The organism is Hydrogenophaga sp., assembly GCF_011390835.1.
In the GTDB taxonomy this organism is placed as follows: domain Bacteria; phylum Pseudomonadota; class Gammaproteobacteria; order Burkholderiales; family Burkholderiaceae_C; genus Hydrogenophaga.
The window spans coordinates 54,039-109,948 of the sequence record NZ_JAABRQ010000011.1 but is presented as its reverse complement, the minus strand read 5'-3'; the positions used below and the strand labels follow the sequence as shown (position 1 = coordinate 109,948).

The window sequence follows — 55,910 nt, the reverse complement described above, 5'->3', positions numbered from 1 at the left end:
CGAGTACAACGCCCGCTTCGGTTTTCCCTTCATCCTCGCGGTGCGCGGCCCACGCGGCACCGGCCTCAGCAAGGCCGAGATCATCGCCACGTTTGAACGTCGGCTGCACAACCCGATTGATTTTGAGCGGGCCGAGTGCCTGCGCCACATCCACCGCATCGCCGAAATCCGGCTCAACGACAAGTTCGGCGTCGAGCCCACGCTGGGCCACGCCGTTTGGGACTGGCACGAATCGCTGGCGCAACACACCGACCAAGGCTACGCCGAGCTGGGTCAACTCACCGTCACCTACCTCACCGACGCGCACCGCGCCTGTGCCGTGCATTTGCAACGGCAGATGCTCGACTGCGGTTTTGACGAGGTGCACATCGACGCGGTTGGCAACGTGGTGGGACGCTACCTGGGCGCCACGCCCGATGCACAGGCCCTGCTCACCGGGAGTCACTTTGATACGGTCAGAAACGGCGGCAAGTACGACGGCCGCCTCGGTATCTACGTGCCGATGGCCTGCGTGCTGCAGCTGCACCAGGCCAAACAACGTTTGCCTTTCGGCATTGAAGTGGTGGGCTTTGCCGAAGAAGAAGGCCAGCGCTACAAGGCCACGTTTCTGGGATCGGGCGCGCTTACCGGCCATTTCAACCCGGCCTGGCTGGAGCAGCGCGATGCCGATGGCATCACCATGCGCGAAGCCATGCAGCACGCTGGCCTGCCCGCCACGCTGGAACCCATCCAGGCGCTCAAGCGGGACCCGTCGCGCTACCTGGGATTCGTTGAGGTGCACATCGAACAAGGTCCGGTGCTCAACGAGCTCGATATCCCACTCGGTGTGGTCACTTCGATCAATGCCAGCCTGCGTTACCAGGGCGCCGTGACCGGCATGGCCTGCCACGCCGGGACCACGCCCATGGATCGGCGGCGCGACGCTGCCTGTGCCGTGGCCGAACTCTCGCTCTACGCTGAACAGCGAGCGCGCCAGGACGGCGACTCGGTGGCCACCATCGGCATGCTGCAAGTGCCCAACGGATCGGTCAATGTGGTGCCGGGCCACTGCACGTTTTCGCTCGACCTGCGCGCACCGAGCGATGCTCAGCGAGACGCGCTGGCGCGGGACGTGCTGGCCGAGCTGAACTCGATCTGCGAGCGCCGCGGCGTTCACCACTCGCTGGAAGAAACCATGCGCGCCGCCGCTGCTCCCAGCGCCCCCAACTGGCAAGCGCGCTGGGAAAAAGCGGTGAACGCGCTGGGCGTGCCGCTGCACCGCCTGCCCAGCGGAGCGGGTCACGACGCCATGAAGCTGCATGAAATCATGCCGCAAGCCATGTTGTTCGTGCGCGGTCTCAATAGCGGTATCAGCCACAACCCGCTGGAGTCGACCACCAGCGACGACATCGATCTCTGCGTCCACGCGTTCTCGCACCTGTTGCAACAACTGGCCACCGAGACCGCTTAGCCCGCGCATCCCGACTTCCCCCATTTCCATACCCACGAGACCCAACTACATGACCACAGCCCTGGAGCAACTCGACGCCTGGATCGACGCCCACTTTGACGAAGAAGTGCGTTTTCTGCAGGAGCTCGTGCGCGTGCCAACCGACACCCCGCCTGGGAACAACGCACCGCACGCCGAGCGCACCGCCGAACTGCTCGCCTCGATGGGCTTGAACGCCGAGAAACACGTGGTGCCCGATGCCGAAGTCAAGGCAGCGGGTCTGGAGTCCGTCACCAACCTCATCCTGCGCCGGCGCTACGGTGACGGTGGCAAAACCATTGCGCTGAATGCCCATGGTGATGTGGTACCGCCCGGTGAAGGCTGGACGCACGACCCCTATGGCGGCGAGATCGTGGATGGCTACATGTACGGCCGTGCCACCGCGGTGAGCAAGTGCGACATCGCCAGCTTCACCTTTGCCATCCGCGCGCTGGAATCGCTGCAGGCCAAGCTGGCCGGCGGCGTGGAACTGCACGTGACCTACGACGAAGAGTTCGGCGGTGTGGTCGGCCCCGACTGGCTGCTGAAACAGGACCTCACCAAGCCCGACCTCTTGATCGCCGCCGGTTTCAGCTACCAGGTGGTGGTGGCTCACAACGGCTGCCTGCAGCTGCAGGTCACGGTGAACGGCGACATGGCTCACGCCGCCATTCCCGACAGCGGTACCGACGCCCTGCAGGCCGCCACCCACATCCTGAACGCGCTCTATGCGCTCAATGCCGACTACCTGAAGGTCACATCGAATGTCGAAGGCATCACCCACCCTTACCTCAACGTGGGCCAGATCGTCGGCGGCACCAACACCAACGTGATCCCGGGCAAGGTGGTACTCAACATCGACCGCCGCATGATCCCCGAAGAGGATCCGGCCGAGGTCGAGGCGTCCATCCGCCAGACCATCGCCGAAGCGGCGGCGAGCTACAACCCGCCACGCGGTGGAAAACAGATCACGGTGGACGTGAAGCGCCTGCTGCTGTCGCGCGCCATGAAGCCGCTGCCAGGCAACCAGCCACTGGTTCAAGCCATCCAGCGACACGCGCAGGCGGTGATGGGCGAAGCGATTCCTGCATTAGGCACGCCGCTGTACACCGATGTGCGCCTGTATGTCGAGCGCGGTATCCCGGGCGTGATCTATGGTGCAGGCCCGCGCACGGTGCTCGAGTCGCACGCCAAGCGCGCCGACGAGCGACTCGCGCTCAGCGACCTGCGTTGCGCCACCAAGGTGATTGCGCGTACCCTGTTTGACCTGCTGCAACCAAAATAAGTGAGAGACACATGACCCCAGCCGAAGAAGCCCTGCGGGACGCCGCACTCGAATACCACCGCACGCCCAGCAAAGGCAAGATCAAGGTCGTCCCGACCAAGCCGCTGTCCAACCAGCGCGACCTATCGCTGGCCTACTCGCCCGGCGTAGCCTACCCCTGTCTGGCGATCGAGGCCGATCCATCGCTGGCGGCCGAATACACGTCGCGCGGCAACCTGGTCGGCGTGATCACCAATGGCACCGCCGTGCTGGGCCTGGGTGACATCGGGCCACTCGCTTCCAAGCCGGTGATGGAGGGCAAGGGCTGTTTGTTCAAGAAGTTTGCTGGCATCGACGTGTTCGACATCGAACTGGCCGAGCGCGACCCCGACAAGCTGGTCGAGATCATCGCAGCGTTGGAGCCGACGCTGGGCGGCATCAACCTGGAAGACATCAAGGCGCCCGAGTGCTTTTACATCGAGAAGAAACTGCGCGAGCGCATGAACATTCCGGTGTTCCACGACGACCAGCACGGCACCGCCATCATCTCCAGCGCTGCCCTGCTCAACGGGCTGGAGCTGGTGGGCAAGGACATTGGCAAGGTCAAGGTTGCGGTCTCGGGCGCCGGCGCTGCAGCCATTGCTTGTCTCGATGTGATGGTCGGCCTGGGCGTGAAGGCCGAGAACATTCTGGTCTGCGACTCCAAAGGCGTGATCCAGACCGAGCGCGCGGACGCCCTGGCCGGCAAGCTCGACGCGTCCAAGCAGCGCTACTGCCGCACCACCAGCGACCGTACCCTGGCCGATGCGGTCAAGGGCGCTGACGTGTTCCTGGGCTGCTCGGCCCCGGGCGTGATGACGGTGGACATGGTCAAGATCATGGCCGACAAGCCCATCATCCTGGCGCTCGCCAACCCGGAGCCGGAAATCCGCCCCGAACTAGCCAAAGCCGCGCGGCCCGACTGCATCATCGCCACCGGCCGCTCGGACTACCCCAACCAGGTCAACAACGTCCTGTGTTTCCCGTACATCTTCCGAGGTGCACTGGACTGTGGCGCGACCCGCATCACCGAAGAAATGAAACTGGCCTGCGTGCGCCAGATCGCCGACCTCGTGAAGAGCGAAACCAGCGAAGAAGTGGCCAACGCCTATGCGGGCCAGGAACTGGTGTTCGGCCCGGACTACCTGATCCCCAAGCCTTTCGACTCACGCCTCATCCTGAAGATCGCACCGGCGGTGGCGCAGGCCGCTGCCGACTCGGGTGTGGCCACGCGCCCGATCACCGACATGCCGGCCTACATCGAAAGCCTGGGTCGCTATGTCTACCAGACCGGCATTTTGATGCGGCCCATCTTCACCGCCGCCAAGGCCATGCCCGACGCCCAGAAGCGCGTGGCCTATGCCGACGGCGAAGACGAGCGCGCCCTGCGCGCCGCGCAAATGGCCATTGACGACCGCCTCGCCAAGCCGATCCTGATCGGCCGCCCGGCCGTGATCGCCGCGCGCATCGAAAAGGCCGGCTTGCGCATGCGCTTGGGCGTGGATGTGGAGAACTGCAACCCGGAAGACGACCCACGCTTCCGCCAGTACTGGGAGCGTTACCACCAGCTCATGGTGCGCAGCGGCGCCACGCCGGAAGTGGCCAAGGCCGCGGTGCGCCGCTCCAACACCATCATCGGTTCTCTCATGGTCTCGCTCGGTGACGCCGATGCGCTCATCTGCGGCCTGGCCGGCCACTACATGACGCACCTGGAACGCATTGACAGCATCCTGGGCAAGCGCGCGGGTGTCACCAACTACGCCGCGGTCAATGCGCTCATGACCGACCAGGGCCCGATCTTCGTGGCCGACACCTATGTGAACGAAGACCCCAGCGCCGAGCAGCTGACCGAGATCGCCTGGATGGCGGTGCAGGAAGTGCAGCGCTTTGGCATTCCGCCCAAGGTGGCGTTCCTGTCGCACTCCAGCTTTGGTTCCAGCCGGCGCGCCTCGGCCAAGAAGATGCGGCGCGCGCGCGACCTGTTCGTGGCGCAGCACCCCGAGATCGAATGCGACGGCGAGCTGCACGGCGACGCGGCGCTGGATGAAGGCATCCGCAACCACTACAACGCCGACTCCACGCTCAGCGGCTCGGCCAACCTGCTGATCTGCCCCAACCTGGACGCAGCCAACATTCTCTACAACGTGCTGAAAACCACCACCAGCGGTGGCGTGACCGTGGGGCCGGTGCTCATGGGGTGTGCAGCCACTGCCCACATCCTCACCCCGGCGGCCACCGTGCGGCGAGTGCTCAACATGACCGCTCTGGCCGCCGCCAGCGCCCGTCGCTGACACGACACTCGACACGTACTAGGGGCGCTCAGGCGCCCCTTTTTTTTCGCAACCATTGGACAGATGGCGGCCACCCTCAGGGTTTACCCACAGAATAGTTTATCTTTCAGTACACATAATGTGTATACACTTTTTGTGGGTGTCAACCCCTGCACCTCTTCATTGGAGCCATCGATGAAAACCAACAGCCTCGGTACCCGCGAACAGCTGAAAGACCCCAACTACACGCCACCATTGGGCAAGGCGATTCCGCTGGGCATCCAGCATGTGCTGGCCATGTTCGTGAGCAATGTGACGCCGGCGATCATCGTGGCAGGTGCCGCCGGCTTCGGGTTCGGGTCGAACTCGCCCGACTTCCCGAACATGATTTACATGATCCAGATGTCAATGTTTCTCGCGGGCATTGCCACCCTGCTGCAGACCATCGGATTCGGCCCGGTCGGCGCCCGCCTGCCCATCGTGCAGGGCACCAGCTTTGCCTTCATCCCGATCATGATTCCGGCCGTTGCCGGCGCTGGTGTGGCGGGCATGGCTGGCCTGATGACGGGTATCGTGATCGGCGGCATCTTCCACTTTTTCCTGGGCTTTTTCATCGGCCGCATCCGCCACGCGCTGCCGCCCCTGGTCACAGGCCTGATCGTGCTGATGATCGGTCTGGCGCTGGTCAAGGTTGGCATCGAATACGCTGCCGGCGGCATTCCGCTCAAGGGTAAGCCCGAGTTCGGAAGCCTGGTCAACTGGTCCGTGGCCCTGGTGGTGATCGTGGTGACGCTGGCGCTGAAGTTCTTCACCCGCGGCATGCTGTCGGTCGCCGCGGTGCTGGTCGGCCTGGTCGCGGGCTACGGCTACGCCCTGCTGCTGGGCAAGGTCAACTTCGCTCCGATCGCCTCGGCGGCCTGGTTCACCGCACCCGAGCCATTCAAGTTCGGCTGGGAGGTCAACTGGGCCATCATCGTCGGCATGTGCTTCATGGCGGTTGTGTCTGCGGTGGAGACCGTGGGTGACGTCTCCGGCATCACCAAGGGCGGTGCCGGGCGCGAATCGACCGACAAGGAAATCTCGGGCGCCACCTTCGCCGATGGCCTGGGCACCGCCGTCGCCGGCCTGTTCGGCGGTCTGCCGAACACCAGCTTCAGCCAGAACGTGGGCCTGATCTCCATGACGGGTGTCATGAGCCGCCATGTGGTCACGCTGGGCGCGCTGTTCCTGATCGTCTGTGGCCTGATCCCGAAATTCGGCGCCGTCATCGCCTCCATGCCCATCACCGTGCTGGGTGGCGGTGTGATCATCATGTTCGGCATGGTCACCGCAGCTGGTGTGAGCATGCTGTCGGACGTAACCTGGAACCGGCGCAACATGGTGATTTTCGCCATCTCCCTCTCGATTGGCCTGGGTCTGCAGCTGGCGCCCGACGCCTTGCAGCACTTGCCCAAGATGGCCCAGGTGCTGATGACCAGCGGCCTGCTTCCCGCGGCGGTGATTTCTATCGTGCTCAACCTGTTGCTGCCCCAGGAACTGGACTGAACGCGAACCCGGTCGCTCCTCCCTCCAATGCGCCGTCGGCGGGCGATGGTCCGGCATCGCCGCGCCCGCAGTGGCCAGGGCGCACCGAAGTGGACCCTTGGCCCCATTTCCGTCGCACCGCTTAGGTGCAACTTCAATCGGGTCATGCACCGATTCAGGGTTAGCCATGATGACGAAGACTGCGGTACGCCGAACAATATGTATACACGTTCTGTATTCACAAACCGCTAGGCGCCGCCGCAGTCTGATCCGCTGCTCCTCAGCTGGCACCCTTTTTGCTGCGTTGTGCTGAACCCGTGTATGGCACAAGCCGCCGGATTCTTTTTCCCACTTTTCCCTGTTTCCAGGAGCCTTCATGAACAAGCGCCTATTCCTCAAGACCACCGCCGCCCTGGCCGCAGCCGCTGCATTCGGGAGTGCCCATGCCGAAACGGCGATCAAGTTCCAGCTCGACTGGCGCTTCGAAGGCCCAGCAGCCCTCTTCCTGCACCCTGCCGCCAAGGGCTATTTCAAGGACGCCGGGCTGGACGTGACCATCGACTCGGGCAATGGCTCGGGCGGCACCGTCACCCGCGTGGCCTCGGGCACCTACGACATGGGCTTTGCCGACATGGCCGCGCTGATGGAATTCCACGCCAACAACCCGGATGCGCCCAACAAGCCGGTGGCCGTGATGATGGTCTACAACAACACGCCCGCCGCAGTGCTCGCGCTCAAGAAAAGCGGCATCACCAAGCCGGCTGACCTCAATGGGAAAAAGCTGGGCGCGCCGGTGTTCGACGCGGGGCGCAAGGCCTTCCCGATCTTCCAGAAGGCCAACAACGTGAGCAACGTGGCCTGGACCTCCATGGACCCACCGCTGCGCGAGACCATGCTGGTGCGCGGTGACATTGACGCCATCACCGGGTTTGGCTTCACTTCTTTGCTCAACCTGGAAGCGCGTGGCGTCAAGGTCGAGGACGTGGTCATGATGCCGTACGCCGACAACGGCGTGAAGCTCTACGGCAACGCCATCATCGCCAGTCCCAAGCTGATCAAGGAGAACCCGGCCGCCGTCAAGGCCTTCCTCACTGCCTTTGCGAAAGGCGCTAAAGAAGTCATGGTCAGCCCGGCCACCGGCATCGAGTCGGTCAAGGCGCGCGATGGCATCATCAACGTCGGTCTGGAAACCCGCCGCCTGCAGCTCGCCATTGACGCTGTCGTGGCCAGCCCTGATGCCCGCAAGGAAGGCTTTGGCCAGATCGTGCCCGGCCGCCTGGCCCTGATGGCTTCGCAGGTCTCCGATGCCTACAACACCAAGGCCCGCGTCGACCCCAAGGTGGTGTGGGACGGCTCCATGTTGCCCAGCGCAGCCGTGCTCAACGTTTTGCCCGCAGCCAAGAAGTAAGCCCGGCCCGCACCCGGCCCCAGGCCAGCCCCCTCCCCTGGCGGCTGGCCTTTTTTTCAGGACAACGCATGCAAGCCCAAGATTCCGCTTCCAGCAGCGCCCCCTTCGTCGACTTCAAGGACGTCTGGCTCGCCTACAACGAAGAGCTCAAAGCGAAGAATATTTTTGCGGTAGAGGACATCAACCTGCAGGTCAAGCAAGGCGAGTTCATCGCCATCGTCGGCCCGTCGGGCTGCGGTAAGTCCACCTTCATGAAGCTCACCACCGGGCTGAAGATGCCCAGCCTGGGCAAAATCATGATCGATGGCCAGCCGGTCACGGGCCCACTGAAGATCTCCGGCATGGCCTTCCAGGCACCCTCGCTGCTGCCCTGGCGCACCACGCTGGACAACGTGCTGTTGCCGCTGGAGATCGTGGAGCCCTATCGCAGCCAGTTCAAGGACCGGCGCAAGGAATACGTGGAGCGCGCCGGTCGCCTGCTGGCCAGCGTGGGCCTCGGCGGCATGGAGGCCAAGTTCCCGTGGGAGCTCTCGGGCGGTATGCAGCAGCGCGCCAGCATCTGCCGCGCCCTGATCCACGAGCCCAAGATGCTGCTGCTAGACGAGCCGTTTGGCGCGCTCGACGCCTTCACCCGCGAAGAGCTGTGGTGCACCTTGCGCGACCTCTGGGAAGCGCAGCGCTTCAACGTCATCCTGGTCACCCACGACCTGCGCGAATCGGTGTTTCTCGCCGACACCGTGTATTGCATGAGCCGCAGCCCGGGCCGCTTCGTGGTTCAGCGCGAGATCCCGATCCCGCGCACCCGCGACCTGGAAGTGACTTACACCAAAGAATTCACCGATATCGTGCACGAGCTGCGCGGCCACATTGGTGCCATGCGCCAGACCGGCGCCGTGATCAACCAGTGATGGAAAGCCACACGCCATGAGCAAAAAACAACTCGAACGCTGGTCTCCGCTGATCCTGCTGGTCGCGATCGTCCTGATCTGGGAAGCGATCACGCGCGGCTTCGGTGTCTCGGAGTTCATCTTCCCCAGCCCCTCGCGCATCTGGGAACAGACGCTGGAATTCAAGTACATCATCCTGGGTCACGCCTGGCGTACCTATTGGGTCACGATGGCGGGCTTTGGCATCGCCATCGTGGTAGGGGTGTTGCTGGGTTTCCTGATCGGCAGTTCTCGCCTGGCCTACGCTGCGGTCTACCCGCTCATGACGGCGTTCAACGCCCTGCCCAAGGCCGCTTTTGTGCCCATCCTCGTGGTGTGGTTCGGCATTGGCGTGGGCCCGGCGATTCTGACCGCCTTCCTCATCAGCTTTTTCCCCATCATGGTCAACATCGCCACCGGGCTGGCCACGCTGGAGCCCGAGCTGGAAGACGTGCTGCGGGTGCTGGGCGCCAAGCGCTGGGACGTGCTCACCAAAGTGGGCCTGCCGCGTTCCATGCCCTATTTCTTCGGCTCGCTCAAGGTCGCGATCACGCTGGCCTTCGTGGGCACCACCGTCTCCGAGATGACCGCGTCCAACGAAGGCATCGGCTACCTGCTGATCTCGGCCGGAAGCTCGATGCAGATGGGCCTGGCCTTCAGCGGCCTGCTGGTGGTGGGGGCGATGGCCATGGCGATGTACGAGCTGTTCAGCTGGGTTGAAAAGCACACCACGGGATGGGCGCATCGCGGGAGCCAACATTGACTCCCCGGTGCGCCTGAGGCGCTTCCCCCTCCTTCGCGGGGGGACGACACCTGCGGCTGGGCGGAGCCCGTTCCGCAGCTCATCTGAACAGCTGCCGCTCACTCGCCCAATCTGGGTCACCCAATGAACTCCCATCAGATTCATCGACACCTGCGCCGTGCCAACGAGGTAGCACAACGCGCTGCTTGCATGGGCCGCCATCCTTTCGGCGCGCTGCTTGTCGGGCCCGACGATGAGACGGTGCTGGCCGAGCAGGGCAACATCGACACGGTGAACCACGCCGAGTCAACCTTAGCGCGGCACGCAGCGGACAACTGGCCCGGCGAGTACCTGGCGCGCTGCACTCTGGTCACCACCTTCGAGCCTTGCGCGATGTGCACCGGCACGATTTACTGGGCCAACATCGGGCGCATCGTCTACGGCGCGAGTGAAGAAGCGCTGCTGGCGCTCACCGGCAGCCACGAAGAAAATCCCACGCTATCGCTGCCCTGCCGCGAGGTGATCGCTCGCGGGCAAAAGCCCATCGACGTCACCGGCCCGGTTACCGAGGTCGAAGCCGAGATGCTCGCGCCACACCGCGACTTCTGGCAGCAGCGCTGATGGCCTGGCAGGCCCACCTCGAACTGCACCACCAGCGGCAAGGCGATCGCACCGTGGTGCGGCACCTGCACAACGGACCCCTGCGCATCCTCAAGAGCCTGTATCCAGAGGGTGAGGCGATCTGCCACAACGTGATCGTGCATCCGCCGGGCGGTCTGGTCGGGGGCGATGAGCTGGACATCCGGGTGAGGGTCGACGAAGGGGCTCATGCGCTGGTGAGCACGCCGGGCGCGACCCGTTTCTACGCCAGCGATGAGCTGCAGGCCAGCCAGCGCGTGAGCATCGACCTCGCCGCCGGCGCCCGGCTGGAATGGCTGCCGCTGGAAACGCTGGCCTACCCGGGCTGCCAGGCGCTGAACCAGCTTCGCTTCACGCTGGCGCCCAGTGCCGAGATGATGGCTTGGGACGTGACCGCGCTGGGGCTGCCCAGCGCCGACCAGGCGTTCACCCACGGTCGGTTTCAGCAACACCTGGAGATGCCCGGTCTGTGGCTGGAGCAGGCGCATCTGGACGGCAGCGATCAACGTCTGATGAACTCGCCCCTCGGCCTGGGTGGTCAGCGCTGCCTGGGCAGCCTGCTGCTGGTCACGGGGTACGCCATGGGCCGCGAACGCCGTGAAGGCCTGCTGGAAGCGGCCCGACTGGCACTCCAGTCAGCACCAGCCGGTGTGAGGTGGGGCGTCACTTACCCCCAACCGCAGTTGCTCGTGGTGCGCGCGGTGGCGCCGCTGGTGGAGCCTCTGATGGCGTCACTGCAGTCCGCGTGGGCGGCGCTGCGCCACGCCGCCTGGGGCCTGGTGCCCACCGCACCGCGTATCTGGCGCGTCTGACAAGGCGCGGACTGGGCGGTATTTCCGGTTCAGTTTTCGGCTTCAGCCGGTGGCTAGCTGGGCAGAATGGTCGCTCGCCCCCCCGAGACCGCCCTTACCCACACCCATGTCCGCGACTGTTTCCGATTTGCTGAGCACCCGTGCGCTGGTGGTCGACGGCAATCCCCGCTCCCGCTCGATCCTGGTGTCGCAGCTCAAGGAGTTTGGCGTAGGCACCATCGTGCAATGCCCCAAACTGGCTGACGCGCGGCAGAAGCTGGAGATGGCCAGTTTCGACATCGTGATCTGCGAGCAGTACTTCGAGCGCGAGGACACTACCGGCCAAGAGCTGCTGGATGACCTGAGGCGCAACAACCTGCTGCCCTTTTTTACCGTGTTCGTGATGGTCACGTCCGAAGCCACCTACGCCAAGGTGGCAGAGGCGGCCGAGTCGGCGCTGGATGCCTACGTGCTCAAGCCTCACACCGCCCACACGCTGTCGGTTCGCATCCAGCAGGCACGAGAGCGCAAGGAATCGCTCAGGGCTATTTTCAGCAGCATCGAGTGTGAGCAATACGCCGAGGCTGCGGCCCTGTGCCAGCAGCGCTTCACCGAGCGCGGCGATTACTGGCTGTATGCGGCACGCATCGGTGCTGAGCTCATGCTGCGCATCGGGCAACTGACCGAGGCCCAGCAGCTGTACGAAGCGGTGGTCGAGGCCAACACCCTGCCTTGGGCCAAGCTGGGCGTGGCCCGAGCCCAGCTGGAGCAAGGCTACCCGGCGCGCGCCACGACCACCTTGCAGAACCTGATCGAAACCGAGCCGGGCTACACCGATGCCTACGACGTCATGGGCCGCGCGCAGTTCGAGCTGGGCAATTTTGAGAGTGCTCTAGCCACCTTCAAGATGTCCACCAAGCTCACGCCGGGCTCGGTCAACCGCCTGCTCAAGCACGGCATGATGGCCTACTACGCCGGCGACCGAGCCGAGGGGTTGGAGTTGCTGGACCGAGCCACCCGCATCGGGCTGGACTCCAAGCTCTTTGACGCCCAGGCGCTGGTGCTGCTGGCATTTGCGCGCTTGGACAACAACGATCAGCGCGGCCTGATGCGCACCATCGAGCAGCTGCACCACGTGGCCGGCAAGAAGCCGGGCAGTGCCCGGTTGCAGCGATTGATCGACGTAGCCAATTGCCTGCTCGCCATCCACGAATACCAGACCGCACGGGCCCTGGACGATTTGCGGCGCCTGACCAAGACCATTCTCGAGCCCTCCTTCGACTTCGAATCGGCCAGCAACCTGCTAGCCCTGATGACACGCCTGGCTATGCGAAGCATCCAGCTCTACGAGGTCGACGCGGCGGTCGACACCATGGGCCAACGCTTCTGCACCAGCCGCGCGCTCACCGAACTGCTGGCTTGCGCCGCCACCGGACGACCCGATTTCATCAACCGGATCCGTGCCGCCCACACCGAGATCCTGAAATTCACCGAACAGGCCATGACGCTGAGCCTGAAGGGAGATCCGCAGCGCGCGGTCGAGGCGCTGCTGGAGCACGGCGCCACCACCCTCAACGCCAAGTTGATCGAATCCGCCCACCTCGTGCTGCACCGCTACGCCAGTCGCATTCCCGACGAAGCGGCGTTGAAGGTGCGCGCTCAGGGACTGCGCGAAACCTATCGCACGACCGAGATCCACGCTGGTCTGGGCGAGCAGTCCCACACCGGACGCGCCGCCGGCGGGGTTTCCCTGCCGGGTGCCTACAAGGCGCCGAGCGGCGAAGGGCTGCTGGCCAAGGTGAACGAGATCTGACGCTAGCCCACCACGCCACCAAGGCTCAGATCGCCACCAGCTGGCGCACGCCCCGACTTTGCATCTCGCTGCCAGGCCCACTGGCAATCACCTCCCCGCGCTCCATCACCAAATAGTGATCGGCTAGCTCTTCGGCAAAATCGTAGTACTGCTCGACCAGCACGATGGCCATGTCACCCCGGTCGGCCAGCATGCGGATGACCCGCCCGATGTCCTTGATGATGCTGGGCTGAATACCCTCGGTGGGCTCGTCCAGGATCAGCAGCTGGGGCCCCGCCGCCAGGGCACGCGCAATCGCCAACTGCTGCTGCTGGCCACCCGACAGGTCGCCACCGCGCCGATGCAGCATCTGCCGCAGCACCGGAAACAGCTCGTACAGCGCGTTGGGAACAGGGGCGCTCCCCTTCTTGGTGGCCAAGCCCATGAGCAGGTTCTCCTGCACCGTCAGTCGACCAAAAATCTCCCTCCCTTGAGGAACAAAGCCGACACCTAGACGGGCACGCTCGTAAGGCGGCTTCTGGTCGATCGCCTGGCCATTCAGCGCGATGCTGCCGCTTTTGATCGGCACCAGGCCCATCAGCGACTTGAGCAGCGTGGTCTTGCCCACGCCGTTGCGCCCAAGCACCACCGTCACTTTGCCCAGCTCGGCTTGCAGGCTGACGTTGCGCAGGATGTGGCTGCCGCCGTAGTACTGATTCAGGTCTCTGACTTCCAGGAGTGGCATCTCATTTCTTTCTTTGGCTGCGCTGGCAGGGGTGGCATGCCGGGTCTCGCCCAGCAAGCAACACTCCAGACAAAAAGGGGTCATCGTCCAAGATAGACCTCGATTACCCGCTCATCCGCCTGCACCTCGTCCAGCGTGCCCTCGGCCAAGACCGAGCCGTCACACAGCACCGTCACCTTCTCCGAGATCGTGCGGATAAAGCTCATGTCGTGCTCCACCACCATCAGCGAGTGCTTGCCTTTGAGCGCGAGGAACAGCTGGGCCGTGCGCTCGGTCTCTTCGTCAGTCATGCCGGCCACCGGCTCGTCTAGCAGCAGCAGCTTGGGATCCTGCATCAGCAGCATGCCGATCTCCAGCCACTGCTTCTGGCCGTGGCTCAGCAGACCGGCTTGGCGGGCCGCATGGTCAGCCAGGTGGATGGTGGTGAGCACCTCGGCCAGGCGGTCCTGCTCCTCGCCTGTGAGCCGGAACACCATGCTGTGGCGCACGCGTTTGTCGGTTGCCAGCGCCAGCTCCAGGTTTTCAAACACGCTGAGCTGCTCGAATACCGTGGGCTTCTGGAATTTTCGGCCAATGCCCAGCGCGGCGATCTCGGCTTCACGATGGCGAAGCAAGTCGATGGTGCTGCCGAAGAACACCTGGCCGCTGTCGGGCCGAGTCTTGCCGGTGATGATGTCCATCATCGTGGTCTTGCCAGCACCGTTGGGGCCGATCACGCAGCGCAACTCGCCCGGCGCGATGTCCAGCGACAGGCCATTGATGGCCTTGAAGCCGTCGAAGCTCACATGCACGTCTTCCAGGTACAGGATGCGGCCATGGGTGGTGTCCACCTCGCCAGGGGTGTGCACACGGCCGTAGCCCGCTTCGCGACCGCCCGATTCAGTTTGCCCAACGCCACTGGTCACCAAGCTGCGCTCGAGGCGCAAGGCGCCCTCTTCCATCAGGTCTGGGGTCATGAGGATGCCCCCCCACGCTCGTCCGCTTTCGCGGATCGCTGGCTTTCAGTCTCACTTTGCGTCGGCGAGGCGATGGCACGGGTTCCCCGCAGCTTCTTCAACAGACCCACCACGCCGTGCGGCAGAAACAGCGTCACCACAATGAAAAGACCACCGAGGAAATACAGCCAGAACTCGGGGAAGGCCACAGTGAGCCAGCTCTTGGCACCGTTGACAATGAAGGCGCCGATGATGGGACCAATCAAAGTGGCTCGCCCGCCCACTGCGGCCCAGATCGCCATCTCGATGCTCGCGGCCGGGCTCATCTCGCTGGGGTTGATGATGCCCACCTGCGGCACATAGAGCGCACCCGCCACGCCGCACATCACCGCCGAGATGGTCCAGATGGTGAGCTTGTACGGCAGCGGGTTGTAGCCGCAGAACATGACACGACTCTCCGCATCGCGCACCGCCTGCAGCACGCGACCAAACTTGCTGTTGACCAGCCAGCGTGCCCAGAGAAAAAAGCCCAGCAGTGTCAGGCCGGTGATCACGAACAGCGCCATGCGCATGCCAGGTGTGGCAATCGGCATGTCGAGAATGCGCTTGAAGTCGGTGAAGCCGTTGTTGCCGCCAAAACCGGTCTCGTTTCGAAAGAACAGCAGCAGCGCGGCGAAGGTAAGGGCCTGGGTGATGATGGAAAAATACACGCCCTTGATGCGCGAGCGGAACGCGAAGTAGCCGAAGACAAACGCCACCCCGCCCGGTACCAGCACGATCAGCAGCAACGTGGCGATGAAGCTGTCGGACAGCGCCCAGTGCCAGGGAAGTTCCTTCCAGTCCAGAAACACCATGAAGTCGGGCAGCTCACTCTTGTAGTTGCCGTCCAGCCCGATCTGGCGCATGAGGTACATGCCCATCACGTAGCCACCGAGCGCAAAGAACAGGCCATGGCCGAGGCTGAGAATGCCGGTGTAGCCCCAGATGAGGTCGATCGCCAGCGCCGCGATCGCATAGCACATGATCTTGCCCAGCAGGCCGACCATGTAGCCGCTCAGGTGGAATGGGCTGCTCTGTGGAACCAGCAGGTTGAGCGCCGGCGCCAGCGCGCACACCACCAGCAATGCCACGATGAACGTGCTCCAGCCGCTGCGGGTGAGCAAGGGGCCAGGCGTGGGGAGGGACACAGAGGTCGTCGTGTTCATGCTTCACGGCCCTTCAAAGCAAAGATGCCCTGAGGCCGTTTTTGGATGAATACGATGATGAACACCAGCACCGCGATCTTGGCCAACACCGCGCCGGCCTGACCTTCGATGAACTTGTTGAGCACGCCCAGCCCCAGCGCGGCGTAGACAGTGCCGGCCAGTTGCCCGACGCCCCCCAGCACCACCACCATGAACGAGTCGACGATGTAGTTTTGCCCGAGGTCGGGACCCACGTTCCCGATCTGGCTCAGCGCACAACCCGCCAGACCCGCCACACCCGAACCCAGCGCAAAGGCGTAGGTATCGATGCGCGCGGTGTTCACGCCCATGCAGGCGGCAATCGGTCGGTTCTGCGTCACGCCGCGCACGAACAGACCCAGCCGTGTTCGTGCGATCAGCAGCGCCACGCCGCCAAGCACCAGTGCCGCAAACACGATGATGATGATGCGGTTCCACGGCAGGGTGAGGTTGCCCATGAGCACCACGCTGCCGCTCATCCACACCGGGTTTTCCACGCCCACGTTTTGCGCACCAAAAACACTGCGCACCGCCTGCATCAGCAGCAAGCTGATACCCCAGGTGGCGAGCAGCGTCTCCAGTGGGCGGCCATAGAGGAAACGGATCACGGTGCGCTCCATCAGCGCACCCACCGCGGCAGACGCGGCAAAGGCCACCGGCAGCGCGGCCAGCAAATACCAGTCGAAAGCGTCCGGAAAAACCTGTTGGAAAATGCGCTGTACTAGCCAGGTGGCGTAGGCACCGATCATGATCAGCTCACCGTGCGCCATGTTGATCACACCCATCAGGCCATACGTAATGGCCAATCCCAGTGCCGCCAGCAGCAGAATGCTGCCCAGGCTGATGCCGGTGAAGGCTTGCCCGAGTGCGCTGGAGATCGCAAGCGAGCGGTCGAGCCCGGCCAGCGCCGATTTCAGAGCCGCCTGGACCTCGGCATCGGCTTCGCTTTCCATGCGCTGCAGCAGCAGCGGCCGTACGATGGCCTTGCGCGCTTCGCCCAGTTTCTGTGCCGCAGCGAGGCGCTGGGCAGCGTCTTCGCTGGCGAGCAGCACCGCCGCCTGCGCCAGCTCGAGCGTCTGCCGAGCTTCGGCGTCCAGATCGGCCGCGAGGGCTCGCTCGATGATGGGCAACTGATCGGCATCGGGTTCATCAAAGCTGCTGCGTTGCAGCGTGAGCGCGGCGGCGCGCTGGCGCTGGGGTGTGCCGCCCACAAGCTCCATGCCGGCCAGCGCTGTGGCCAGGGCGGAGCGGATGCGGTTGTTCACGATCACCTCTTCGGCGCTATCGCCGAGCGTGGTGGCGGCGCCAGTCACGGCGTCATTCGCGTCGACGTCGAGAACGATGAGCACCTGATCGCCCTGCACACGCACCCTACCTTCACCCAGCGCTGACAACAGTGCAGCGCCGCGCTCATCTGGGCTCGCGGCCATGGCGTTGATGGTGGCGATGCGCTCGTCGCTGTCGCCACGGGCCAGCGCGAGGGCTTGTTCGGCAGTGAGCGCGTGCACCAACGGACTGGAAAGCAGCCAGAGTGCGCACAGGCATGCTGACCACCAGGAAGGGAAGAGGAGACGCATGGGTCCGTCTTTCAGAGGGGCAGGCGGGCGGGCGTCAGGTGCGCCACCTGCGGCCGAGACACAAGTCAGCCAGCGAACCGGACCCGCGCCACCGCGGAGCGGATCCGTTCGCTTAGCTCAAGCCGTCACTTCTTCATTTCGGGCACATTTTTCTTGCCCTTGTTCTCGGCGATGAAGTCGCTCCACGGATCGGCCACGACCGGGCCCGGCGTCTTCCAGACCACGTTGAACTGGCCATCGGCCCGCACCTCACCGATGAACACCGGCTTGTGCAGGTGGTGATTTTCCTTGTCCATGGTGGACATGAAGCCACCCGGCGCCTTGAAGGTCTGGCCGGCCATGGCGGCAATCACCTTGTCGGTGTCGGTGCTCTTGGCCTTCTCGACCGCCTGGGCCCACATGTGGATACCGATGTAGGTGGCTTCCATTGGGTCGTTGGTCAGCGGCTTGTCCTTGTGGCCAGGGATGTTCTTGGCCTTGGCGTAGTCGCTCCATTGCTTGATGAACGCGGCGTTGGTCGGATTCTTGATCGACATGAAGTAGTTCCAGGCAGCCAGGTGGCCCACCAGCGGCTTGGTGTCCACACCGCGCAGCTCTTCTTCACCAACCGAGAAGGCCACTACCGGCACGTCCTTGGCGGACAGACCGGCATTACCCAGCTCCTTGTAGAACGGCACGTTGGAGTCGCCGTTGATGGTGGAGACCACCGCGGTCTTCTTGCCCGCAGCGGCGAATTTCTTGATATTGGCAATGATGGTCTGGTAGTCGGAGTGCCCGAAGGGGGTGTACTCCTCCATGATGTCGGCATCGGCGACGCCCTTTGACTTCAGGAAGGCGCGCAGGATCTTGTTGGTGGTGCGCGGGTAGACGTAGTCGGTACCCAGCAGCACGAAGCGCTTGGCCGATCCGCCGTCTTTGCTCATCAGGTACTCCACTGCGGGAATAGCCTGCTGGTTGGGCGCGGCACCGGTGTAGAACACGTTCTTGGACAGCTCCTCACCCTCGTACTGAACGGGGTAGAACAGCAGCGCATTCTTTTCCTCGAACACCGGCAGCACCGACTTGCGCGACACACTGGTCCAGCAGCCAAACACCGCGGCCACCTTGTCGTTGTCGATCAGCTGCTTGGCCTTCTCGGCGAACAGCGGCCAGTTCGACGCCGGGTCGACGACCACCGCCTCTAGCTTCTTGCCCATCACGCCGCCCTTGGCGTTGATCTCGTCGATGGTCATGAGTGCCACGTCCTTGAGCACGGTCTCGGAAATGGCCATGGTGCCTGACAGGGAGTGCAGCACGCCAACCTTGATGGTGTCGGCGGCATAGGCCGAGTTCAGGGTGGCGAATCCCAGCGCCATCGAAGCGGTGAGGGTTTTCAGGGTGGCTCGGCGGTTCATCATGGGTGGCACTCCAGGGTAGTTGAGGGGAGCGGTTCGACGCGGACCGCACTGGAGCCTCGCAAACCCTGTGCCAGTTTTTTGCACTGCAACATCCGAGACACTTGCTTTGCACCCTGACGCCCGGCGGATGCGGGGCCGCAGCGCATGCACAAGCAGGGAAGTCCACCCCATCCAAGTGCGCAAAGCGAGGTCGCGCACCACGGGCTTCGGATTGCGCACCAAATACGGGCACCCGTGTGCTGCGGCACGACGCACCGGCCTGGCGCACAATTTGCACACCTCACTGCCAGCGACACAGAAAGACCATGGAACTTACCCCGCGAGAAAAAGACAAGCTGCTGATCTTCACAGCAGCCCTGCTCGCCGAGCGCCGCAAGGCGCGCGGCCTGAAGCTCAACTACCCTGAAGCCATCGCGCTCATCAGCGCGGCGGTGATGGAAGGCGCGCGCGACGGCAAGACCGTTTCCCAGCTCATGAGCGAAGGCCGCGATGTACTGACCCGCAACGACGTGTTGGACGGCATTGCCGAGATGATTCCCGACATCCAGGTAGAGGCCACCTTTCCCGATGGCACGAAGCTGGTGACGGTGCACCAGCCGATCATTTGACCCACCCCCATGCCGCGCTTTCAGAGCGTCACCCCCTCAAGGGGCCTACCCTGGTGGCCCGGCGGAGACGGGCCCAAGGCGCCCTGGGCTGGAGCAGGTCGCTCCGGCCACCTTGTTTGAATTGTTGGAGACTTGAATGAAACGCTTTCTCTCCATGCCGTTGATGGCATCTTCGCTACCCGCTCTGGCACACGAAGGCCACGGCTTGTTCGGCAGCCACTGGCATGCCACCGACGCCCTAGGCTTTCTGGTCGTCGGTGTCCTGATCACGCTGGCCATCTGGTTCTCGAGCAAATGAACCGGAGCAGCCCATGATTCCCGGCGAAACCCTCACTGACGCGGGTGAGCACACGCTCAACCCCGACCGGCGCACCCACACCCTGGTGGTGAAAAATACCGCCAATCGGCCAGTGCAGGTCGGCTCGCACTACCACTTTGCCGAGACCAATGCGGCTCTCGATTTCGACCGTGTTGCCGCGCTCGGCATGCGCTTGAACATCGCCAGCGGCACGGCGGTGCGCTTTGAGCCCGGGCAGCAGCGCACGGTGGAGCTGGTCGACTACGCGGGCGCACGCGTCGTGCATGGGTTTCGTGGACTGACCCAAGGTGCTCTGGACTGACGAGCTATCCCAGTGCGCCCGTGAATACGATCGTTTTTCGGCGCCAGCCGCTCAGTTCGAGATCGTCGTGCGAGTCACCACAGGTTGTCCAGGCGCAGCGAGCACAAAAAAGCCGGGCAAGCCATTGGTGCCGAAACGGGTGGCGGAATTGCGCGCAAACACCGAATCGCTCAGCGTCATGCTCCCTGTGAGGTTGTTGCTGACATAAAAGACAGCACTACCGCCTTCAGACGCCGTGTTGTCGGTCACCTGGCTGCCAAAGACCGACAAGGTGAAGGTGTTTCCGTCGTTGTAGATCGCCCCGCCGCTGCCCCCACCTGGGGTGCCGGGTCGCTGAGGATTGGCGCCGTTGCCCAGGGCCGTGTTGTGCGAAAGAACGCTGTTGTAGATGCTGTAGGACACACCGATGCTGCTGAGTGCGCCGCCATTGGAGCAGCTGTTGCCCAGGCCCGCTCCACCGCCAAATGTGCTTTGCACCACATACACCGGCCTACCCTGGAACATATCAAGCACGCGCACCGCGCCACCGCCCATGTCGGGGCCGGTGGCCTCGCAGCGGTTGTTGGTGAACACGCTGTTGACGATCTTGAACTGACCGCCCCGCACGAAGATGGCACCACCGCCACCGCCATCGGCCAATTGACCAGCCGAATTGCCGTTCACAAGCCGAATGTTCTGTACTGTGAGGCGCGGAGTTTCCTGGTTATCGCAAGACGATGTGGTCCATACCTGGGCAGAATCGCAGGTGTTTTGGTACAAGATCCGGACATTGCCACCGCCATTCAGGGTGATCAAACCTTGGCCGTCCAAGGTCACATCAGGCCGGTTGTTGAACACCTTGGCTGTGCTCGTCATGTTGATGGTCACTGGGCTGGCGCCGCAGTTGAAGCGGATTTTCCCGCCCAGCGCCACGGCATTCACCACGGCCTGGCCAGTGCAGCTGGCTGGCGAGCCAGTACCCACCACCCGATCAGGCTGACTGGTGTCCACTGCGAGACCTGCCGCCGGCACGGGCACCTGCCCACTTTGAGTCCCGACAGCAGATGGCCATCCTCCCACATTGGCTGGAGCCCCACCTCCATAGACAGACTCTTCAGGCCCTGGGGTACCGCCTCCGCCACAGGCCACCAAGCCTGTCAGTGCAGCACACAAAAAACCGGCTCTCAAGGAAAACGGCAGGCGAAACTCAGAACAAAACATGGGTCTATCGGTCGCTGAATAAATGGAATGCCGGCACATGCTGCGCGGCTGATTGAGTCGAATGCTGGCACGATCTGTGCTGAAATCTCTGGATCGCAAGCCGACTGCTCATCTGAGCACCAAAGGACCATTTAGGCAACGCTGCCGTGTAGGAAGTTGTGTGTGCGTGTTACACACGACCAGCTTTAGCAGTACCGAAAGCACCCCAGGACGAAGACCCCCATGGCCACCATCCCCCGCAGCACTTACGCCGACATGTTCGGCCCCACGGTGGGCGATCGTGTTCGCCTGGCCGACACCTGTCTCATCGTCGAGGTGGAGCAGGACTTCACCTTGCGCGCGGGCGGCTACGGTGAAGAGGTGAAGTTCGGTGGCGGCAAAACCATCCGCGACGGCATGGCCCAAAGCCAGCGGACACGCGCCGAAGGCGCGATGGACACGGTACTGACCAATGCGCTCATCATTGATCACTGGGGCATCGTCAAGGCCGACATCGGCCTGAAAGACGGACGGGTCGCCGCCATAGGCAAGGCCGGTAACCCCGACACCATGCCGGGCGTGGACATCGTGATCGGCCCAGGGACCGAGATCATCAGTTGCGAGGGCAGCATCGTCACCACCGGCGGTATCGACAGCCACATCCACTTCATCTGCCCGCAACAGGTCGACGAAGCCCTGGCCTCGGGCATCACCACCATGCTCGGCGGCGGTACCGGACCCGCCACCGGTACCTTCGCCACCACCTGCACGCCCGGACCCTGGCACATCGAGCGCATGCTGCAGGCGGCCGACGGCCTGCCCATGAACCTGGGCTTTCTGGGCAAAGGCAATGCCAGCCGACCCGAGCCGCTGCGCGAGCAGATCAACGCCGGCGTGATCGGACTCAAGCTGCACGAAGACTGGGGTACCACGCCGAGCGCCATCAGCAACTGCCTGGACGTGGCCGAAGAAACCGACACGCAGGTGGCTATCCACAGCGACACCCTCAACGAGTCTGGCTTTGTGGAGGACACCATTGCTGCCACGAAGGGAAGAACGCTGTGCGCCTTCCACACAGAAGGCGCCGGTGGCGGCCACGCGCCCGACATCATCCGCGTGGTGGGCGAAGCCAACTTCTTGCCCTCCAGCACCAACCCGACCATGCCGTACACGGTCAACACGCTGGACGAGCATGTGGACATGCTCATGGTTTGCCACCATCTGGATGCGTCTATCCCCGAAGACCTCGCGTTTGCCGAAAGCCGCATCCGCCGAGAGACGATCGCCGCCGAGGACATCCTGCACGACCTCGGCGCCATCAGCATCATGAGCAGCGACAGCCAGGCCATGGGCCGCGTGGGCGAAGTGATCCTGCGCACCTGGCAGACGGCACACAAGATGAAGTCCCAGCGCGGCAGCCTGGGCGGTGACGACGATCGCCACGACAACGCGCGCGTCAAACGCTACATCGCCAAATACACCATCAACCCCGCCATCGCCCACGGCATCTCGCACATCGTCGGTTCGCTGGAAGTGGGCAAGTGGGCCGATCTGGTGGTGTGGAAGCCCGCCTTCTTTGGCGTAAAACCGGCGCTGGTGCTGAAAGGTGGCAGCATCGCGCTGGCCGCCATGGGGGACCCAAATGCCTCCATCCCCACGCCGCAGCCGGTGCACTACCGGCCTCAGTTCGGCGCCTTCGGCACTGCGCTGGCGCGGGGCAGCCTCACCTTTGTCTCGCAGGCCGGTTTGAAGGCGGGCGTGCGCGAGCGATTCGGTTTGCAGAAGCAAACCATCGCAGTACAAAACTGCCGGAGTGTGACCAAGGCCAACATGGTGCACAACAGCTACCTGCCCAGAATGGAGATCGACCCACAGCGCTACACCGTGCGCGCCGATGGCGAGCTGCTCACCTGCGAGCCTGCGACAGAGTTGCCGATGGCGCAGCGCTACTTTCTTTTCTGACGTTCATCGCATGCAACAAGTCTCCAAGCTCATCCCCCAGGGGCGCGGCCTCGCCAGCGCCTTGCTCAAGCGAGCGCCTCGAGTCGAGCTCGACTGGGATGTACGGCAGAAAAGCCGCTTCGATGCCACTGCGTCTGATGGCCAGCACCTGGGCGTATTCCTGCCGCGCGGCAATGTAGTGCGCGGTGGCGACGTGCTGGTGACCGAGGCCGGCACGCTGGTGCGCGTGGTTGCCGCGCCGCAGCCGGTGCTGCGTGTCACTGCCTGCAGCGATCACAGCCACCACCACAACGCAGCCTTTGACCTCATGCGCGCGGCCTATCACCTGGGCAACCGCCACGTGCCCATCGAGCTGAAACCCGACCACCTCAAGATCGAGCCCGACCACGTGCTGGCCGATCTGCTGCGCGCCATGCACCTTCAGGTGGCGGAGGTAAGCGAGCCGTTTGAACCCGAAGCGGGTGCCTATAGCCAGCTTGCGGCGCACAGCCACGCGCACCACGGCGGCCACAGCCACCACGCCGCCGGCAGCCATGAGCACGGCTGAGTCCACCGCGCAAAATTCGCGACCCACCGCCGGCCTGCTGCAACTGCTCTGGCTGGCCTCGCCCGCGCTGCCAGTGGGCGGCTTTTCATATTCCGAAGGACTCGAATCCGCTGTAGACGCCGGACTGGTGCACGACGAAACCAGCGCCTCGGACTGGCTGGTCGACCAGCTGATGCTGAGCCTGGCGCGCAGCGATCTGGCGGTGGTCGCACAAGCCATTCCCGCCTGGCGCGACCATGACCTAGCCCGCATCACCTCGCTCAACGACTGGGTGCTACAGACCCGCGAAACAGCCGAGCTGCGACAACAGACGGAGCAAATGGGCCGCTCGCTGCTCACATGGGCAGGTGCGCTGGGCGAACTCGGCCGCGGTGTGGCCGAGGCCCTGGCATCGGCTCGCCTCGACCCGCCCAGCTATCCGGTGGCCATGGCCTGCGCCGCGGCTCGCAGTGGCGCACAGGACCACGACAGCCTGACCGGCTTTGCCTTCGGCTGGAGCGAGAACATTGTGCAGGCCGCCATCAAGTCGGTGCCGCTGGGGCAGAGCGCCGGCCAGCGCATGCTGGCGCGGCTGGCCCAATCCATTCCAGACGCGGTGACCGAAGCACAATCTCTTAACGACGACACCCGTCAGGCCTTCACGCCGCTGCTGGCCATTCTTTCGGCACAACACGAAACCCAGTACTCCCGCCTGTTCCGGTCATGAGACCCCTCTCTGCGCCGCTTCACTTCTTGCCCGTGAAAGGAAGACCACACCAGTGGCCTTGCAAAGCCAGGTTTCACGGTGTGTGCTGAAGGTGCTGCGTCCATTCTCCCAATCCTCAATTTGCGATGACATCACTGCACCACATCCCCAACCGCACCAAGACCTTGCCGCCGCTGCGCGTGGGCATTGGCGGCCCCGTCGGCTCGGGCAAGACCACCCTGCTGGAAATGCTGTGTAAAGCCATGCGCGAGCGCTACGACCTGATCGCCATCACCAACGACATCTACACCAAGGAAGACCAGCGCATCCTCACCGTCAGCGGCGCATTGCCGGCTGAACGCATCATGGGCGTGGAGACGGGCGGTTGCCCGCACACGGCGATACGGGAAGATGCGTCGATCAACCTGGAAGCCATCGACCGCATGCTGGCGCAGTTCCCCAATGCCGACATCGTGTTCATAGAATCCGGCGGTGACAACCTCGCCGCCACCTTCAGCCCTGAGCTCAGCGACCTCACCATCTACGTGATCGACGTCGCGGCTGGCGAAAAAATTCCGCGCAAGGGCGGCCCTGGCATCACCAAGAGCGACCTGTTTGTGATCAACAAGACCGACCTGGCGCCGCACGTGGGCGCCGACTTGGAAGTGATGAAAGCCGACACCGCGCGCATGCGCCCCGACAGCGCACGCCGCCCCTGGGTGATGACCAACCTCAAGACGCTGGCTGGTGTGGACGAGGTGGTTCGCTTCATTGAAACGCGCGGTATGCTCAACTGATCAAAGCCTGACGGATTCAGGGTCGGTAACACCCGTTTTTGTGGAGCCGTTCCTGGGTTATCCACACATCTGAATGCCGGATCTGGCTGCTTCAAATTGCGCTCTCTGGTCCCCTCTTCGTCCGATAAGCCCCTTGCTCAAGGGTTGACGCCGCCGCGTCCCGGCTTTTCCGCTTGGGGCGCTTCGGACAACGGCACCTCGCCAACAGAATCCCGATGAACTCAGGTTTCTGTCTGGTCCTCGCGATGTGGGGTGACGCGTATCCCGATGCCAGCGTCAATACCCTGGTCGAGTCGGTTCGGCGACACTCGCCGCGCCTGAGTCATGTCGTGCTGCTGACGGATCGCCAACGATCCCTCATCGACGCGGATATCCAGCAAATGCCTTTCCCAGCTTTCTTTGATCGGCCAGAGTTTTTCGGGCATGGCTACCGGGTCAAACTGGCGGTTTTTGCCAGGAGCGTTCTTCCTCTGGATACGCCTTGCGTCTACCTTGATCTGGACACCATGGTGACCGGCGACCTGGGAGGAATAGCCGCCCTGGTGAAGCGTCCATCTGACGTCTTCATGTTGCCGCCAGGCAACCTGATTTCCTTTGGTCTGCTTCGGAGGGTGGCCTTCAGATTGACCCGCGGGAAACGCTTCGCAACTGGCAATTCTTCTGTGATGGCGTACCACTCGGCGGCGAGAACCAGCGTTGCCGATCTGTTTGAGCGCCACTATCTCTCTGGTGATGTGGGCCCGTACATGGGCATTGATGACACCTTCATCTCCTGGGCTGCTCAACCGGTTCTGCGTGGGATACCGACTTCGTTAGCGGTCACATTCAGGCGAGAGTTTCTGGCCCGTTCCAGGGTCGTGCTTTGGTACCAGAAATACTCCCCGATACGCCGAAACCATCGCAGCAATGTCGTGGCGATCACCTTCAACGGGACCCGCTACAAACCCGAGGAGCTGCTTAAACTGAAGACCGGTGAGCGAATCTCTGATGCCCGCGGCCGTTTTGGCTATTGGTCTGACGAACAGATGGGGCCTTTGCGAGAACAGATCCTCACCTACTGTCGGCTCGTTGTATCGAAGAAGCAGACCTGAACTCGCAGGAATCCAGAAACAAAAGAAAGAGCGAGCCCGAAGGCTCGCTCTTTCTTTTGGACGAAGCGCGAAAGATCAGTTGGTCACGCTGGTACCTTGGCCTTGGGCAAGGGTGCTACCCTGGGTCACCAGAAGGCCCGCTTGGCGAATCTGCTCGGCCTGCTGTGGGGTGGCGACCACCGGATACAAGTTGTCTGTGAAGTCCAACAACCCCAGCTTTTTCGCTTCGTTGAGTTCGGCCAGCACTTGAGCGCGAGACTTGCTGGGACCCGTGGGAGCTTCAAACTCAACAACCTCAGTAATGCGCAACTGACCAGCATCGCGGGCAGCGATCGCCTCAGCCTGGACCGCAGCGCGGCTCAGGGTCGACACAAACGGTGCCTCGGGAGTGAATTCAGAAGCCATGGCGCCAGCTGCGGTGAGCGACAAAACCAGGGGAAGCACGATGCGGGTAGAAAGTTTCATGATGATGTCCTTGAGGGATGGTTAAGAAGAGAGGTTGACTGCATGCCGTTTCGTTTCGGCATGGAGTGAACTGTAGAAACCGCAGTTTTCGTTTGACGAACATCTGAATGACAGATTCGTAATCCAGCGCCATGAGCCAATCCACGACAATTTGTCGGTCCGCGGTCTATTACTGATATCCCCTCGAAACCCCATGCGCATCCTGGTCATAGAAGACGAAGCCAAACTTGCCGACTACGTCAAGCGTGGCCTGACCGAGTCTGGCTACACCGTCGATGTGGCGAAAGATGGCATTGAAGGCCGCTACCTGGCCACGGGCGGTGACTACCAGCTGGTGGTTCTCGACATCATGTTGCCCGGAGTGGACGGCTTTGGCGTGTTGTCCGCCCTGCGCGAGAAGCACAACACACCGGTGCTTATGCTCACTGCTCGCGATCGGGTGGAAGACCGGGTGCAGGGGCTGGAGGCCGGGGCCGACGATTATTTGGTCAAACCATTCGCTTTCTCCGAGTTGCTGGCCCGCGTGGCCGCCCTGCTGCGCCGCGGACCCGCGCCCTTGGACGTCACCCAGAGCGCTCGCATGACTGTCAGCAACCTGGAAATGGACCTGCTCAGCCGCAAAGCCTGGCGCGAGGGTCAGCGGCTGGAGCTCAGTGCCAAGGAATTTTCGCTGCTGGCCTTGCTGGCGCGCCGCAAGGGTCAGATCCTTTCGCGCACCACGCTGGCCGAACAGGTCTGGGACATGAATTTTGATTCCGACACCAACGTGGTCGAGGTGGCCATCCGCCGTCTGCGTGCCAAGATGGACGACCCCTTCAAACCCAAGCTGCTACACAACGTGCGCGGGATGGGCTATGTGCTGGAGGAGCGCACATGAACGCCGCGACCGCGACCCGGGTGCCCTGCACCTACTCCATTGGTCGGCGCCTGTCGCTGCTGCTGGCCACCCAGACCGTGATCGGCCTGGGCCTGCTGCTGGCCACCATCTATGGCATCACGTCGATGCTGTTTCAGGCCAAGCACGAAGAGCAGATGCAGGGCTACACCCTCGTGCTCAAGGACATGATGCACAGCGCCAGTGAGCGCGCCGGCACATTCGAAATGCTCGATAAGCTGGCGTGGTCGGCCGAACGCAGACCCGGTACCTTCCTGGTGGTGAGCCGCGCAGACGGCAGCGAGTTTTACCGAGACCCACCGGTGAACTTCGATGTGGACTCCAAGACCGCCCAAGCCAGCAGCTTTCTGGTCACCGACAAGTCCACCGGCGACATCTACACGGGGAGGTTGGTGCTGGACTGCTCGCAAGACGCCAAAACCCGCCAGCGCCTGGCCCTGTTGCTGGTAGTGGCCACGCTGGCCGGTGGCATCTTCGTGGCCTGGGCCACGTTCTGGCGTGTGCGCTGCAGCCTGCGACCGTTACTCGATCTGGCCAATCAGACCCGCGGCATCGACGTCGGGCAGGCGAAGCAGCGTCTCACACTCGACGAGCCCGCCGAAGAGCTGCAACCATTGATCGAGCAGTTCAACAGCCTGATGGAGCGCGTTGACCGCACCTACGCCCAGCTCGAAGGCTTCAACGCCGACGTGGCCCACGAGCTGCGCACTCCGCTGGCCAACCTGATCGGCCAGACTGAGCTCGCGCTCAGCCGCGAGCGCAGCAACGCCGATCTGGAAGACACGCTGCACTCCAACCTGGAAGAGCTGCAGCGCATGGCCGGCATCATCAATGACATGCTGTTCCTGGCCCAGGCCGACCGCGGCGTCAAGGCTCGCCGGGGCGAGCCGGTGAGCCTGGCCGATCTCGTGCGACAGGTGGTGGAATTCCACGAAGCCCCGATGGCAGAAGCTGGTTTGTCCATCACCATCGAGGGCGACCGCCGCCTGCCGGTGGACGAGGCGCTCATCAAACGTGCCGTGTCCAATTTGCTGGGTAACGCCATCCGGTACGCCGAACCTGGCAGCCAGCTCTGCGTTCGCATCGGGAGCGAGGCCGATGGCAGTGCCCGTCTCTGGGTCGAAAACGTGGGCCCTTCGATCGAGCCTGAGTATCTCCCCCGCCTGTTTGACCGCTTCTTCCGTGCCGATGCGTCACGCTGTGAGGTGATCAAGCCGCACCACGGCCTGGGCCTGTCCATCGTGGCGGCGATAGCGCGCATGCACGACGGCTTCGCCCTCGCCGAGTCTGCCGAAGGTCGCACCCGAGTGGGTTTCAGCGTGCTAGGGTCTGCAAGCGCCTGAACGACACCGGTTCCCAGACGCTAGAATCAGGGCCCTGCACCGCGATGGAGACTTGGGTGAGCGGTTTAAACCAGCAGTCTTGAAAACTGCCGACCCGCAAGGGTCCGTGAGTTCGAATCTCACAGTCTCCGCCATTGCAAAAACCCTGAGTAATTGATTTACTTTGGGTTTTTTGCTTTTAGGCATATCTAAAATTTCACCCCCCCCCAAAAGACCCGGCTAACCGTTTGCGCTTGCGTGATACGGGGGTATGTCACCCAGCCTAGCCTAAGGTGCCAGAGTAATCGCGACTCGCGCCACGCCGGGGCTCAATCCGGCAGGAACAGCGCCTGCAGGTCGCTCAGAAAATCCATGCCCCGTATGGTCGGCGCGATTTGCCCGCCGTCAGCTCGCAACAGTCCTTGCGCACAGCCCTTTTCAATAGCGCCTTGCACCGCCGAAAACGGCAAGCCGGTCCGATCGGCAAAGTCTTGCAGCGCAAAACCATCCACCAGGCGCAGCGCGTTGAGCATGTATTCAAACGGCAGGTCGGCCCGACTCACTTCGGAAACGCTGGCCACCGGGTCCTGCGCGGCCCGCTCCAGGTACAGGCGCGGGTCGCGAATGCGCACCTGGCGCACCACCCGGTGGGCAAAGCTGAGCTTGCTGTGGGCCCCCGCACCAATGCCGAGGTAGTCACCAAACTTCCAGTAGTTGGTGTTGTGGCGACTGTGGTGTCTTACCCTGGCATAGGCCGACACCTCGTAGCGATTCAGTCCCACTTTCGCCGTACGCTCGGTGATGAGGTCCAGCATGGCGTAGGCGTCGTCATCTGCCGGCAGCGCCGGCGGGTACTTGGCGAAGTAAGTATTGGGCTCCAGTGTGAGGTGATAGATGGAAATGTGCGGTGGCGCGAGATCGAGCGCCGTGCTCACGTCGGCTTCGCAATCGGCCAATGACTGCCCGGGTAGGGCGTACATGAGATCCAGATTGAAGGTGTCAAACGCCTTCGCCGCTTCTTCGACCGCCGCAATCGCCTGCGCCCGGTCGTGTACCCGACCCAGCGCCTTCAGGTGTGAATCGTTGAAGCTCTGAACACCGATCGACAGCCGAGTCACACCGGCTTGGCGGAAGGCGTGAAAGCGATCTTTTTCGAAAGTACCCGGATTAGCCTCGAGCGTGATCTCGGCATCTGCGTCGAGTCGCAGCAACGCGCGCACGTCACCCAGCAAACGATCGATCGACTCGGGTGAAAACAGGCTGGGCGTACCGCCCCCGATGAAGACGCTGTGCACCGCACGTCCCCAGATCAGCGGCAAAGAGGCCTCCAGGTCGGCCCGCAGCGCAGCGAGGTAGGCCTGCTCGGGCATCGCAGTGCCCGCCGGATCGCGCCACTCGTGCGAATTGAAATCGCAGTAGGGACACTTTTTCAGACACCAGGGCAGGTGGATGTAGAGCGAAAGAGGCGGCAGTCCCTGCAGCTGCAAGGTACCGGGACGCATCCAGTGCGCCACATCGCTCCAGTGCGGCTCCTCGGGAACGGGTCCCGGTCGCTGGCCTGGCCAAGCCACCCGCACTTCGCGCACGCTCATGCCTTCTCGGGAAGCGTGAGCCAGCGCTCGCGCATGAGAGCGAGCATCTGTTGTGCAGCTTGGCCCCGATGGCTATTCGCGTTCTTCACCGCGGTGGGCAGCTCGGCGAAGGTCTTGCCAAACTGCGGCAGGTACATCACTGGGTCGAAGCCAAATCCGCCGTCGCCGATGGGCTGCTCGGTGATCAGACCCGGGGCACGGCCACTGGCCACCAGCGGCTCGGGATCGTCGGCGCTGCGCAGGGCCACCAGCGTGCTGACCAGCGCAGCACGGCGGTCGCTCTGACCCTGTAACTGCTCCAGTAGTGCGCGCACATTGTTCGCATCGCCCTTCTCGTAACCGAACTGGGTGGCGTAGAAAGCTGTGTCCACACCGGGCAGTCCACCGAACGCTTCTACGCACAGACCGGCATCATCAGCCAGTGCCGGCAAGCCGCTTTCCCGGGCTGCGTGACGCGCCTTGGCCAGCGCGTTTTCGATGAAAGTGCGGTGCGGTTCCGGCGCCTCGGAAATGCCCAGCTCGGACTGGCGCACCAGTTCGATACCCAGCGGCGCAAACAAGGCCTGCAGCTCAGCCAGCTTGCCGGCGTTGTTCGAGGCTAGAACCAGCTTCATGGCCTTGAACTCACTTCAGTCCCAGGGCCTGCTTTTGCAATTCAACCAACTCGCCAATACCTTTTTCGGCCAATGCGAGCAGCGCGTCCATCTGCGCACGGGAAAACGCCTCGCCTTCTGCCGTGCCCTGCACCTCGACGAAATGGCCCGCGCCCGTCATCACCACATTCATGTCGGTGTCGCAGGTGGAGTCTTCGATGTATTCCAGGTCTAGCAGCGCCTGGCCGTGCAGCATGCCGACCGAGATCGCCGCCACATGGCCCTTGATCGGCGAGACGGCGATCTTTCCTTCGCGCAGCAGTTGGGTCACCGCATCGTGAGCGGCGACAAAGGCGCCGGTGATGGCGGCGGTGCGGGTGCCGCCGTCGGCTTGCAGCACGTCACAATCCAGCGAAATGGTGCGTTCACCCAGAGCCTTGAGGTCAAACACCGCTCGCAGTGAGCGACCGATCAGGCGCTGGATCTCCTGCGTGCGGCCACTCTGCTTTCCCTTGGCGGCCTCGCGATCGCTGCGGGTGTGGGTAGCGCGAGGCAGCATGCCGTATTCGGCGGTCACCCAGCCTTCGCCACTACCGCGTTTGTGCGGCGGCACCTTTTCTTCCACCGAGGCCGTGCAAAGTACTTTGGTGTGACCGAACTCGATCAGCACCGAGCCTTCGGCATGCATGGTGTAGGCGCGGGTGATGCGCACAGGGCGCAGAGCATCTGCGGCCCGTTGATCGGGTCGAACGTGAGCTGTCATGAATTGGGGCCTTTTTCAGCAGTTTGGGATAAGGCTGGACATGTGCGTCCAGCACACACCGTGGAGCCGGCTTCGTCGGGCCGCTGGCAGGGGCCCTTCAGGGAGAAGAGGCGAACCGGCGCAGAGGAAGTCAAGCGTTCTTTTCAGCGGTACGCCGGATCGCATCGTTGATTTCGGCAATCGAGCGCTCGATGGCTGCATCGTCCAGATCTTCGATCGTGGGGTCGGGCACGCCCGACTGGATGGTCGAGGCGAACACGCCGTCCTCGATGTCTTCGGTGGAAACGCGGGTGGTGTGGAACTCTTCGGTAGTTTCCCACTCCATGGCCAACACGGTCACGTTGTCGCAGCGTGCACCACCGCGCTTGAGCGCCATCTCGACCAACTCGGGTACCGACTGGTCGAGCGTGTCGCGAGCGAGCTCATTCACGATCTCTTCGTCGGTCACGGTGCCCCAAAGACCATCGGAACACAGGAGCACGCGATCTCCCTGTTGCATCTGCAACGGCCCCGAGAGGTCAAACACCGGTTTGGCAGGTGAGCCCAGGCAGGTGAACAGGATGTTGCGGTTGATGTGCTGCGTGGCGCGACCCAGGTGGGCCTGTTGCTCCATGTAAGAGTGGTCTCGCGTGCGAGTCACCAGCGCACCATCGCGCACGATATAAAGACGCGAGTCGCCACAATGCACCCAGTGCACATGGTTGCGCTCCATCACCGCCGCCACCAGCGTGGTGCGGGGCGTGTCGAGCATGCCTTTTTCGGATGCGTAACGGATGATCTGGTGGTGCGCGGCCATGGTGGCGCTGGAGAGAAACTCTGGCACCTCTTTAACCGTGGGGTTGGCCGCCTTCTGGAAGTAAGCCGAGAAGGTCTGCAACGCCAGCTGCGCCGCCATCGCGCCCTCGGGGTGCCCGCCCATTCCGTCGGCCAACACAAAAAGGCCAGCCTCGCGCGTGTAGGCGTAGCCCATGCGGTCTTCGTTGCGCTCGCGCCCGCCCTGCCGACTGATCTGGTAGACCGAAAACTTCATTTGAAGCGGGTTCCCGCGGCGGTGGATTTGCGCGCCGACTTCTTGTTGTCGGACACGATGTTGTCGAACTGCAACCGCATCTTTTCCGCCACCGTGAGCTTGGTGTAGCTGCGCTCGGTTTCGCGGCTCAGCTCTTTCTGTAGCGCAAACACCGATTGCGGACGGGACAGCGGGTCGAGCGACATGCACCATTCGACCACCTCGATGAGGTTGTCCGAATACACGCCACGCAGGCGGGAAAGCGCCAGCGACAGTCGGTCTTTTTCGAGCCGCTGGGGTGCATCGTTGGGCGGATAGCCCTGCATGCTGGCGTAGATGCAAGCCCCGATCGCGTAGATGTCGGTCCAAGGACCCATGCTGGAATCGCGCCGGTACATCTCGGGCGCCGCAAAGCCAGGCGTGTACATCGGGCGAATGAAATTACCTTCTTTGCTCAGCACTTCGCGCGCTGCGCCAAAGTCGATCAAAACCGAGCGGTTGTCGTCGGTGACAAAGACGTTGGCCGGCTTGATGTCCAGATGCAGCATCTTGTGCTGGTGCACGATCCGCAGTCCACGCAGGATCTCGTCGTACAGCGACCGGATGGTGGACTCGCGAAACACTTTTTGCTTTTTAAGCTCGCGCGCAGCGATGATGAATTCCTGCAGGGAAGCGCCCTCCAGATAGTTCATCACCATGTAAACAGTCTCGTTTTCGCGAAAGAAATTGAGTACGCTGACCACCGAGGCATGGGAGATCTGCGCCAACGCACGCCCTTCCTCAAAAAAACTCTTGAGACCCAGGCGGTAGAGCGAGAGTTTTTCGGGCTGCACTTGCGGCAACAACTCGCCTGGCCCCCGGCTGGCCAGAGAAGACGGCAAGTATTCCTTGACCGCGACCTGCTGGCCTTCGGTGTCCACCGCGAGGTAAACCACGCCGAATCCACCTGCCGCCAGCTTGCGGACAATGCGGTAGCCACCGATCACGGTGTCCGGCGGCAGCGGAGCAGGTTTGACCTTTGACATAATTCAAGCGGGTTCCGTAACGCCTTGTTGTGGACCTCTCAACCTGATCGGACGCTTCTCCATGGCAGTTTACAGCATGACCGGCTACGCCACGGCCCAGCAAGGCGGCCCGTCTGCCGGGGTTGCCGCCGGGGCCGGACCGGCGGTCGGCATGGAGCTGCGATCGGTCAACAGCCGCTTCCTGGACATCAGTTTCAAGCTTGCGGATGAACTGCGCAGCGCCGAGCCTGCCTTGCGCGAACTGCTCACCAGCCAGCTCAAGCGCGGAAAGGTCGAGGTTCGCGCCTGGGTCGCGGGACGCCAGGACTCGAGCGTGCACTCGCCCGGCGCTGGCGATTTGCAGAAGCTGGTGAGCCTTCAAGACCATGTGCGCGCCTGGCTACCCTTGGCCCAACCGCTCTCGGTGGCCGAGGTGCTGGCGCTGACGACGCGCCCAGTCGGCCACAGTGGCGAAATGCATGAACAGGTGGTTGAGCTGGGCAAGACGGCTCTGCAAGCCCTGGTCGCAGCGCGCGAACGCGAGGGCCGGCGTCTGGCCAGCATGTTGACCGACCGCCTGCAGCAGCTGCGACAGTTGGCGAAAGATGCCCAACCGCTGATTCCGCAGTTGGTAGCGCAACAGCGCCAGCGCTTCATCGACCGCTGGAACGAAGCACTCGCCGCCTCGTCGGCTGATCCGGCCGCGTCGGGCAGCCTGGGCAATGCGGTCACCGGCGACATGGCCCGTGACCGCGCCCTGACCGAGGCGACCGCATTCGCCATCCGCATCGATGTGGCCGAGGAGCTGACCCGCCTGGACTCGCACCTGACCGAAATCGAACGGCTGCTTAAAAAGGGCGCCGACGTGGGCAAACGACTGGACTTCCTGATCCAGGAACTGCACCGCGAAGCCAACACCTTGGGCTCCAAGTCGTCGAGCCTGGAGCTCACCCGCATATCGGTGGACATGAAGGTACTGATTGAGCAGATGCGCGAACAGGTACAGAACATTGAGTAGACACGACAGCGCCAGCCTTCGCACCCCGCCACCCACCTACCGAACCTGCGCCACTGTGCTGAACTGACTTTTGATATGGACTATCCCGGAAACCTGTATGTTGTGGCAGCGCCCAGTGGCGCAGGCAAATCGAGCCTGGTGAAGGCCTTGATGGAGCTGGATTCACGCGTTGTGCCATCGATCTCGCACACCACGCGAGCGCCGCGGGGCCAGGAATTCCACGGCCGTGAGTACTACTTCGTGAGCCAGGACACATTTGACCAGATGGTGATCCAGCAGGCGTTCCTGGAATGGGCAGAGGTCCACGGAAACCGATATGGAACGTCCAAGCAGGTGATCGAGCAACGCATGGCTCAGGGTGCCGATGTGGTGCTGGAGATCGACTACCAAGGCGCCATTCAGGTCAAGCGCATCTACCCCAACGCAGTGCTGGTGTTCATCTTGCCGCCCAGTCTGGAAGAGTTGCGCTCGCGCCTGGAGCGCCGGGCGGAGGACAGCCCAGAGGTGATCGAGTTGCGTCTGAAGAACGCAGCGACCGAGATGCAGCATGCCCAGGCCTTCGATTTCGTTATAATCAATGAGTTGTTCGACCGGGCTCTGTTTGACCTAAAGGCCATTGTCCACGCCCAACGCCTCAAGTTCACCGCCCAGCGCATCGCTCGCGGAGATACCTTCAAGGCGCTCAACATCCCCTGAACCCTGTTTCCAACGGAGCCCAACATGGCACGCATCACTGTCGAAGACTGTCTGCAACAAATCCCCAACCGCTTTCAGCTGGTGTTGGCAGCTACTTACCGCGCCCGCATGCTGAGCCAGGGCCATGCCCCCAAGATCGAAAGCAAGAACAAGCCCGCCGTGACCGCCTTGCGCGAGATCGCCGAAGGCAAGATCGGTCTGGAAATGCTCAAGAAGGTGCCGCTCTGAGTGCAGAGCCAACCTTGAAAAAGCACCGCTTGGCGGTGTTTTTTTTCGCCTGCCCAAAGCTATGAGGCCTGGCTGGCAAGGGCATCAGGCCGGCAAGGGCAGCGCAAGGGACGCTGCCGCGCTAAAGTAGGGCCATGAGTCCCATGGTCGACACCTCACCGCCCGACCTGCCCGCGCCCCAAGCACACCCGGCAGACAGCGCGGCTGCTGCCAGCTTTGCCGCGCTGGTGGGCAAGCTCGACTACCTGGGGCCGGACGACATCGAGCACATCCGTCAGGCCTACCGTTTTGCTGACGAGGCCCATCTGGGCCAGCTGCGCAAAAATGGCGACCCCTACATCACGCACCCGATCGCAGTGGCGGCGCAATGCGCCGAGTGGAAGCTGGATGCTCAGGCGATGATGGCTGCGCTGATGCACGATGCGATCGAAGACTGTGGTGTGACCAAGGAAGACTTGGTTCAGCGATTTGGCGCACCGGTTGCCGAACTGGTGGATGGCCTGACCAAGCTCGAAAAGCTTGAGTTCGATACGCGGGAGCAAAACCAGGCCGAGTCGTTTCGCAAGATGCTTCTGGCCATGGCCAAGGACGTGCGCGTCATCCTGATCAAGCTTGCCGACCGCACGCACAACATGCGCACCATGGGCGACATGCCGCGCGACAAGTGGCAGCGAATCAGCAGCGAAACGTTGGAAATATACGCGCCCATTGCCCACCGTCTTGGGCTGAACTTCACCTACCGCGAATTGCAGGAACTGGCTTTTAGGTTCCTCTACCCCTGGCGATACGAGGTGCTGGACAAAGCACTCAACAAATCGCGCCACCGCCGACGGGACCTGATCGAGCGGGTGAAGGAAGAGGTGGAGAGGCTGTTCATCGGTCACGGCATGCAGGTGCGCATACTTGGGCGCGAAAAAACGCTGTATTCGGTCTACCGCAAGATGGACAGCAAACACCTGTCGTTCTCTCAGGTGACCGACATCTATGGCTTTCGCATCATCGTGCCCGAGCTCACCGACTGCTACACGGGCATGGGCATCCTGCACCAGCTGTACAAACCGGTCCCGGGAAAATTCCGGGACTATGTGGCCATCCCCAAGGTCAATGGCTACCAGTCTCTTCACACGACGCTGATCGGACCTTTCGGGACCAACATCGAGTTCCAGTTGCGCACCCACGCCATGGACGTGGTGGCCGAATCGGGCGTGGCTGCCCACTGGCTCTACAAGGCCAGCGAGCCGGGTAGCGACACGTCGCAGCGCCTGGGTACGCAGTGGCTGCAGTCGCTGCTCGACATCCAGCAGGAAACGCACGATGCCGCCGAGTTCTGGGACCACATCAAGATCGACCTGTTCCCGGACGCGGTGTACGTGTTCACCCCGCAGAGCAAAATTCTCTCGTTGCCTCGGGGCGCGACCGTGATGGACTTCGCCTACGCTATCCACAGCGGCGTCGGCAACCGCGCGGTGTCAGCACGCATCAACGGCGAAGAGACGCCGCTGCGCACCGAGCTCAACAACGGTGACGTGGTCGAAATCATCACCGGCGACCATGCCGAGCCCAATCCAGCCTGGCTGTCGTTCGTCAAAACGGGCCGCGCGCGCTCCAAGATCCGCCACCACTTAAAGACCCTGGCCCATGAGGAGTCGCACCTGCTGGGCGAGCGCATGCTGGCCCAGGCCCTGCGTTTCGAAGGCATCGCAAAACTGCCCAGCGAAGAAGGCGAACACAAGGCGGCCTGGGAAAAGCTGCTGCGTTTCACCGGAAACCAGTCGCGCGACGAGCTGCTGTCGGACATCGGCATGGGCAAGCGCATCGCCAGCATGGTGGGCAAGAAGCTGGCGGTGCTGTTGTCGGAAAACGGCCTCAAGCCCGACGCCCTACTCATCAGCCACGAGCGCTACGCCAGTGGACGAGAGGATTCTGCGCTGCAGGGCGTGGTCACCCTCGACGGCAGCGAAGGCGTTTCGGTTAAATACGCCAACTGCTGCAAGCCGATTCCGGGCGATCGCATCGTGGGCTACCTCGGCCGGGGTGAAGGCCTGATGGTGCACGCAGAAGACTGTCCCACCGGCAAGCGCCTGCTGCTGCGCGACAGCGAGCGTTTTCTCCAGGTGGAATGGGCCGATGAGCCGGTGCGGCCATTCGAGACCGTGGTCACCATCACCGTCACCAACGGCAAAGGCGTGTTGGCGCGTGTGGCGTCGGCCATGGCCAGCGCCGAAGCCGACATCACCCACGTCGACATGGGCGACGAGCCAGCGCAGAACGCCACCGAAATCCGATTCACCGTGGCGGTCCGTGACCGGCAACACCTGGCAGCGGTGTTGCGCAGCCTCAAGCGCACGGCGTCTGTGCTCAGGGCTCAGCGCGCCAAGAACATGAGGCCTTGATCAGTCCAATCGGGCGGTCGGATAGGTCACGGACAGCACTTCGAGCTCCTGCGGCCCATCAGGCAGCACCAACCTGACCACATCGCCCTCGCGCGCCTTGATCAGCGCACGCGCCACCGGCGAAATCCAGCTGATTTGGCCCTGGCTGGTGTCTGCCTCATCCACACCCAGGATGGTGACCCGGTTCTCCCTCCCGTCGCCATCGGCGTAGGCCACGGTGGCGCCAAAAAACACCTGATCGGAGCCTTCATGCAGGGAAGGATCGACCACCTCGGCGATTTCCAGGCGACCAGTCAGAAAGCGGATGCGCCGGTCAATTTCGCGCAGCCGCTTCTTGCCGTATAGGTAGTCCCCGTTCTCTGACCGATCGCCATTGCTGGCAGCCCAGTGCACGATGTCGACGATGCGGGGCCGCTCGTCGTCGATCAGGCTCATGAGCTCGTCCCGCAAGCGCTCGTAGCCCCCCCGGGTGATGTAGTTCTTGCCGTCGGGCGCGAGCGGCGGCCCAGACGGCAGATCATCGTCTTCGGGGTCGGTTTCTCGGGTGAAGGCCTTGCTCATGGGGCGGTGGATGGTGACACGACGGGCCAGAACCAGCAAAACGCAGGAGCCAAAGAAAAAGCCTGCAGCTTGTGGCTGCAGGCTTTTCATGTGGTGCGGCTGGCAGGAATTGAACCCACGACCCCTTGGTTCGTAGCCAAGTACTCTATCCAACTGAGCTACAGCCGCTAAGCCTCAAATTATAACCAGATTTCGGGTGGTAGGCCGTGTTGGACTTGAACCAACGACCAAAGGATTATGAGTCCTCTGCTCTGACCAACTGAGCTAACGGCCCCCCAGATGAATTGTAGGCCCTGGGGTTCAGCCGCCTTTGCTGTGACTCAGCGCGTTGCTCACCAGTTTGGCTGTCACGTCCACGATCTGGATCATGCGCTCGTAGGGCATGCGTTGCGGACCGATGACGCCCAGCGTGCCAACAACCTGACCGTCCACCTCATAGGGCGCAGTCACTACCGAGAGGCCTTCATACGGCACGACCTGGCTTTCACCGCCGATGTAAATGCGCACACCATCGGCCTGGGCCGATACGTCGAGCAGCCGCAGCAACTGCGTCTTTTGTTCAAACAGATCGAACATGCGACGCAGGTTACTCATGTCGCTGGAGAACTCGCTGACCGACAGCAGGTTGCGCTCGCCAGCCACCACCACCTCGTCCTGCTCGGACGGATCGTCGGGGCTCACGTCTACAGCAGCCCGCATCAAATCAGCAATTTCGCCTCGCAACCGATCCACTTCGCCCTTAAGGCGCTCACGCACCGCTTCCATGGTCAGGCCCGCGTAGTGCGCATTCAGGAAGTTGGCCGCTTCCAGCAGTTGCGACTGAGTGAAGTCGGCCTGGGTATGGATGATGCGGTTCTGTACGTCGCCATCGGGCGACACAATGATCACCAGCACGCGCCGTTCTGACAGGCTCAGGAACTCGATGTGCCGGAACACCGAACTGCGACGCGGCGCCATCACCACGCCGACAAATTGCGACAAATTCGACAGCATGTTGGCCGCGTGGCTGATCACGCGCTGCGGCTGGCCCGCCTCAATCCCGGGACCCGAGATGTCGCTGGGCACGCTGAGCTTCTCGCGGCGCACGGTCAGCATGGCGTCTACAAACAGCCGATAGCCTCGCGCGGTAGGAATGCGCCCGGCAGAGGTGTGCGGGCTGGCGATCAGCCCGAGCTCTTCCAGGTCGCTCATCACATTGCGGATGGTCGCGGGTGACAGCTCCATGCCGACGGCCTTGGCCAGGGTGCGCGATCCCACGGGTTGCCCGTCGGCGATGTATCGCTCGACCAGGGTCTTGAGCAGCAGTTTCGCGCGATCATCCAGCATGGCGCCATTCTAAGGACATGAGCCCGACCCCGGCGCTCCTGGCGGCAAGGGTTTCCGGGGTGCCGTCGCTGGGCGCACGCATGTTGTAATCCGGCCATGAACCCGTCTGCCCCTGCCCGCTCCGCACCGGCCACCGAGCCAAGCAAACTGCGCTTTGGGCATGTGGTCATTATCGGCAAGTATCAGGCGCCCGGCTCACGTCACGCGGTCGACCAGATCGCCCATTTTCTGCACGACGAAGGGTGCGACGTGTCGCTGGAGCGAGAGACCGCTCTCAACACCGGCCTGACTCAATACCCCGCGCTCGACGTCGCCGCCATGGGCAGCGCCTGCGACCTCGCGCTGGTGGTGGGCGGCGACGGCACCATGCTGGGCATTGGGCGGCAGCTGGCGCGCTATGGCCTGCCACTGGTGGGCGTGAATCAGGGTCGCCTAGGCTTTATGACCGACATTCCTTTCGACACCTTCCGCGATTCGCTGCACCCCATCTTGCGCGGCGCCTACGAAGAAGATGCGCGCGCCTTGATGGCGGCGTCGGTCTGGCGCGACGGGCGCTGCGTATTTGAAGCCACGGCGCTCAATGACGTGGTGGTCAACCGGGGTGGTGTCGCCAGCATGATCGAGCTGCGTGTGGAGGTGGACGGGCATTTTGTGGCCAACCAGCGCGCCGATGGCCTGATCATCGCGTCACCCACCGGCTCCACTGCCTACGCGCTGTCGGCTGGCGGGCCGCTGCTGCACCCCTCCATTGCCGGCTGGATTCTGGTGCCGATTGCACCGCACACCCTGTCCAACCGCCCGATCCTCTTACCGTCGAACAGCGAGATTGCAGTCGAGATCGTTTCAGGCAAAGACGCCAGTGCCAATTTCGACATGCAGTCGCTCACCAGCCTTCTGCACGGCGACCGCATCGTCGTGCGGCGCTCCGAGCATGAGTTGCGCCTGCTGCATCCTTTAGGCTGGAGCTATTTCGACACGCTGCGAAAGAAACTGCACTGGAACGAAGGCACCTGATTTCCCGGTCAGAATAGGGTCTCCGGGCTGCACTGCCCACATCCCTGCCCCCTTTTTCATGAGCCTTCGACGTATTGCCTTGCGCGACTTCGTCATCGTGCAATCCCTTGACCTGGATCTGGCCGAGGGCTTTTCGGTGCTGACGGGAGAAACCGGTGCGGGTAAGTCCATCCTGGTTGACGCCCTGCAGTTGGCGCTTGGCGCACGGGCCGAAAGCGGCGTGGTGCGTGAGGGCGCAGCGCGCTGCGAAATCGCGGCCGAGTTCGATGCCGGCGACAAAGTGACGGCGTGGCTCGAAGCTCAAGGATTCCCCATAGAAGACAGCCTGCTGCTGCGCCGCACGGTCGATGCCGACGGCCGCAGCCGCGCCTGGATCAACGGTGGCGCAGCGACCATGAGCCAGCTCAAGGCCCTGGCCGACGACCTGGTGGACATCCACGGACAACACGCTTGGCAATGTCTGACCCGCGCCGCCGCCGTGCGCGAATTGCTGGACGCATACGCTGGCATAGATGGTTCCTCAGCGCTAGCCGCCTGGACGCACTGGCGCGATCAACGCAAAGCGCTTCAAGCCGCCACCGAACGCCAGAGCAGCCTGCGGCAGGACAGCGAACGCCTGGGCTGGCAGATCACCGAGCTCGATAAGCTCAGCCCCAAGCTTGAGGAATGGAGCGAACTCAACACGCAACACAGCCGCCTGGCCAATGCGCAGGGATTGATTGAGGCGGCAGAGCTGGCTGCCCGCTTGCTCGACGAGCAGGAAGACAGCGCAGCCGCGCTGATCCACCGGGCGCTGGCCGCCCTGCGCGCCCAGGCCCACATCGAGCCCGCGTTTGCCCATAGCGTCGAGACACTGGAAGCTGCGTTGGCCCAGGTGCAGGACAGCGTGCACAGCCTGAATCAGGTCGCGCGCCACACCGACCAGGACCCGGCCAGTCTGGCCCAACTCGACGATCGTCTGGCGCAATGGATGGCGCTAGCGCGGCGCTACCGCAGTGCACCCGAAGACCTGGCACAGTTGCACGCGCAATGGCGCGCCGAACTCGCGCAGATCGACCAAGCACTCGATATCGACGCCCTGCAACAGGCCGAGCGGCAGGCATGGCAGGCTTTCGAAACCGAGATCCAGGCACTCGGCCGACTGCGCCAGCAGGCCGCACCGCGCCTGTCGAAAGCGGTCACTGCCACCATGCAGACCTTGGGTATGGGCGGCGGTCGCTTCGAGGTGAGCCTGCAACGCCTCGATGAACCACAGGCGCATGGCTGGGAGCAGGTGGAATTTCTGGTTGCGGGCCATGCTGGTGTGACACCGCGCCCAGTGGGGAAGGTGGCCTCGGGTGGGGAGCTATCGCGCATCGCGCTGGCCATTTCGGTCATCACCAGCCAGCTGGGGCAGGCGCCAACGCTGATTTTTGATGAAGTCGATGCGGGCGTCGGTGGCGCGGTGGCGCAAACCGTGGGCCAGTTGCTGCGCCAGCTCGGTCGCGACCGGCAGGTGCTGGCGGTCACCCACTTGCCCCAGGTCGCAGCCAGTGCCGATCACCACCTGCTGGTGAGCAAGCAACGCAGCGGGCGGCAGACACTGAGTTCGGTGCAGGCGATCACAGAGGATGCGCGGGTGAGCGAACTGGCCCGCATGCTCGGTGGCGGTGATGCTTCAGCAGCGTCGCTGGCGCATGCGCGCGAAATGCTCACCTCCTGATATCAGCCACATGAACGAATCCCAAGAATCTGCCATCCGCCTGGTGCTGGTCACTGGCATGTCTGGATCGGGCAAGTCGGTCGCGCTGACCGCGTTGGAGGACGTGGGGTTTTATTGCGTCGATAACCTACCCCCCGAACTGCTGGAAGCCTTCATTTCGCTCGAACAAGGCCTGCGCGCCGACAAGGTGGCCATCGCCATGGACGTGCGCAGCGCTGATTCGCTGCCTGGTTTGCCGCAGCGCCTGGCGTTGTTGCAGGGACGGCCCCAGCGCAGCGTACACCTGACCACCGTGTTTCTTGACGCCACGACCGACACGCTGGTGCGCCGGTTCTCGGAAACCCGCCGCGTGCACCCACTTTCGCTCAAGAGCGCCAACGACCAACACCGCGCACTCACCGACGCCATCGAGCACGAACGCGAATTGTTGGCCGAGCTGCGCGAGCAGGCGCTGGTGTTCGACACCAGCCTGATTCGCCCGGCCCAGCTGCGCAGCCAGATCAAGGACTTGCTGGGCGCCACGCAGGCGCCGCTGACGCTGGTGTTCGAATCTTTCGCGTTCAAACGCGGCATCCCGATGGACGCAGACTTTGTCTTCGATGTGCGCATGCTGCCGAACCCTCACTACGAGCCCGAACTCAAGCCACTGACGGGGCGCGACGCCCCTGTGGCCAGTTTTCTGGCAGCGCAGCCTGAAGTGCTGCGCATGCGCGATCAGCTCACAGCATTCCTGCGGGACTGGTTGCCACAGATGCTGCGTGACCACCGCAGCTACGTCACAGTGGCCATCGGTTGTACCGGCGGCCAGCACCGCTCGGTCTACCTGGTCGAGGCGCTGTCCCAAACCTTCGCATCCGACTGGTCCACCCGGGTGCGCCATCGGGAAATTGGCGACTGGCCGGCGCGCACCCAACGCGCCACGGACGTCGGCTGATTCACGCCTTAGCCTCAGCTCGCGAGTTGCTGGTACAGGCTGCGCACTGGCGCGGGCAAGCCGAGCGTGGCCAGTTCATCGGGTGTCACCCACTCACCTGGCGCCAGAAAATCGGCAACCAGCGAACGGTCCACACACACCACCACAGGATGCAGCCTCAGCTCGCGGTGGGTCAGGCTGTGGGCAACAGCCGGCAGGTGCTGAGCTGCCTGCCAGGCTTGCGCCGGCACACGCTGCTGCAGTTCCGCTTCACTTCTCAGCACCGGCGGGCAAAACAGGCCAGCCCAGATGCCGGGCGCGGGGCGGCGCTCCAGCCAGAAGTCCATCCCACCCTGGGCTGGCGACGGGCTCTGCAGCATCAGCAACCACCAGCTTTCTGAACGGCGCTTGACCCTGGATGACTTCACCGGAAACTGCGTCACCGCGCCACTCGCACGGGCCTGACAGAGCGACTGCACCGGGCACCGTTCACACAGCGGCTGGCTGCGCCGGCACACGGTAGCGCCCAGGTCCATCAGACCCTGGGTGTAGGCGCTCATATCAGCCGGTGTGGGAGACTGCGGCAGCAGGCCTTGCGCCAGCGCCCAGAGCTCGCGCTGACTCGCCACCTGCGCCAGGTCCTGGTCAAATGCCAGCAAGCGCGCCAGCACCCGCCGCACATTGCCATCCACGATGGACACCCGCTCGCCATGACAGAACGCCGCAATGGCCGCCGCGGTCGAGGCCCCAATGCCTGGCAAGTTCTGCAGCTGAGCCGCCGTTGAGGGAAAAACGCCGCCATGGTCTTTCACCACCACCTGGGCGCAACGGTGCAGGTTGCGGGCTCGGGAGTAGTAGCCCAGTCCGGCCCACAGGCTCATCACCGCGTCGGCAGGCGCATCAGCCAGCGACTGGACGTCGGGGAATCGATGCAGAAAGCGGTCGAAATAGGTGAGCACGGTGCTCACCTGGGTCTGTTGCAGCATGACCTCAGACAACCAGACACGGTAAGGGTCTCGGGTATGTTGCCAGGGAAGGCCGTGCCGTCCGTGTTGGCGTTGCCAGGCAATCAGGCGCGGCGCAAACGCGCCCGGCAGCTGGTCCAGGCCCGCCGCCGCGGGCAAGACGCTCATGCGAGCGCGTCTTCGACCGGCGCTTCTTCAGGCGAGGCCAGCAGGTGGTCTGTGAGTTCGGTGAGCTTGGCGTCAAGCAGGTTGAGTTCAGCCTGCTGCATCTGCAGCTCGCGAATGCGCTCGTTGAGACCACCGGCAGCCTGCTGAATGCGCGAGACCGCTTCGATGCGCCGACCAAAGTTGCGCCGGCGCTCGCGCAGCTGTGCATCGAGCTGGGCCGCGGCCGATTTGTTCCAGAGTTCGACCTGGTTGACTGCGCTCTCGAACACCACCCGCAGGCGGCTCATGAGCGCACGCGCCAGGCGCTCGCCAAATTCGGGCTGGGCCAGGCGCAGGGCGTTGCCCAGGCTCAAGTACTGCAAGTGGCTCTTCTCGACCAGATCCAGCTCTTTGATGTATTGCGCCAGATTGGGTGGCTCAGGCGTCTGCAGCGAAAAACCGTACTCCGCATTCAGCCCCTTGAAACTGCCTTCCAGCATGGACTGGATTTCACCCGCCAGGCGGTCGGCCTGTTGCAGGCCGGCGCGCAGCCGGTCGAAGGTGTGGCCGTACACGCGCCGCACGCCCAGCTTGACGCCGGGCTGCTTGAGGGCGCGCGCCAGCTCCATCACTTCGGTCTTGAGTTGGGTCGCGCTCAACAGATCGAACAAATCCTTGAGTAGGCGCAGGTGCACCGAGCGCACCGCCTGGATCTTGGCACCGCTGGCGTCAAAGTCGGCCTGCTCCTGCTCAATTCGCAAACGCATTTGCTTGATCACGCCAGCATTTTTCCCGCGCAGGCCTTCCAGCTCCTGCACCTGCTCCACCAGATCGCGCGCCCGGATGTGCACCAGCCGTCCGGTTTCGTCGCGCAAGGCGTCGATGCCTGATGAAACGGCAGCGGTGAGGATCTTTCGGCGCTGTCCCAGCAGGCCGACGCCAAGCGCCGCTTCCAACTCCAGCAGGTTGCTAGCTTCCAGCAGCTTCTCGTCGCGGTTGACTTTGGCCAGCAGGCCTTTCTGCGCCGACACCGCCAGAACCTGGCGCGGAGACAGGCCCAGGATGTCGGCCGAATCGGTGCGCTGAGAGGCAATCTGCAGCTGCACCTGCTCGGGTGTACTCAGGGCATCCCACATAGTGTCGATCTTGTTGAGTACCACCAGCCGCGACTCGCGCCCTTCGCCCAGGGCGGCCAGGTGCTGGCGCCAGATGGTCAGGTCGGACTTGGTCACGCCGGTGTCGGCCGCAAGGATGAACACCACCGCGTGCGCCTGCGGCAGCAGGCTCACCGTGAGTTCAGGCTCGGCGCCGATGGCGTTGAGTCCGGGCGTGTCCAGGATCACTAAGCCCTGCTTGAGCAGCGGGTGCGCCATATTGATCAGAGCGTGGCGCCATTTCGGCACCTCGATCAACCCGTCCGGCCCGGGCAGCGGGTTGTCTTCCGGTGTCTCTTCGTTCCAGAAACCCAGTGAAGCCGCTTCGGCCCGGCTGACGCGACGGACTTCGGCCACCTTCTGGATCGCCTTGGCCAGCTGCTTGGGATCGTTCACATCAAGATCGACCCGCTCCCATTTGTTGGGTGCATTGCGCCAGTCCAGCAGCGACTGGGGTTGCAAACGCGTCTCGATCGGTAGCAAGCGCAAGCAGGGCGGAATCTCGGCGTCGTAGGCCAGCTCGGTGGGGCACATGGTGGTCCGCCCCGCGCTCGCCGGCATGATACGTCGGCCATAGCCGGCGAAAAACACCGCATTGATCAGCTCGGATTTGCCGCGCGAGAACTCGGCGACAAAGGCCACCATGATCTTGTCGCTCTTGACCTCGGCGTGCAGTTGCTCCAGGCGATCGCGCACGCCTGGCTGCATGAGGTCGTGATCGATCAGCCACTCGGACAAGAGCTTGAGCCGCAGAGCAAACTGCTTGCGCCACGCCCCGTACTCGTCGAAATCCTGAATGAAGCTCATACGCCGTGCTCTGAATTAAGCGGCCAATATAGCATCGCGCTCGCCGGCGCAAACAGCGGGAAAGTCACGGGACCCGGGCAGTCATGGCTCAGGTCTTTTGGCAGACCGGGCAATAAAAGGTCGAGCGCTGACCCTGGCGAAGGGTCTTGATGGGTGTCTCGCAGACGCGGCAGGGCTGGCCTGCGCGGCCGTAGACCATGGCGTCGAGCTGAAAGTAGCCGCTCTGGCCTTCGGCATTGGAGAAGTCGCGCAGCGTGCTGCCACCCAGCGCCAGTGCGCGCTGCAGCACCGTCACCACAGCTTGCTGCAGCCGACGTGCGGCAGGTTTGCTCAGCTGATCGGCGCCCCGGGTGGGGCGGATACCGGCGAGGTACAGGGCTTCGGAGGCATAGATATTGCCCACACCAACCACGATGTCACCAGACAGCAGCACCTGTTTGATGCTGGCGCGCCTCTGCTTCAGCCGTTGGTGAAAGGACACAGGGTCGAACCCGGCCTCCAGCGGCTCCACACCCAGCCCACCCAGCAGCTTTTTCGGCACCGGGTCGTCAAGGGTCTCGGCGAACACCACCGCGCCAAACCGGCGCGGGTCGTGCATGCGCAGCCGTCCGCGCGTGGTTGCCAGCTCAAAGTGGTCGTGGATGCCGCGTGGTGGAAGCTCGGTGGCGAACTGCAGGCTGCCCGACATACCCAGATGCAGCAGCAACCAGCCCTGATCCAGCTCCACCAGCAAATACTTGCCGCGCCGGCCGACCGCACGAACCACCTGACCCACCAGACGCTCGCGCTCCACGCCTAGAGGCCAGCGCAAGGGTTTGCCCAGATGCAGATGGGTGATGCGGGCGCCGGCGATGCGATCGGCAAAGCTGCGGCGGGTGACTTCGACTTCTGGCAATTCAGGCATGAAAACCGTTCGTTGACGCAGCGCCCGGGAACGCGCATGGGGGCATGGGATCTCAAGACCCGGGCTCTTTGGCCTTCCATTATCATGACTCGATGAACACCTTGCGCCGCGCCGATCAGGCGGACTCTCTCTCAGAAAAGCCTGTGCGCAGCAAGGTCGGGCGGCCGCTGGCCGCGGTAATAAGTCTGCTGCTGAGTGCCACTTCCCTTCAAGCCCAAACAGCAGCGCAGGCACCCGACGCTGTGACGCCTGGCTTCAGCAACTCGGCACTCACGGCGCCCCTCTTCTACCAGCTGCTGCTCGGCGAGCTCAATGTGCGCGGCGGCGACGCGGGCGCTGGCTATTCGCTGCTACTCGACGCCGCCCGCAAGCAACGCGATCCGGCGCTGTTCCGCCGCGCGGTCGAGGTGGCCCTGCAGAACCGCTCGGGAGAAGCAGCCCTGAGCGCAGCGCGAGCCTGGTCCACCGACCTGCCGCAAGACGCCGAAGCCGACCGCTACCTGCTGCAGATCTTGCTGGCGCTCAACCGGGTGGGCGAAACTGCGCCAGTGTTGCGAGCCATCGTGGAACGCAGCGCGGCGACCGAACGCAACAATACACTCAACGCCATCCCCCAGACCTACGCCCGCGTTCCCGACAAGGCAGCGGCACTGAAAGTCGTGCGCGAAGCGCTGACCGATTCCTTGAGCAAGAGCGACCGAGCAGCTGCGGCATGGACAACCATCGGTCGCATGCAGCTCGCGGCCGAACAGGTGGAGCCTGCCCTGGCATCCATGCGCCAGGGCCACGCAGCCGACCCAGCCTCGCCATTTCCCGCGCTGCTGGCGCTGGAGCTGTTCGAGCGCGGGCAGGCCGATGCGGAAGCCGTCATCCTGCGCCATCTGAATGCCGCTGAAGCGAGCACCGGCCCTCGCGAACCCTCGGTTGCCCTGACCTATTCCCGGGTGCTGCTGGACCTACAGCGCAGCGCCGAAGCGCGCACCCAGCTGGACGCGCTCACCGCCCGCCATCCCGACATACCCGAACCCTGGCTGCTGCTGGCCACCTTGCAGGTGCAGTCCGACGCCCTGCCCGCGGCCACGCGGTCGCTGCAGACCTATATGACGTTGGCCCGCCAGTCCGGTAACGAGCGAACCGCGCGCGGGCTCACCCAGGCCTATCTGCTGATGGCCCAGATCGCCGAGAAGCAGCAGGATTTCCCCGCCGCCAACGCCTGGCTGGACCGGATCGAAAACGCTGACGACATCATGGCCGCTCAGATGCGGCGCGCCTCGCTGCTGGCGCGTCAGGGCCAGCTCGAGCAGGCGCGTGCCCTGCTGCGCAACCAGCCCGAGCGGCGCGAGGGCGATGCGCGCCTCAAGCTGGTGGCCGAGGCGCAACTGCTGCGCGATTTCAAGCAGTTCCAGGCTTCGTTTGATGTGTACGGCGAAGCGGTCAAGCGCTTTCCTGATGACGCCGATCTGCTCTACGAACAGGCCATGATGGCCGAGAAGGCCGACCGCCTGCCCGACATGGAACGCCTGCTGCGCCAGCTGATCGCCGCCAAGCCCGACTACCACCATGCCTACAACGCGCTGGGGTACTCCCTGGCTGACCGCAACATCCGCCTGCCCGAGGCCAAGCAGCTGATCGAAAAAGCGGTCTCGCTGGCGCCCAACGATGCCTACATCCAGGACAGCCTGGCCTGGGTTGAGTACCGCCTGGGCAACAACGCTCGCGCGCTCGAGATCCTGCAGGCGGCCTACGCCAAACGGCCCGACGCCGAAATCGCCGCCCACCTGGGCGAGGTGCTTTGGGTGAAGGGTCAGCGCGAGCAGGCGCTCAAGATCTGGCGCGAAGGCCTGCTGCTGGCCAGCGACAACGAGACCCTGCAATCAACTCTCAAGCGGTTTCAGGTCACCCCGTGAGCAGCCAAGCATCGTCAGTCGGCCTCGCACAGCGTCGCCGGTTGTTGGGCGGCTTGTTGGTTGTGCCGCTCGCTCTGGTGGCCTGCGCCACGCCACCGGGCTCCAGTCCTTCGGTGGCCGATGTCTGGAGCGGGCGGCTGGCCTTGAGAGTAGACAGCGATCCACCTCAGTCGTTTTCCGCTGGCTTCGACCTGCGCGGCGCGCCCGAGGCGGGCGAACTGCTGCTCAACTCCCCCTTGGGCAATACGGTGGCCCAGGTGCGCTGGTCGCCAGCGGGTGCCGTGCTGCAGCAAGGTGGCCAGGTGCAACACCGTACCAGCCTGGACGAGCTCACCACCGAGCTCAGCGGCACCGCGCTGCCCGTGGCGGCCCTGTTCAGCTGGTTGCGCGGCGAAAACCCGTCGGCATCGGGCTGGACCGCTGACCTGTCTCAACAACGCCAGGGCCGCATCATTGCACGCCGCCACAGCCCCCTGCCCACCGCCGAACTGCGCCTGCTGTTTCTGCCATGACGTCATCAGGAGCCGCCACACCGCTGCGCTCGCTGCACGATGTGCCAGCACCGGCCAAGCTCAACCTCTTTCTGCATATCACCGGGCGCCGCCCCGATGGCTACCACCTGCTGCAATCGGTCTTCATGCTGATTGACTGGAGCGATCGACTGCACTTTGATCGGAGAGAAAGCGGCCAGATCAGCCGGGAAGACCTGGGTGGAGCTCACCTGCCCGCTGACGATTTGTGCACCCAGGCGGCCAGGGCCCTTCAAACGGCCACGGGGTGTTCATTCGGGGTGCACATCGGCCTGGACAAGCGCCTGCCCGCTGAAGCGGGCCTGGGTGGTGGATCGTCCGATGCTGCCAGCTGCCTGCTGGCGCTCAACCGGCTCTGGGGCCTAGGCCTGCGCCGGCAGCAGCTGGCCGAGATCGGCATCCAACTGGGCGCCGACGTGCCGTTCTTCGTGCATGGGCGCAACGCCTGGGTAGAAGGCGTGGGCGAGCAAGTCACACCGATCTCGCTGGCGCCAGCCCGGTTTGTGGTGATCAAGCCACCGGCAGGAGCCTCCACCCCGCGCATCTTTGGCGACACCGCACTCAAACGAGACACGGAAACTGCTACAATCCAAGGCTTTGCTGCAAACGACCACGCCGACCAACAGTCGGGCCCGTTGCGGTGCGAAATCGGGCAACTGCTGGATTTTGGCCACAACGACTTGCAACCGGTGGTGGAGCGCTTGTGCCCGGACATGTCGAAGTGCCTGCAGTGGCTAGCCAGCCACGGTTTGCAGGGTCGCATGACCGGCTCAGGCACCGCGGTGTTTGCGCAGCTGCCGCAGGCGATGGACCTGCCCGATGCCCCGCCGCATTGGGTGGTTAAGGTCTGCAGCAACATGGATGCTCATCCATTGCTGGACTGGTGTTCCGATTAGAATCGGAGTTCGCATCAGCCCCGGCAGTTGATGCGTGACCTGCGACGTTTTTGGGTGGACTGAAACAGCTTTAATGCCGATCGGTCGACCTGCGTAGGGGAGTCGCCAAGTTGGTAAAGGCACTGGATTTTGATTCCAGCATGCGAGGGTTCGAGTCCTTCCTCCCCTGCCACTCACTTTGTTCACATCACGCACCGGAACCGCCGCTGCACACCACCGCCGGCGCCGCGGCTCAACGCTATGGATGCAGCTCACACCGCCATGCAGGTTCAACCCCCGGACTTCATGATCTTCACTGGCAATGCCAATCCGGTGTTGGCCTCGGAGATCGCACACAGCCTAGGTACCCAGTTGGGCGGGGCCAATGTGGGCCGATTCTCCGACGGTGAGGTCACGGTGGAGATCACCCAAAACGTGCGCGCACGCCATGCGTTCGTGATCCAGTCCACTTGCGCACCGACCAACGAAAACTTGATGGAGCTGATCATCATGGTCGACGCGCTCAAGCGTGCGTCTGCGGTGAGCATCTCTGCGGTGATCCCCTACTACGGCTACGCCCGCCAGGACCGTCGTCCGCGCTCAAGCCGAGTGCCGATTTCGGCCAAGGTGGTGGCCAACATGCTGCAGGCCGTGGGTGTGAACCGCGTGCTCACCATGGACCTGCATGCCGACCAGATCCAGGGCTTTTTCGACATTCCGGTGGACAACATCTACGCCTCGCCGGTGCTGCTGGGTGATCTGCGTCAGAAGAACTACACCGATCTGCTGGTGGTTTCACCCGATGTGGGCGGTGTGGTGCGCGCCCGCGCCCTGGCCAAGCAGCTCAACTGCGACATGGCCATCATTGACAAGCGTCGGCCCAAGGCCAACGTGTCCGAGGTGATGCACGTGATCGGCGACATCGATGGCCGCAACTGCGTCATCATGGACGACATGATCGACACCGCCGGCACCTTGGTGAAGGCGGCCGAGGTGCTCAAGGAGCGTGGTGCCAAGAACGTCTACGCCTACTGCACCCACCCCATCTTTTCCGGTCCCGCCATCGAACGCATCGCCAAGGGCGACGCACTTGATGAGGTGGTCGTGACCAACACCATTCCATTGTCGCAGGCCGCCCAGGCCTGCAAAAAGATCCGCCAGCTCTCTGTGGCGCCGTTGATGGCTGAGACCATCGCGCGCATTGCCTCGGGTGAGTCGGTCATGAGTTTGTTTGCCGATCAGGACAACCTGTTCTGACGGCAGCAAAAAGCGAACCGCGCCATCCGCGCAGTTCTTTTCAACCCGAGGCGTTCTGGTCGCGGAACCCCTCAACAGGAGTCAGTCATGCAATTTGTCGCTTTTGAGCGCGCCAAGCAGGGTACGGGTGCGAGCCGCCGTCTGCGCAACACCGGTCGCGCGCCCGGTATCGTATTTGGTGGAGAGGCCCCGCCGGTCACCATTGAACTGGATCACAATGCCCTGTGGCACGCGTTGAAGAAGGAGACGTTCCACGCCTCCATCCTCGACATGGAACTGGCTGGCCAGGTTCATAAAGTGCTGCTGCGCGATGTGCAGTACCACCCCTACAAGCCGCAGGTGCTGCACGTGGACTTCCAGCGCGTGGACGAAAAAACCCGCCTGCACAAGAAAGTGCCGCTGCATTTCGTCAACGCCGAAAACTCGGAAGCCGTGAAGACCGATCGTTGCGTGATCAACCACGTCATGACCGAAATCGAAGTGGAATGCCTGGCCATGCAACTGCCAGAGTTCATCGAAGTGGACCTGGGCAACGTCAAGAAGGGTGACACGATTCACGCGCGTCAACTGACCATGCCCAAAGGCATCAAGCGCGTCACCCATGGCCGCACCAACCTGACCGTGGTCACTGTGGTGCCGCCTAAGGTGGAAGAGGTCGTAGCAGCGCCGGTGGAAGCCGCGCCGGCCGACGACAAAAAGGGCAAGAAAAAGAAGTAAGCTGGTCAGCGTGGCGGGGCACTATGCCCCTGCTACCCAACCCGCACAACGGCCCGCTCACGCGGGCCGTTGCTTTTGGTGTCACCCATAATCCCGACCATGATCCGACTCATCGCCGGCCTGGGCAACCCCGGTCCTGAATACGAAGACACTCGCCACAACGCCGGCTTCTGGTGGGTCGACGAAGTGGCGCATGCGCTCAAGGCGCCTCTGCATATGGAACGTGGCCATTTCGGTCTGCTGGGCCGTGCCAACGTGGCGGGGCAGACGGTGTGGCTGGCCGAGCCGCAGACCTTCATGAACCTCTCGGGCAAGTGCGTCGCCTCGGTGGCGCGCTTCTACAAGATAGCGCCCGAAGAGCTGCTGGTGGTGCACGATGAACTCGACCTGCCGCCGGGTGAAGCCAAGCTCAAGCGCGGTGGTGGACATGCCGGCCACAACGGCTTGCGCGACATCCATGGCCAACTTGGCAGTGCCGACTACTGGCGACTGCGCATCGGCATCGGCCACCCGGGTCAGAAAAACGAAGTTGCCAACTGGGTGCTGAAGAAGCCGTCACCCGATGACCGCATCGCCATCGCCCAGACGCTGGACCGTTGTCTGAAGGCGCTACCACACCTGATCGCTGGAGAGATGGACAAGGCCACTGCGCTGATCCACACCAGCAAGCCGCCAAGACCCAAGCCACCGCGCCCTGCGTCCAAGTCCTCAGGCGAAGATCAGGCACCGCCCCCGGACGAAACCGGCGGCAGGCCGGCAGACAGCGACCCTGCCGGCTGAACCTCGCCCTGCAGCCGCTGGTACTTCTGCCACAGCGTCTCGCGCGACTCCATGTGTTCGGGGTGGATGGGAATGCAGCTCACCGGGCACACCTGAACACATTGCGGCTCGTCGAAGTGCCCCACGCACTCGGTGCACTTGGACGGATCGATCTCGTAGATCTCCTCGCCCATGTAAATGGCCTGATTCGGACATTCGGGCTCGCAGACATCGCAGTTGATGCACTCGTCGGTGATCATCAATGCCACGGCATTCTCCCAGAAGCCATGGCCGAGGAGTACACGCGTCGCATGGTCACGCTTGAACCGGTGGCGTCAACAGGCGAGCTGCCACATGAGGACTCACCATCTGCGACACATCGCCACCCAGAAACGAAATTTCGCGCACTAGCGTGCTGGAAATGCACTGCAGCGGCGCATCAGGCAGCAGGAACACCGTCTCTACGGAGGGCAGCAGCTTTCGGTTCATCGCGGCCATCTGCGCTTCGTAGTCGAAGTCGGTCAGGTTGCGGATGCCGCGCACCACCGCACATGCGCGCTGCTCTCGGCAAAAATCCATGATGAGGCCGTCAAACGGCAACACCCGCACCTGGCCTGGCAGCTGGGCGGCCGCGTCGCCAGCCATCGAGAGCCGGTCCTTCAGGCCAAAGCGGGTCTTCTTGTGGTGCGCCATCGCCACTGCAATGATCACCTCGTCAAACAGCTGCGCCGCGCGCCGCGCCACGTCTTCGTGCCCCCGGGTGATGGGGTCGAAGGTGCCGCTATAAACCGCGATGCGGGGCGTTCCAATACTCATGAAGCAATTATGCGTGAGGCCTTGTGGTCAGCGCTTCACTGGGCGCTCAGTAGCCGCAACAGGTGAAAGGCCACCGCGCCAGCCTTGCCTTGCCGATGGACCTCCAAGCCCAGCGGGTCGAGCGCCTCAGCGCTCCAGGGGTGAGGCGCTTCCAGGTAAACGAGGCCTTCGGGGCGCAGGGTGGCCCGGGCGGCCAGCAGGGCCGCTGTGAACAGCGCTTCGTTCTCACCCTCGGCAAACGGCGGATCCAGAAACACCAGGTCCAGCCCTTGTCCGGCGCGCTGTCTCAGGGAGGCAACCGCATCACCACGCTCAATGCGCAAGGCCTGAGCATCCTGCAGCCGCGCCTTGAGCTGGCTCAGGCGGGCCAGCAGCGCCGAGTCTTGCTCCACCAGCACCACCTCGGCCGCACCACGCGAAGCCGCTTCCAGCCCCAGCGCGCCGGTTCCAGCAAAGGCGTCAACGCAGCGCCACCCGCTCAAGTCCTGGCCCAGCCAGTTGAACAGGGTCTCTCGCACCCGCGCCGGCGTAGGGCGCAGGTCGGGGCGCTGCAGCACCGGCAGCGGTGTGCGCTTCCAGCGCCCGCCAATCAGGCGCACTTCCTGGGGTGCGGCAGCGGTCCGAGGTGGTTTGGAAGGTTTCATGGTCCGAGCTTACGCCGCGAACCCGACGGCCTGATGACAGGCCCGATCAGGGCTTGGCGCCCACCACCACGGTGACCATGCGCTCTGGCTGGATCACGCGGGAAAACGCGCGGCGGACGTCGGCCAGGCTCACCTGCTGCACCCGCTCGGTCCAGCTGTCCAGGTAATCGAGTGGCAAGTCGTTCCAGGCGATGTTGGACACGTTGTCAAGCAGCTTCTTGTTGCTGTCGATGCGCAGCGCAAAGCCATTGACGAGGTTGTCCTTGGCGGCCTGCAGCTCGGCCTCGGTCGGTCCCTCGGCCACAAAACGCTGCACTACCTCCCGCGCCACGGCGATCGCCTGATCGGCCTGGTCGGGCCGGGTACTCAGGCCGAGCTGGAACGCGCCCGCATGCAGACCTGGGGCAAAGAAGCTGTAGACGCTGTAGCTCAAACCGCGCTTCTCGCGCACCTCGGTGGTGAGGCGCGACACAAAGCCGCCACCGCCCAGGATGTGGTTGCCCACGATCAGCGGGAAAAAGTCGGGGTCTTCGCGCTTGACGCCGGGTTGACCGATGAGCACCTGGGCCTGAGCTGCATCAAACGGCAGGCGCTGCTCAACCGCCTGCATCAGCGGTGCGACCTCGGCCACGGGTGGCAGGGGTTCACACCCGTGTGGCTTCACCGCGGCCATGAACTGGTCAACGATCTGATCGGCCTGAGCGC

General features: G+C 63.4%; 54 protein-coding genes and 4 tRNA genes (2 of these 58 cut by a window edge). 35 read left to right on the top strand and 23 right to left on the bottom strand.

Translation table 11 applies throughout. The features are described from left to right. The 10 genes from uraD to GPT34_RS08705 all read left to right on the top strand — a co-directional run. Positions 1-1,450 carry the 3' portion of a 2-oxo-4-hydroxy-4-carboxy-5-ureidoimidazoline decarboxylase gene (gene uraD / locus GPT34_RS08750; protein WP_291011159.1) on the top strand. It extends 332 nt beyond the left edge of the window, so the window shows 1,450 of its 1,782 coding nt (coding positions 333-1,782); its start codon lies off the left edge, out of view; the stop codon is at positions 1,448-1,450. Between the two features lie 49 nt (positions 1,451-1,499). After that, positions 1,500-2,753: a M20/M25/M40 family metallo-hydrolase gene (locus tag GPT34_RS08745; protein WP_291011157.1), complete on the top strand. Its 1,254-nt coding sequence runs from the start codon at positions 1,500-1,502 to the stop codon at positions 2,751-2,753. 11 nt (positions 2,754-2,764) lie between these two features. After that, positions 2,765-5,062, top strand: coding sequence for an NADP-dependent malic enzyme (locus GPT34_RS08740; protein WP_291011155.1), 2,298 nt, complete (start codon positions 2,765-2,767; stop codon positions 5,060-5,062). 174 nt (positions 5,063-5,236) lie between these two features. After that, entirely contained in the window at positions 5,237-6,586 is a 1,350-nt protein-coding gene (locus GPT34_RS08735; RefSeq protein WP_291011153.1) for a nucleobase:cation symporter-2 family protein, read from the top strand. A gap of 355 nt (positions 6,587-6,941) precedes the next feature. Next, complete coding sequence (locus tag GPT34_RS08730) at positions 6,942-7,973, top strand: ABC transporter substrate-binding protein (RefSeq protein ID WP_291011151.1); 1,032 nt, start codon at positions 6,942-6,944, stop codon at positions 7,971-7,973. A 68-nt stretch (positions 7,974-8,041) separates the two neighbouring features. Next, positions 8,042-8,881 (top strand): ABC transporter ATP-binding protein, encoded by an 840-nt coding sequence (locus GPT34_RS08725; protein ID WP_291011149.1) that lies wholly within the window; start codon positions 8,042-8,044, stop codon positions 8,879-8,881. A 16-nt stretch (positions 8,882-8,897) separates the two neighbouring features. Continuing rightward, the gene (locus tag GPT34_RS08720) at positions 8,898-9,662 is read left to right on the top strand and encodes an ABC transporter permease (RefSeq protein ID WP_291011146.1); all 765 of its coding nucleotides are present in this window, start codon (positions 8,898-8,900) and stop codon (positions 9,660-9,662) included. Between the two features lie 123 nt (positions 9,663-9,785). Next, complete coding sequence (locus GPT34_RS08715; protein WP_291011143.1) at positions 9,786-10,262, top strand: nucleoside deaminase; 477 nt, start codon at positions 9,786-9,788, stop codon at positions 10,260-10,262. Then, positions 10,262-11,092 carry an urease accessory protein UreD gene (locus GPT34_RS08710; protein WP_291011140.1) on the top strand — a complete coding sequence of 277 codons (831 nt, stop codon included), beginning with the start codon at positions 10,262-10,264 and terminating at the stop codon, positions 11,090-11,092. The genes GPT34_RS08715 and GPT34_RS08710 overlap by 1 nt, the downstream gene beginning before the upstream one ends. Positions 11,093-11,198: 106 nt before the next feature. Further along, positions 11,199-12,884 carry a response regulator gene (locus GPT34_RS08705; RefSeq protein ID WP_291011137.1) on the top strand — a complete coding sequence of 562 codons (1,686 nt, stop codon included), beginning with the start codon at positions 11,199-11,201 and terminating at the stop codon, positions 12,882-12,884. Between the two features lie 25 nt (positions 12,885-12,909). Here the strand turns inward: GPT34_RS08705 and urtE are convergent, their stop codons facing one another. The 5 genes from urtE to urtA form a co-directional block, all read right to left on the bottom strand. Beyond that, positions 12,910-13,608 carry an urea ABC transporter ATP-binding subunit UrtE gene (gene urtE, locus GPT34_RS08700; RefSeq protein ID WP_291011134.1) on the bottom strand — a complete coding sequence of 233 codons (699 nt, stop codon included), beginning with the start codon at positions 13,606-13,608 and terminating at the stop codon, positions 12,910-12,912. Positions 13,609-13,688: 80 nt separating this feature from the next. Next, positions 13,689-14,564: an urea ABC transporter ATP-binding protein UrtD gene (gene urtD, locus GPT34_RS08695; RefSeq protein ID WP_291011132.1), complete on the bottom strand. Its 876-nt coding sequence runs from the start codon at positions 14,562-14,564 to the stop codon at positions 13,689-13,691. Continuing rightward, positions 14,561-15,748, bottom strand: a complete 1,188-nt coding sequence (gene urtC, locus GPT34_RS08690; protein WP_291011130.1) for an urea ABC transporter permease subunit UrtC — start codon at positions 15,746-15,748, stop codon at positions 14,561-14,563. Before urtC ends, urtD begins: the two co-directional genes overlap by 4 nt. Next, on the bottom strand, positions 15,745-17,343 hold the full coding sequence (gene urtB, locus GPT34_RS08685) for an urea ABC transporter permease subunit UrtB (RefSeq protein ID WP_291011127.1): 1,599 nt from the start codon (positions 17,341-17,343) through the stop codon (positions 15,745-15,747). Before urtB ends, urtC begins: the two co-directional genes overlap by 4 nt. A gap of 125 nt (positions 17,344-17,468) precedes the next feature. Then, a complete protein-coding gene (gene urtA, locus GPT34_RS08680) occupies positions 17,469-18,737 on the bottom strand; it encodes an urea ABC transporter substrate-binding protein (protein WP_291011184.1) in 1,269 nt (422 codons plus the stop codon). A 308-nt stretch (positions 18,738-19,045) separates the two neighbouring features. Between urtA and GPT34_RS08675 the strand changes: the two genes are divergently transcribed. The 3 genes from GPT34_RS08675 to GPT34_RS08665 all read left to right on the top strand — a co-directional run bounded on the left by GPT34_RS08675 (position 19,046) and on the right by GPT34_RS08665 (position 19,968). Beyond that, positions 19,046-19,348, top strand: coding sequence for an urease subunit gamma (locus GPT34_RS08675; RefSeq protein ID WP_291011124.1), 303 nt, complete (start codon positions 19,046-19,048; stop codon positions 19,346-19,348). Between the two features lie 136 nt (positions 19,349-19,484). Next, the gene (locus GPT34_RS08670; protein WP_291011121.1) at positions 19,485-19,646 is read left to right on the top strand and encodes a hypothetical protein; all 162 of its coding nucleotides are present in this window, start codon (positions 19,485-19,487) and stop codon (positions 19,644-19,646) included. A 13-nt stretch (positions 19,647-19,659) separates the two neighbouring features. Then, a complete protein-coding gene (locus tag GPT34_RS08665; protein WP_291011119.1) occupies positions 19,660-19,968 on the top strand; it encodes an urease subunit beta in 309 nt (102 codons plus the stop codon). Positions 19,969-20,019: 51 nt separating this feature from the next. Here GPT34_RS08665 and GPT34_RS08660 read toward each other — a convergent pair whose 3' ends face one another. Continuing rightward, on the bottom strand, positions 20,020-20,958 hold the full coding sequence (locus GPT34_RS08660) for a hypothetical protein (RefSeq protein ID WP_291011117.1): 939 nt from the start codon (positions 20,956-20,958) through the stop codon (positions 20,020-20,022). A gap of 432 nt (positions 20,959-21,390) precedes the next feature. On the opposite strand from GPT34_RS08660, the gene ureC reads away from it, so the two are divergent. The 5 genes from ureC to GPT34_RS08635 all read left to right on the top strand — a co-directional run bounded on the left by ureC (position 21,391) and on the right by GPT34_RS08635 (position 26,229). Next, positions 21,391-23,109 carry an urease subunit alpha gene (gene ureC / locus GPT34_RS08655; RefSeq protein WP_291011114.1) on the top strand — a complete coding sequence of 573 codons (1,719 nt, stop codon included), beginning with the start codon at positions 21,391-21,393 and terminating at the stop codon, positions 23,107-23,109. A 10-nt stretch (positions 23,110-23,119) separates the two neighbouring features. Next, positions 23,120-23,656 (top strand): urease accessory protein UreE, encoded by a 537-nt coding sequence (ureE, locus tag GPT34_RS08650; protein ID WP_291011111.1) that lies wholly within the window; start codon positions 23,120-23,122, stop codon positions 23,654-23,656. Beyond that, the gene (locus GPT34_RS08645; protein WP_291011108.1) at positions 23,643-24,362 is read left to right on the top strand and encodes an urease accessory protein UreF; all 720 of its coding nucleotides are present in this window, start codon (positions 23,643-23,645) and stop codon (positions 24,360-24,362) included. Before ureE ends, GPT34_RS08645 begins: the two co-directional genes overlap by 14 nt. Before the next feature lie 125 nt (positions 24,363-24,487). Continuing rightward, complete coding sequence (gene ureG / locus GPT34_RS08640) at positions 24,488-25,138, top strand: urease accessory protein UreG (protein ID WP_291011105.1); 651 nt, start codon at positions 24,488-24,490, stop codon at positions 25,136-25,138. Between the two features lie 215 nt (positions 25,139-25,353). After that, positions 25,354-26,229 (top strand): hypothetical protein, encoded by an 876-nt coding sequence (locus GPT34_RS08635; RefSeq protein ID WP_291011102.1) that lies wholly within the window; start codon positions 25,354-25,356, stop codon positions 26,227-26,229. A gap of 75 nt (positions 26,230-26,304) precedes the next feature. Here the strand turns inward: GPT34_RS08635 and GPT34_RS08630 are convergent, their stop codons facing one another. Beyond that, positions 26,305-26,694 carry a DUF4148 domain-containing protein gene (locus GPT34_RS08630; RefSeq protein WP_291011100.1) on the bottom strand — a complete coding sequence of 130 codons (390 nt, stop codon included), beginning with the start codon at positions 26,692-26,694 and terminating at the stop codon, positions 26,305-26,307. Positions 26,695-26,887: 193 nt separating this feature from the next. On the opposite strand from GPT34_RS08630, the gene GPT34_RS08625 reads away from it, so the two are divergent. From GPT34_RS08625 to GPT34_RS08615, 3 genes are all read left to right on the top strand, one after another. Beyond that, positions 26,888-27,571 (top strand): heavy metal response regulator transcription factor, encoded by a 684-nt coding sequence (locus GPT34_RS08625; RefSeq protein WP_291011098.1) that lies wholly within the window; start codon positions 26,888-26,890, stop codon positions 27,569-27,571. Next, a complete protein-coding gene (locus GPT34_RS08620; protein WP_291011096.1) occupies positions 27,568-28,932 on the top strand; it encodes a heavy metal sensor histidine kinase in 1,365 nt (454 codons plus the stop codon). The genes GPT34_RS08625 and GPT34_RS08620 overlap by 4 nt, the downstream gene beginning before the upstream one ends. Before the next feature lie 46 nt (positions 28,933-28,978). Continuing rightward, positions 28,979-29,066: transfer RNA gene (locus tag GPT34_RS08615), tRNA-Ser, on the top strand. Positions 29,067-29,240: 174 nt separating this feature from the next. On the opposite strand, the gene hemW is transcribed toward GPT34_RS08615, so the two are convergent. The 5 genes from hemW to GPT34_RS08590 form a co-directional block, all read right to left on the bottom strand. Next, positions 29,241-30,413 (bottom strand): radical SAM family heme chaperone HemW, encoded by a 1,173-nt coding sequence (gene hemW, locus GPT34_RS08610; RefSeq protein ID WP_291011182.1) that lies wholly within the window; start codon positions 30,411-30,413, stop codon positions 29,241-29,243. A gap of 86 nt (positions 30,414-30,499) precedes the next feature. Continuing rightward, positions 30,500-31,117 carry an RdgB/HAM1 family non-canonical purine NTP pyrophosphatase gene (gene rdgB / locus GPT34_RS08605; protein WP_291011094.1) on the bottom strand — a complete coding sequence of 206 codons (618 nt, stop codon included), beginning with the start codon at positions 31,115-31,117 and terminating at the stop codon, positions 30,500-30,502. 10 nt (positions 31,118-31,127) lie between these two features. Beyond that, positions 31,128-31,859: a ribonuclease PH gene (gene rph / locus GPT34_RS08600; protein ID WP_291011092.1), complete on the bottom strand. Its 732-nt coding sequence runs from the start codon at positions 31,857-31,859 to the stop codon at positions 31,128-31,130. Positions 31,860-31,989: 130 nt separating this feature from the next. Next, a complete protein-coding gene (locus GPT34_RS08595) occupies positions 31,990-32,889 on the bottom strand; it encodes a protein phosphatase 2C domain-containing protein (RefSeq protein ID WP_291011090.1) in 900 nt (299 codons plus the stop codon). Continuing rightward, entirely contained in the window at positions 32,886-33,893 is a 1,008-nt protein-coding gene (locus GPT34_RS08590) for a serine/threonine-protein kinase (protein ID WP_291011088.1), read from the bottom strand. The genes GPT34_RS08595 and GPT34_RS08590 overlap by 4 nt, the downstream gene beginning before the upstream one ends. Before the next feature lie 61 nt (positions 33,894-33,954). Between GPT34_RS08590 and GPT34_RS08585 the strand changes: the two genes are divergently transcribed. The 4 genes from GPT34_RS08585 (at position 33,955) to GPT34_RS08570 (ending at position 38,207) form a co-directional block, all read left to right on the top strand. Beyond that, positions 33,955-34,890: a DUF1732 domain-containing protein gene (locus tag GPT34_RS08585; protein ID WP_291011084.1), complete on the top strand. Its 936-nt coding sequence runs from the start codon at positions 33,955-33,957 to the stop codon at positions 34,888-34,890. 75 nt (positions 34,891-34,965) lie between these two features. Then, entirely contained in the window at positions 34,966-35,586 is a 621-nt protein-coding gene (gmk, locus tag GPT34_RS08580) for a guanylate kinase (RefSeq protein WP_291011081.1), read from the top strand. 24 nt (positions 35,587-35,610) lie between these two features. Next, positions 35,611-35,814, top strand: coding sequence for a DNA-directed RNA polymerase subunit omega (gene rpoZ / locus GPT34_RS08575; protein WP_291011079.1), 204 nt, complete (start codon positions 35,611-35,613; stop codon positions 35,812-35,814). A 143-nt stretch (positions 35,815-35,957) separates the two neighbouring features. Further along, entirely contained in the window at positions 35,958-38,207 is a 2,250-nt protein-coding gene (locus tag GPT34_RS08570) for a bifunctional (p)ppGpp synthetase/guanosine-3',5'-bis(diphosphate) 3'-pyrophosphohydrolase (RefSeq protein WP_291011180.1), read from the top strand. Here the strand turns inward: GPT34_RS08570 and greB are convergent, their stop codons facing one another. The 4 genes from greB to hrcA all read right to left on the bottom strand — a co-directional run bounded on the left by greB (position 38,208) and on the right by hrcA (position 40,094). Continuing rightward, a complete protein-coding gene (greB, locus tag GPT34_RS08565) occupies positions 38,208-38,858 on the bottom strand; it encodes a transcription elongation factor GreB (RefSeq protein ID WP_291011076.1) in 651 nt (216 codons plus the stop codon). A 1-nt stretch (position 38,859) separates the two neighbouring features. Continuing rightward, a tRNA-Arg gene (locus GPT34_RS08560) sits at positions 38,860-38,936 on the bottom strand. Between the two features lie 29 nt (positions 38,937-38,965). Then, a tRNA-Ile gene (locus GPT34_RS08555) sits at positions 38,966-39,042 on the bottom strand. Positions 39,043-39,068: 26 nt separating this feature from the next. Then, on the bottom strand, positions 39,069-40,094 hold the full coding sequence (gene hrcA / locus GPT34_RS08550; RefSeq protein WP_291011073.1) for a heat-inducible transcriptional repressor HrcA: 1,026 nt from the start codon (positions 40,092-40,094) through the stop codon (positions 39,069-39,071). 96 nt (positions 40,095-40,190) lie between these two features. On the opposite strand from hrcA, the gene GPT34_RS08545 reads away from it, so the two are divergent. The 3 genes from GPT34_RS08545 to rapZ are packed head-to-tail and all read left to right on the top strand — an operon-like array spanning position 40,191 to position 43,744. Further along, positions 40,191-41,108 carry an NAD kinase gene (locus tag GPT34_RS08545; protein WP_291011071.1) on the top strand — a complete coding sequence of 306 codons (918 nt, stop codon included), beginning with the start codon at positions 40,191-40,193 and terminating at the stop codon, positions 41,106-41,108. A gap of 58 nt (positions 41,109-41,166) precedes the next feature. After that, the gene (gene recN, locus GPT34_RS08540) at positions 41,167-42,810 is read left to right on the top strand and encodes a DNA repair protein RecN (RefSeq protein WP_291011069.1); all 1,644 of its coding nucleotides are present in this window, start codon (positions 41,167-41,169) and stop codon (positions 42,808-42,810) included. A 10-nt stretch (positions 42,811-42,820) separates the two neighbouring features. Beyond that, positions 42,821-43,744 (top strand): RNase adapter RapZ, encoded by a 924-nt coding sequence (gene rapZ, locus GPT34_RS08535; RefSeq protein WP_291011067.1) that lies wholly within the window; start codon positions 42,821-42,823, stop codon positions 43,742-43,744. Positions 43,745-43,758: 14 nt separating this feature from the next. On the opposite strand, the gene mutY is transcribed toward rapZ, so the two are convergent. The 3 genes from mutY to mutM form a co-directional block, all read right to left on the bottom strand. Further along, the gene (gene mutY, locus GPT34_RS08530; RefSeq protein ID WP_291011065.1) at positions 43,759-44,856 is read right to left on the bottom strand and encodes an A/G-specific adenine glycosylase; all 1,098 of its coding nucleotides are present in this window, start codon (positions 44,854-44,856) and stop codon (positions 43,759-43,761) included. Further along, positions 44,853-46,796 (bottom strand): dynamin family protein, encoded by a 1,944-nt coding sequence (locus tag GPT34_RS08525; RefSeq protein WP_291011062.1) that lies wholly within the window; start codon positions 46,794-46,796, stop codon positions 44,853-44,855. Before GPT34_RS08525 ends, mutY begins: the two co-directional genes overlap by 4 nt. An 88-nt stretch (positions 46,797-46,884) precedes the next feature. Next, a complete protein-coding gene (gene mutM, locus GPT34_RS08520) occupies positions 46,885-47,700 on the bottom strand; it encodes a bifunctional DNA-formamidopyrimidine glycosylase/DNA-(apurinic or apyrimidinic site) lyase (RefSeq protein ID WP_291011060.1) in 816 nt (271 codons plus the stop codon). Positions 47,701-47,792: 92 nt separating this feature from the next. Between mutM and GPT34_RS08515 the strand changes: the two genes are divergently transcribed. The 7 genes from GPT34_RS08515 (at position 47,793) to pth (ending at position 53,766) form a co-directional block, all read left to right on the top strand. Next, a complete protein-coding gene (locus GPT34_RS08515; protein WP_291011058.1) occupies positions 47,793-49,607 on the top strand; it encodes a tetratricopeptide repeat protein in 1,815 nt (604 codons plus the stop codon). After that, on the top strand, positions 49,604-50,119 hold the full coding sequence (locus GPT34_RS08510) for an outer membrane lipoprotein LolB (protein ID WP_291011056.1): 516 nt from the start codon (positions 49,604-49,606) through the stop codon (positions 50,117-50,119). The genes GPT34_RS08515 and GPT34_RS08510 overlap by 4 nt, the downstream gene beginning before the upstream one ends. A 23-nt stretch (positions 50,120-50,142) precedes the next feature. Continuing rightward, positions 50,143-51,033, top strand: coding sequence for a 4-(cytidine 5'-diphospho)-2-C-methyl-D-erythritol kinase (gene ispE, locus GPT34_RS08505; RefSeq protein ID WP_291011177.1), 891 nt, complete (start codon positions 50,143-50,145; stop codon positions 51,031-51,033). A gap of 95 nt (positions 51,034-51,128) precedes the next feature. Then, positions 51,129-51,205, top strand: a tRNA-Gln gene (locus GPT34_RS08500). Between the two features lie 89 nt (positions 51,206-51,294). Further along, positions 51,295-52,269 carry a ribose-phosphate pyrophosphokinase gene (locus GPT34_RS08495; RefSeq protein WP_291011053.1) on the top strand — a complete coding sequence of 325 codons (975 nt, stop codon included), beginning with the start codon at positions 51,295-51,297 and terminating at the stop codon, positions 52,267-52,269. 87 nt (positions 52,270-52,356) lie between these two features. Continuing rightward, positions 52,357-52,986, top strand: coding sequence for a 50S ribosomal protein L25/general stress protein Ctc (locus GPT34_RS08490; RefSeq protein ID WP_291011052.1), 630 nt, complete (start codon positions 52,357-52,359; stop codon positions 52,984-52,986). A 99-nt stretch (positions 52,987-53,085) separates the two neighbouring features. Next, on the top strand, positions 53,086-53,766 hold the full coding sequence (gene pth, locus GPT34_RS08485; RefSeq protein WP_291011049.1) for an aminoacyl-tRNA hydrolase: 681 nt from the start codon (positions 53,086-53,088) through the stop codon (positions 53,764-53,766). On the opposite strand, the gene GPT34_RS08480 is transcribed toward pth, so the two are convergent. The 4 genes in view from GPT34_RS08480 to GPT34_RS08465 are tightly spaced (at most 46 nt apart) and all read right to left on the bottom strand, a layout consistent with a single transcriptional unit that may run on beyond the window. After that, on the bottom strand, positions 53,706-54,014 hold the full coding sequence (locus GPT34_RS08480; RefSeq protein WP_291011046.1) for a YfhL family 4Fe-4S dicluster ferredoxin: 309 nt from the start codon (positions 54,012-54,014) through the stop codon (positions 53,706-53,708). The genes pth and GPT34_RS08480 overlap by 61 nt on opposite strands. 46 nt (positions 54,015-54,060) lie before the next feature. Continuing rightward, positions 54,061-54,561 carry a pantetheine-phosphate adenylyltransferase gene (gene coaD / locus GPT34_RS08475; RefSeq protein ID WP_291011043.1) on the bottom strand — a complete coding sequence of 167 codons (501 nt, stop codon included), beginning with the start codon at positions 54,559-54,561 and terminating at the stop codon, positions 54,061-54,063. 35 nt (positions 54,562-54,596) lie between these two features. Further along, positions 54,597-55,205 carry a 16S rRNA (guanine(966)-N(2))-methyltransferase RsmD gene (gene rsmD, locus GPT34_RS08470; RefSeq protein WP_291011040.1) on the bottom strand — a complete coding sequence of 203 codons (609 nt, stop codon included), beginning with the start codon at positions 55,203-55,205 and terminating at the stop codon, positions 54,597-54,599. Positions 55,206-55,251: 46 nt separating this feature from the next. Then, positions 55,252-55,910 carry the 3' end of a pitrilysin family protein gene (locus tag GPT34_RS08465; protein WP_291011037.1) on the bottom strand. Its footprint extends 700 nt past the window's final position, so the window shows 659 of its 1,359 coding nt (coding positions 701-1,359); its start codon lies off the right edge, out of view; it ends in the stop codon at positions 55,252-55,254.

Bases quoted from the DNA above. Each gene is read 5' to 3' on its own strand.
- GPT34_RS08745 (WP_291011157.1), top strand. From the start codon at position 1,500: ATGACCACAGCCCTGGAGCAACTCGACGCCTGGATCGACGCCCACTTT.
- GPT34_RS08740 (WP_291011155.1), top strand. From the start codon at position 2,765: ATGACCCCAGCCGAAGAAGCCCTGCGGGACGCCGCACTCGAATACCAC.
- GPT34_RS08735 (WP_291011153.1), top strand. From the start codon at position 5,237: ATGAAAACCAACAGCCTCGGTACCCGCGAACAGCTGAAAGACCCCAAC.
- GPT34_RS08730 (WP_291011151.1), top strand. From the start codon at position 6,942: ATGAACAAGCGCCTATTCCTCAAGACCACCGCCGCCCTGGCCGCAGCC.
- GPT34_RS08725 (WP_291011149.1), top strand. From the start codon at position 8,042: ATGCAAGCCCAAGATTCCGCTTCCAGCAGCGCCCCCTTCGTCGACTTC.
- GPT34_RS08720 (WP_291011146.1), top strand. From the start codon at position 8,898: ATGAGCAAAAAACAACTCGAACGCTGGTCTCCGCTGATCCTGCTGGTC.
- GPT34_RS08715 (WP_291011143.1), top strand. From the start codon at position 9,786: ATGAACTCCCATCAGATTCATCGACACCTGCGCCGTGCCAACGAGGTA.
- GPT34_RS08710 (WP_291011140.1), top strand. From the start codon at position 10,262: ATGGCCTGGCAGGCCCACCTCGAACTGCACCACCAGCGGCAAGGCGAT.
- GPT34_RS08705 (WP_291011137.1), top strand. From the start codon at position 11,199: ATGTCCGCGACTGTTTCCGATTTGCTGAGCACCCGTGCGCTGGTGGTC.
- urtE (WP_291011134.1), bottom strand. From the start codon at position 13,608: ATGCCACTCCTGGAAGTCAGAGACCTGAATCAGTACTACGGCGGCAGC.
- urtD (WP_291011132.1), bottom strand. From the start codon at position 14,564: ATGACCCCAGACCTGATGGAAGAGGGCGCCTTGCGCCTCGAGCGCAGC.
- urtC (WP_291011130.1), bottom strand. From the start codon at position 15,748: ATGAACACGACGACCTCTGTGTCCCTCCCCACGCCTGGCCCCTTGCTC.
- urtB (WP_291011127.1), bottom strand. From the start codon at position 17,343: ATGCGTCTCCTCTTCCCTTCCTGGTGGTCAGCATGCCTGTGCGCACTC.
- urtA (WP_291011184.1), bottom strand. From the start codon at position 18,737: ATGAACCGCCGAGCCACCCTGAAAACCCTCACCGCTTCGATGGCGCTG.
- GPT34_RS08675 (WP_291011124.1), top strand. From the start codon at position 19,046: ATGGAACTTACCCCGCGAGAAAAAGACAAGCTGCTGATCTTCACAGCA.
- GPT34_RS08670 (WP_291011121.1), top strand. From the start codon at position 19,485: ATGAAACGCTTTCTCTCCATGCCGTTGATGGCATCTTCGCTACCCGCT.
- GPT34_RS08665 (WP_291011119.1), top strand. From the start codon at position 19,660: ATGATTCCCGGCGAAACCCTCACTGACGCGGGTGAGCACACGCTCAAC.
- ureC (WP_291011114.1), top strand. From the start codon at position 21,391: ATGGCCACCATCCCCCGCAGCACTTACGCCGACATGTTCGGCCCCACG.
- ureE (WP_291011111.1), top strand. From the start codon at position 23,120: ATGCAACAAGTCTCCAAGCTCATCCCCCAGGGGCGCGGCCTCGCCAGC.
- GPT34_RS08645 (WP_291011108.1), top strand. From the start codon at position 23,643: ATGAGCACGGCTGAGTCCACCGCGCAAAATTCGCGACCCACCGCCGGC.
- ureG (WP_291011105.1), top strand. From the start codon at position 24,488: ATGACATCACTGCACCACATCCCCAACCGCACCAAGACCTTGCCGCCG.
- GPT34_RS08635 (WP_291011102.1), top strand. From the start codon at position 25,354: ATGAACTCAGGTTTCTGTCTGGTCCTCGCGATGTGGGGTGACGCGTAT.
- GPT34_RS08630 (WP_291011100.1), bottom strand. From the start codon at position 26,694: ATGAAACTTTCTACCCGCATCGTGCTTCCCCTGGTTTTGTCGCTCACC.
- GPT34_RS08625 (WP_291011098.1), top strand. From the start codon at position 26,888: ATGCGCATCCTGGTCATAGAAGACGAAGCCAAACTTGCCGACTACGTC.
- GPT34_RS08620 (WP_291011096.1), top strand. From the start codon at position 27,568: ATGAACGCCGCGACCGCGACCCGGGTGCCCTGCACCTACTCCATTGGT.
- hemW (WP_291011182.1), bottom strand. From the start codon at position 30,413: ATGCGTCCCGGTACCTTGCAGCTGCAGGGACTGCCGCCTCTTTCGCTC.
- rdgB (WP_291011094.1), bottom strand. From the start codon at position 31,117: ATGAAGCTGGTTCTAGCCTCGAACAACGCCGGCAAGCTGGCTGAGCTG.
- rph (WP_291011092.1), bottom strand. From the start codon at position 31,859: ATGACAGCTCACGTTCGACCCGATCAACGGGCCGCAGATGCTCTGCGC.
- GPT34_RS08595 (WP_291011090.1), bottom strand. From the start codon at position 32,889: ATGAAGTTTTCGGTCTACCAGATCAGTCGGCAGGGCGGGCGCGAGCGC.
- GPT34_RS08590 (WP_291011088.1), bottom strand. From the start codon at position 33,893: ATGTCAAAGGTCAAACCTGCTCCGCTGCCGCCGGACACCGTGATCGGT.
- GPT34_RS08585 (WP_291011084.1), top strand. From the start codon at position 33,955: ATGGCAGTTTACAGCATGACCGGCTACGCCACGGCCCAGCAAGGCGGC.
- gmk (WP_291011081.1), top strand. From the start codon at position 34,966: ATGGACTATCCCGGAAACCTGTATGTTGTGGCAGCGCCCAGTGGCGCA.
- rpoZ (WP_291011079.1), top strand. From the start codon at position 35,611: ATGGCACGCATCACTGTCGAAGACTGTCTGCAACAAATCCCCAACCGC.
- GPT34_RS08570 (WP_291011180.1), top strand. From the start codon at position 35,958: ATGGTCGACACCTCACCGCCCGACCTGCCCGCGCCCCAAGCACACCCG.
- greB (WP_291011076.1), bottom strand. From the start codon at position 38,858: ATGAAAAGCCTGCAGCCACAAGCTGCAGGCTTTTTCTTTGGCTCCTGC.
- hrcA (WP_291011073.1), bottom strand. From the start codon at position 40,094: ATGCTGGATGATCGCGCGAAACTGCTGCTCAAGACCCTGGTCGAGCGA.
- GPT34_RS08545 (WP_291011071.1), top strand. From the start codon at position 40,191: ATGAACCCGTCTGCCCCTGCCCGCTCCGCACCGGCCACCGAGCCAAGC.
- recN (WP_291011069.1), top strand. From the start codon at position 41,167: ATGAGCCTTCGACGTATTGCCTTGCGCGACTTCGTCATCGTGCAATCC.
- rapZ (WP_291011067.1), top strand. From the start codon at position 42,821: ATGAACGAATCCCAAGAATCTGCCATCCGCCTGGTGCTGGTCACTGGC.
- mutY (WP_291011065.1), bottom strand. From the start codon at position 44,856: ATGAGCGTCTTGCCCGCGGCGGCGGGCCTGGACCAGCTGCCGGGCGCG.
- GPT34_RS08525 (WP_291011062.1), bottom strand. From the start codon at position 46,796: ATGAGCTTCATTCAGGATTTCGACGAGTACGGGGCGTGGCGCAAGCAG.
- mutM (WP_291011060.1), bottom strand. From the start codon at position 47,700: ATGCCTGAATTGCCAGAAGTCGAAGTCACCCGCCGCAGCTTTGCCGAT.
- GPT34_RS08515 (WP_291011058.1), top strand. From the start codon at position 47,793: ATGAACACCTTGCGCCGCGCCGATCAGGCGGACTCTCTCTCAGAAAAG.
- GPT34_RS08495 (WP_291011053.1), top strand. From the start codon at position 51,295: ATGCAGGTTCAACCCCCGGACTTCATGATCTTCACTGGCAATGCCAAT.
- GPT34_RS08490 (WP_291011052.1), top strand. From the start codon at position 52,357: ATGCAATTTGTCGCTTTTGAGCGCGCCAAGCAGGGTACGGGTGCGAGC.
- pth (WP_291011049.1), top strand. From the start codon at position 53,086: ATGATCCGACTCATCGCCGGCCTGGGCAACCCCGGTCCTGAATACGAA.
- coaD (WP_291011043.1), bottom strand. From the start codon at position 54,561: ATGAGTATTGGAACGCCCCGCATCGCGGTTTATAGCGGCACCTTCGAC.
- rsmD (WP_291011040.1), bottom strand. From the start codon at position 55,205: ATGAAACCTTCCAAACCACCTCGGACCGCTGCCGCACCCCAGGAAGTG.